At 72.7% G+C, this 56,106-nt stretch carries 55 protein-coding genes and 1 tRNA gene (2 of these 56 only partly in view); 34 read left to right on the top strand and 22 right to left on the bottom strand.

Features of this window, described 5'->3' with window-relative positions; translation table 11 throughout:
- The 7 genes from J2X26_RS03595 to J2X26_RS03565 all read left to right on the top strand — a co-directional run.
- On the top strand, nt 1-758 hold the 3' portion of the coding sequence (locus tag J2X26_RS03595) for an ABC transporter substrate-binding protein (RefSeq protein ID WP_307489874.1). 226 nt of this gene lie to the left of the window's left edge; 758 of the gene's 984 nt are visible here — the last part of the coding sequence; its start codon lies beyond the left edge, outside the window; it ends in the stop codon at nt 756-758.
- A gap of 8 nt (nt 759-766) precedes the next feature.
- Nucleotides 767-2,872 carry an iron ABC transporter permease gene (locus J2X26_RS03590; RefSeq protein WP_307489872.1) on the top strand — a complete coding sequence of 702 codons (2,106 nt, stop codon included), beginning with the start codon at nt 767-769 and terminating at the stop codon, nt 2,870-2,872.
- Nucleotides 2,873-2,958: 86 nt separating this feature from the next.
- Nucleotides 2,959-3,861: a siderophore-interacting protein gene (locus J2X26_RS03585; RefSeq protein WP_307490700.1), complete on the top strand. Its 903-nt coding sequence runs from the start codon at nt 2,959-2,961 to the stop codon at nt 3,859-3,861.
- Between the two features lie 76 nt (nt 3,862-3,937).
- Nucleotides 3,938-4,645, top strand: coding sequence for a hypothetical protein (locus tag J2X26_RS03580; protein ID WP_307489871.1), 708 nt, complete (start codon nt 3,938-3,940; stop codon nt 4,643-4,645).
- A 32-nt stretch (nt 4,646-4,677) separates the two neighbouring features.
- Complete coding sequence (locus tag J2X26_RS03575) at nt 4,678-5,268, top strand: dihydrofolate reductase family protein (protein WP_307489869.1); 591 nt, start codon at nt 4,678-4,680, stop codon at nt 5,266-5,268.
- A gap of 63 nt (nt 5,269-5,331) precedes the next feature.
- Nucleotides 5,332-5,841 (top strand): AAA family ATPase, encoded by a 510-nt coding sequence (locus J2X26_RS03570; RefSeq protein ID WP_307489867.1) that lies wholly within the window; start codon nt 5,332-5,334, stop codon nt 5,839-5,841.
- A 9-nt stretch (nt 5,842-5,850) separates the two neighbouring features.
- The gene (locus tag J2X26_RS03565) at nt 5,851-6,762 is read left to right on the top strand and encodes a pseudouridine synthase (RefSeq protein ID WP_307489865.1); all 912 of its coding nucleotides are present in this window, start codon (nt 5,851-5,853) and stop codon (nt 6,760-6,762) included.
- 15 nt (nt 6,763-6,777) lie between these two features.
- On the opposite strand, the gene J2X26_RS03560 is transcribed toward J2X26_RS03565, so the two are convergent.
- Both J2X26_RS03560 and J2X26_RS03555 read right to left on the bottom strand, forming a co-directional pair.
- A complete protein-coding gene (locus J2X26_RS03560) occupies nt 6,778-7,836 on the bottom strand; it encodes a DMT family transporter (RefSeq protein WP_307489863.1) in 1,059 nt (352 codons plus the stop codon).
- A gap of 17 nt (nt 7,837-7,853) precedes the next feature.
- The gene (locus J2X26_RS03555) at nt 7,854-9,218 is read right to left on the bottom strand and encodes an APC family permease (RefSeq protein ID WP_307489862.1); all 1,365 of its coding nucleotides are present in this window, start codon (nt 9,216-9,218) and stop codon (nt 7,854-7,856) included.
- 122 nt (nt 9,219-9,340) lie between these two features.
- On the opposite strand from J2X26_RS03555, the gene J2X26_RS03550 reads away from it, so the two are divergent.
- From J2X26_RS03550 to J2X26_RS03540, 3 genes are read left to right on the top strand one after another with little or no spacing between them, the layout of a single operon-like run.
- Nucleotides 9,341-9,664, top strand: a complete 324-nt coding sequence (locus tag J2X26_RS03550; RefSeq protein ID WP_307489860.1) for a YtxH domain-containing protein — start codon at nt 9,341-9,343, stop codon at nt 9,662-9,664.
- Nucleotides 9,661-10,152, top strand: coding sequence for a DUF427 domain-containing protein (locus J2X26_RS03545; protein ID WP_307489858.1), 492 nt, complete (start codon nt 9,661-9,663; stop codon nt 10,150-10,152). The genes J2X26_RS03550 and J2X26_RS03545 overlap by 4 nt, the downstream gene beginning before the upstream one ends.
- Before the next feature lie 40 nt (nt 10,153-10,192).
- On the top strand, nt 10,193-11,020 hold the full coding sequence (locus tag J2X26_RS03540) for an ArsR/SmtB family transcription factor (RefSeq protein ID WP_307489856.1): 828 nt from the start codon (nt 10,193-10,195) through the stop codon (nt 11,018-11,020).
- Between the two features lie 102 nt (nt 11,021-11,122).
- Here the strand turns inward: J2X26_RS03540 and J2X26_RS03535 are convergent, their stop codons facing one another.
- Nucleotides 11,123-11,632, bottom strand: coding sequence for a gluconokinase (locus J2X26_RS03535; protein ID WP_307489854.1), 510 nt, complete (start codon nt 11,630-11,632; stop codon nt 11,123-11,125).
- Nucleotides 11,633-11,867: 235 nt separating this feature from the next.
- Here J2X26_RS03535 and J2X26_RS03530 point away from each other — a divergent pair, with 235 nt between their 5' ends.
- Nucleotides 11,868-13,151 carry an MFS transporter gene (locus J2X26_RS03530; RefSeq protein ID WP_307489852.1) on the top strand — a complete coding sequence of 428 codons (1,284 nt, stop codon included), beginning with the start codon at nt 11,868-11,870 and terminating at the stop codon, nt 13,149-13,151.
- A 10-nt stretch (nt 13,152-13,161) separates the two neighbouring features.
- On the opposite strand, the gene J2X26_RS03525 is transcribed toward J2X26_RS03530, so the two are convergent.
- On the bottom strand, nt 13,162-14,001 hold the full coding sequence (locus J2X26_RS03525) for a hypothetical protein (RefSeq protein ID WP_307489850.1): 840 nt from the start codon (nt 13,999-14,001) through the stop codon (nt 13,162-13,164).
- A gap of 113 nt (nt 14,002-14,114) precedes the next feature.
- Nucleotides 14,115-14,675, bottom strand: a complete 561-nt coding sequence (locus J2X26_RS03520) for a TetR family transcriptional regulator (RefSeq protein WP_307489848.1) — start codon at nt 14,673-14,675, stop codon at nt 14,115-14,117.
- 63 nt (nt 14,676-14,738) lie between these two features.
- On the opposite strand from J2X26_RS03520, the gene J2X26_RS03515 reads away from it, so the two are divergent.
- On the top strand, nt 14,739-15,122 hold the full coding sequence (locus tag J2X26_RS03515; RefSeq protein WP_307489846.1) for a VOC family protein: 384 nt from the start codon (nt 14,739-14,741) through the stop codon (nt 15,120-15,122).
- Here J2X26_RS03515 and J2X26_RS03510 read toward each other — a convergent pair.
- Nucleotides 15,119-16,054: a phosphotransferase family protein gene (locus J2X26_RS03510; RefSeq protein ID WP_307489844.1), complete on the bottom strand. Its 936-nt coding sequence runs from the start codon at nt 16,052-16,054 to the stop codon at nt 15,119-15,121. The genes J2X26_RS03515 and J2X26_RS03510 overlap by 4 nt on opposite strands.
- Nucleotides 16,051-17,346: an MFS transporter gene (locus J2X26_RS03505; RefSeq protein WP_307489842.1), complete on the bottom strand. Its 1,296-nt coding sequence runs from the start codon at nt 17,344-17,346 to the stop codon at nt 16,051-16,053. The genes J2X26_RS03510 and J2X26_RS03505 overlap by 4 nt, the downstream gene beginning before the upstream one ends.
- 58 nt (nt 17,347-17,404) lie before the next feature.
- On the opposite strand from J2X26_RS03505, the gene J2X26_RS03500 reads away from it, so the two are divergent.
- Nucleotides 17,405-17,701 (top strand): GNAT family N-acetyltransferase, encoded by a 297-nt coding sequence (locus J2X26_RS03500; protein ID WP_307489840.1) that lies wholly within the window; start codon nt 17,405-17,407, stop codon nt 17,699-17,701.
- A gap of 51 nt (nt 17,702-17,752) precedes the next feature.
- Here J2X26_RS03500 and pgm read toward each other — a convergent pair whose 3' ends face one another.
- Entirely contained in the window at nt 17,753-19,426 is a 1,674-nt protein-coding gene (pgm, locus tag J2X26_RS03495; RefSeq protein ID WP_307489839.1) for a phosphoglucomutase (alpha-D-glucose-1,6-bisphosphate-dependent), read from the bottom strand.
- Between the two features lie 83 nt (nt 19,427-19,509).
- On the opposite strand from pgm, the gene J2X26_RS03490 reads away from it, so the two are divergent.
- On the top strand, nt 19,510-20,334 hold the full coding sequence (locus tag J2X26_RS03490; RefSeq protein WP_307489837.1) for a DUF5926 family protein: 825 nt from the start codon (nt 19,510-19,512) through the stop codon (nt 20,332-20,334).
- A 131-nt stretch (nt 20,335-20,465) separates the two neighbouring features.
- Nucleotides 20,466-21,275: a glycosyltransferase family 2 protein gene (locus tag J2X26_RS03485; RefSeq protein WP_307490698.1), complete on the top strand. Its 810-nt coding sequence runs from the start codon at nt 20,466-20,468 to the stop codon at nt 21,273-21,275.
- Here J2X26_RS03485 and J2X26_RS03480 read toward each other — a convergent pair.
- Nucleotides 21,238-23,568, bottom strand: a complete 2,331-nt coding sequence (locus J2X26_RS03480) for a hypothetical protein (RefSeq protein WP_307489835.1) — start codon at nt 23,566-23,568, stop codon at nt 21,238-21,240. The two genes, J2X26_RS03485 and J2X26_RS03480, sit on opposite strands and share 38 nt — an antisense overlap.
- A gap of 90 nt (nt 23,569-23,658) precedes the next feature.
- On the opposite strand from J2X26_RS03480, the gene pheA reads away from it, so the two are divergent.
- Nucleotides 23,659-24,606: a prephenate dehydratase gene (pheA, locus tag J2X26_RS03475; protein WP_307489833.1), complete on the top strand. Its 948-nt coding sequence runs from the start codon at nt 23,659-23,661 to the stop codon at nt 24,604-24,606.
- Here the strand turns inward: pheA and J2X26_RS03470 are convergent.
- Nucleotides 24,603-26,444 carry a M48 family metallopeptidase gene (locus J2X26_RS03470; RefSeq protein WP_307489831.1) on the bottom strand — a complete coding sequence of 614 codons (1,842 nt, stop codon included), beginning with the start codon at nt 26,442-26,444 and terminating at the stop codon, nt 24,603-24,605. The two genes, pheA and J2X26_RS03470, sit on opposite strands and share 4 nt — an antisense overlap.
- A gap of 111 nt (nt 26,445-26,555) precedes the next feature.
- Nucleotides 26,556-27,716: a diacylglycerol/lipid kinase family protein gene (locus tag J2X26_RS03465; RefSeq protein ID WP_307489829.1), complete on the bottom strand. Its 1,161-nt coding sequence runs from the start codon at nt 27,714-27,716 to the stop codon at nt 26,556-26,558.
- A 108-nt stretch (nt 27,717-27,824) separates the two neighbouring features.
- On the opposite strand from J2X26_RS03465, the gene serS reads away from it, so the two are divergent.
- The 6 genes from serS (at nt 27,825) to J2X26_RS03435 (ending at nt 34,414) form a co-directional block, all read left to right on the top strand.
- A complete protein-coding gene (gene serS / locus J2X26_RS03460) occupies nt 27,825-29,090 on the top strand; it encodes a serine--tRNA ligase (protein WP_307489827.1) in 1,266 nt (421 codons plus the stop codon).
- Nucleotides 29,087-29,884: an HAD family hydrolase gene (locus tag J2X26_RS03455; RefSeq protein ID WP_307489825.1), complete on the top strand. Its 798-nt coding sequence runs from the start codon at nt 29,087-29,089 to the stop codon at nt 29,882-29,884. Before serS ends, J2X26_RS03455 begins: the two co-directional genes overlap by 4 nt.
- Nucleotides 29,885-30,109: 225 nt before the next feature.
- Nucleotides 30,110-31,486, top strand: a complete 1,377-nt coding sequence (locus J2X26_RS03450) for an ABC transporter substrate-binding protein (protein ID WP_307489823.1) — start codon at nt 30,110-30,112, stop codon at nt 31,484-31,486.
- Between the two features lie 109 nt (nt 31,487-31,595).
- Entirely contained in the window at nt 31,596-32,585 is a 990-nt protein-coding gene (locus J2X26_RS03445) for a carbohydrate ABC transporter permease (protein WP_307489822.1), read from the top strand.
- Nucleotides 32,582-33,535, top strand: coding sequence for a carbohydrate ABC transporter permease (locus J2X26_RS03440; RefSeq protein WP_307489821.1), 954 nt, complete (start codon nt 32,582-32,584; stop codon nt 33,533-33,535). Before J2X26_RS03445 ends, J2X26_RS03440 begins: the two co-directional genes overlap by 4 nt.
- Nucleotides 33,536-33,550: 15 nt before the next feature.
- Nucleotides 33,551-34,414: an EamA family transporter gene (locus J2X26_RS03435; protein WP_307489819.1), complete on the top strand. Its 864-nt coding sequence runs from the start codon at nt 33,551-33,553 to the stop codon at nt 34,412-34,414.
- 2 nt (nt 34,415-34,416) lie between these two features.
- On the opposite strand, the gene J2X26_RS03430 is transcribed toward J2X26_RS03435, so the two are convergent.
- Nucleotides 34,417-34,950 (bottom strand): bacterial proteasome activator family protein, encoded by a 534-nt coding sequence (locus tag J2X26_RS03430; protein ID WP_307489818.1) that lies wholly within the window; start codon nt 34,948-34,950, stop codon nt 34,417-34,419.
- A gap of 66 nt (nt 34,951-35,016) precedes the next feature.
- Between J2X26_RS03430 and J2X26_RS03425 the strand changes: the two genes are divergently transcribed.
- A complete protein-coding gene (locus J2X26_RS03425) occupies nt 35,017-36,246 on the top strand; it encodes an AGE family epimerase/isomerase (protein ID WP_307489815.1) in 1,230 nt (409 codons plus the stop codon).
- Here the strand turns inward: J2X26_RS03425 and J2X26_RS03420 are convergent.
- Nucleotides 36,243-37,223 carry an NAD(P)H-quinone oxidoreductase gene (locus J2X26_RS03420; RefSeq protein WP_307489814.1) on the bottom strand — a complete coding sequence of 327 codons (981 nt, stop codon included), beginning with the start codon at nt 37,221-37,223 and terminating at the stop codon, nt 36,243-36,245. The two genes, J2X26_RS03425 and J2X26_RS03420, sit on opposite strands and share 4 nt — an antisense overlap.
- Before the next feature lie 239 nt (nt 37,224-37,462).
- Here J2X26_RS03420 and J2X26_RS03415 point away from each other — a divergent pair, with 239 nt between their 5' ends.
- From J2X26_RS03415 to J2X26_RS03390, 6 genes are all read left to right on the top strand, one after another.
- Nucleotides 37,463-42,115: an ATP-binding protein gene (locus J2X26_RS03415; RefSeq protein ID WP_307489813.1), complete on the top strand. Its 4,653-nt coding sequence runs from the start codon at nt 37,463-37,465 to the stop codon at nt 42,113-42,115.
- An 85-nt stretch (nt 42,116-42,200) separates the two neighbouring features.
- Nucleotides 42,201-42,650: a roadblock/LC7 domain-containing protein gene (locus tag J2X26_RS03410; protein WP_055916474.1), complete on the top strand. Its 450-nt coding sequence runs from the start codon at nt 42,201-42,203 to the stop codon at nt 42,648-42,650.
- Nucleotides 42,651-42,670: 20 nt separating this feature from the next.
- Nucleotides 42,671-43,048, top strand: coding sequence for a DUF742 domain-containing protein (locus tag J2X26_RS03405; protein ID WP_055916477.1), 378 nt, complete (start codon nt 42,671-42,673; stop codon nt 43,046-43,048).
- Nucleotides 43,029-43,640: a GTP-binding protein gene (locus J2X26_RS03400; protein ID WP_055916480.1), complete on the top strand. Its 612-nt coding sequence runs from the start codon at nt 43,029-43,031 to the stop codon at nt 43,638-43,640. The genes J2X26_RS03405 and J2X26_RS03400 overlap by 20 nt, the downstream gene beginning before the upstream one ends.
- Nucleotides 43,641-43,726: 86 nt before the next feature.
- Nucleotides 43,727-44,245 carry a hypothetical protein gene (locus J2X26_RS03395; protein WP_307489812.1) on the top strand — a complete coding sequence of 173 codons (519 nt, stop codon included), beginning with the start codon at nt 43,727-43,729 and terminating at the stop codon, nt 44,243-44,245.
- Nucleotides 44,246-44,444: 199 nt separating this feature from the next.
- On the top strand, nt 44,445-45,782 hold the full coding sequence (locus tag J2X26_RS03390; protein WP_307489811.1) for a DUF2252 domain-containing protein: 1,338 nt from the start codon (nt 44,445-44,447) through the stop codon (nt 45,780-45,782).
- 7 nt (nt 45,783-45,789) lie between these two features.
- On the opposite strand, the gene J2X26_RS03385 is transcribed toward J2X26_RS03390, so the two are convergent.
- Genes J2X26_RS03385 through J2X26_RS03365 form a run of 5 tightly spaced genes read right to left on the bottom strand, consistent with a single transcriptional unit; the run spans nt 45,790 to nt 48,244 of the window.
- Nucleotides 45,790-46,506, bottom strand: coding sequence for a copper homeostasis protein CutC (locus J2X26_RS03385; protein WP_307489810.1), 717 nt, complete (start codon nt 46,504-46,506; stop codon nt 45,790-45,792).
- Entirely contained in the window at nt 46,503-46,958 is a 456-nt protein-coding gene (locus tag J2X26_RS03380) for a PTS sugar transporter subunit IIA (RefSeq protein ID WP_307489809.1), read from the bottom strand. The genes J2X26_RS03385 and J2X26_RS03380 overlap by 4 nt, the downstream gene beginning before the upstream one ends.
- A complete protein-coding gene (locus J2X26_RS03375; RefSeq protein ID WP_307489808.1) occupies nt 46,958-47,188 on the bottom strand; it encodes a PTS glucose/sucrose transporter subunit IIB in 231 nt (76 codons plus the stop codon). The genes J2X26_RS03380 and J2X26_RS03375 overlap by 1 nt, the downstream gene beginning before the upstream one ends.
- Before the next feature lie 10 nt (nt 47,189-47,198).
- Nucleotides 47,199-47,444 carry a glucose PTS transporter subunit EIIB gene (locus tag J2X26_RS03370; RefSeq protein WP_056589159.1) on the bottom strand — a complete coding sequence of 82 codons (246 nt, stop codon included), beginning with the start codon at nt 47,442-47,444 and terminating at the stop codon, nt 47,199-47,201.
- Entirely contained in the window at nt 47,441-48,244 is an 804-nt protein-coding gene (locus J2X26_RS03365; protein WP_307489806.1) for a GntR family transcriptional regulator, read from the bottom strand. The genes J2X26_RS03370 and J2X26_RS03365 overlap by 4 nt, the downstream gene beginning before the upstream one ends.
- 155 nt (nt 48,245-48,399) lie before the next feature.
- On the opposite strand from J2X26_RS03365, the gene J2X26_RS03360 reads away from it, so the two are divergent.
- Nucleotides 48,400-49,722 carry a PTS transporter subunit EIIC gene (locus J2X26_RS03360; protein ID WP_307489804.1) on the top strand — a complete coding sequence of 441 codons (1,323 nt, stop codon included), beginning with the start codon at nt 48,400-48,402 and terminating at the stop codon, nt 49,720-49,722.
- Between the two features lie 80 nt (nt 49,723-49,802).
- On the top strand, nt 49,803-51,416 hold the full coding sequence (ptsP, locus tag J2X26_RS03355) for a phosphoenolpyruvate--protein phosphotransferase (protein WP_439897813.1): 1,614 nt from the start codon (nt 49,803-49,805) through the stop codon (nt 51,414-51,416).
- Here the strand turns inward: ptsP and J2X26_RS03350 are convergent.
- A complete protein-coding gene (locus J2X26_RS03350; RefSeq protein ID WP_307489802.1) occupies nt 51,413-51,676 on the bottom strand; it encodes an HPr family phosphocarrier protein in 264 nt (87 codons plus the stop codon). The genes ptsP and J2X26_RS03350 overlap by 4 nt on opposite strands.
- Nucleotides 51,677-51,787: 111 nt before the next feature.
- Between J2X26_RS03350 and J2X26_RS03345 the strand changes: the two genes are divergently transcribed.
- Nucleotides 51,788-51,879: transfer RNA gene (locus J2X26_RS03345), tRNA-Ser, on the top strand.
- Nucleotides 51,880-51,904: 25 nt separating this feature from the next.
- On the opposite strand, the gene J2X26_RS03340 is transcribed toward J2X26_RS03345, so the two are convergent.
- Nucleotides 51,905-53,131 carry an MFS transporter gene (locus J2X26_RS03340; protein WP_307489800.1) on the bottom strand — a complete coding sequence of 409 codons (1,227 nt, stop codon included), beginning with the start codon at nt 53,129-53,131 and terminating at the stop codon, nt 51,905-51,907.
- Between the two features lie 82 nt (nt 53,132-53,213).
- On the opposite strand from J2X26_RS03340, the gene J2X26_RS03335 reads away from it, so the two are divergent.
- Nucleotides 53,214-53,678 (top strand): winged helix-turn-helix transcriptional regulator, encoded by a 465-nt coding sequence (locus J2X26_RS03335; protein ID WP_307489798.1) that lies wholly within the window; start codon nt 53,214-53,216, stop codon nt 53,676-53,678.
- A 73-nt stretch (nt 53,679-53,751) separates the two neighbouring features.
- Here J2X26_RS03335 and J2X26_RS03330 read toward each other — a convergent pair whose 3' ends face one another.
- The gene (locus J2X26_RS03330) at nt 53,752-54,495 is read right to left on the bottom strand and encodes a phosphatase PAP2 family protein (protein ID WP_307489797.1); all 744 of its coding nucleotides are present in this window, start codon (nt 54,493-54,495) and stop codon (nt 53,752-53,754) included.
- Entirely contained in the window at nt 54,492-55,169 is a 678-nt protein-coding gene (locus J2X26_RS03325; RefSeq protein WP_307489795.1) for a phosphatase PAP2 family protein, read from the bottom strand. The genes J2X26_RS03330 and J2X26_RS03325 overlap by 4 nt, the downstream gene beginning before the upstream one ends.
- 128 nt (nt 55,170-55,297) lie before the next feature.
- On the opposite strand from J2X26_RS03325, the gene J2X26_RS03320 reads away from it, so the two are divergent.
- A protein-coding gene (locus J2X26_RS03320) for an RNB domain-containing ribonuclease (RefSeq protein ID WP_307489794.1) crosses the window boundary here: on the top strand, nt 55,298-56,106 show its 5' portion. Its footprint extends 697 nt past the window's final position; 809 of the gene's 1,506 nt are visible here — the first part of the coding sequence; its start codon is at nt 55,298-55,300; its stop codon lies off the right edge, out of view.

Here is a 56,106-nt window from a genome sequence, read left to right as displayed (position 1 = left end):
CGCCGGTCGGCGCCGCCGACGTCGCGGGCTACAACACGTGGGACACGGTCGTGCCGCTCGACGAGTCGACGCCCGACGTCGGCATGCGCGGCGAGCCGTCGCTGGACGCCATCTCCGCCCTCGAGCCCGACCTGGTGGTCACCACGACCGACCTGCCGGCCGAGGTCATCGAGCAGATCGAGGCCGAGTACCCGGTCATCGCCCTGCGCGGCTCGGACGCGTCCGACCCGATCGGCAAGATGGAGCGCACCCTGCAGATCCTCGGCGAGGCGACCGGCACGTCCGACGCCGCCGAGGCCGCGCTCGCGGACTTCGACGCCAAGGTCGCCGACGCCAAGACCCAGCTCGACGAGGCCGGTCTGGCCGGTGCCTCGTACACGATGGCCGACGGGTGGCTCTCCGACGGCGCCGTCTCCATCCGCATGTACACGCCCGGCTCGTTCCTCGGCGGCGTCGCCGGCGAGCTCGGACTCGAGAACGCCTGGACCGGCGAGGGCGACCCCGACTACGGCCTCGCGCAGACCGACGTCGAGGGCCTGACCGGTCTCGGCGGGGACGTGCACTTCCTCTACGTCGGCAACGACACCGACGGCGGCGACGCGTTCAAGGACGGCCTCGCCGGCAACGCGATCTGGGAGCAGCTGCCCTTCGTCGTCGCGGGCCAGACCACCCGTCTGCCCGACGGCATCTGGATGTTCGGCGGACCGGAGTCCGCTGCCGCGTTCATCGACGCGACCGTCGCGGCCCTGACGGCCTGACGCGCAGCATGAGCGTGATCGCAGAGGCAGGACCCGCAGCGCTCGGCGCCGCGGGTCCTGCCGCCGTCCGCCGCGCCCGACCGGGCGCGATCGTCGCGGTGTTCGTCGTCGCGATCGTCGCGGTGGTCGTTCTGGCGGTCGTCGACCTCACGCTCGGCACCTCGGCCGTCGGCGTCGGGGACCTGCTCGGGCTGCTCACGGGCTCGGGGGACGACGAGGCCCTCGCGGTGCTCGTCGCGTCGCGCGCTCCCCGGGTGCTCGCCGCGCTGCTCGTCGGCACCGCGCTGGGCCTGTCCGGCAGCGCCCTGCAGTCGGTCGCGCGCAACCCGCTGGCCTCGCCCGACACCCTCGCCGTCAACGCCGGTGCCTACTTCACCGTCGTGCTGGCGGCGGTCACCGGGCTCACGCTCCCGTTCGCGGTCAACGGTGCGCTCGCGTTCGTCGGCGGGCTCGCGGCCGCCGCGCTGGTGCTGGCGATCGCCCGCGGGGGTGCCGAGGGACCCACCCGGCTGGTGCTCGCGGGGTCGGCGACGATGCTCGCGCTGTCGTCGCTGACCATCCTCCTCATGCTCCTGTTCGAGCAGGAGACCATGGGGATGTTCGCGTGGGGCGAGGGCTCGATCGTGCAGTCCGGCACCTCCAAGGTGGCCCAGGCGGCGCCCGTGGTGCTGCTCGCCGGGATCGTCCTCGTGCTCTGGGCGCGCCGCCTGGACGTGCTCGCACTCGGCGACGACACCGCGTCCGTCCTCGGGCTCGACGTCCGTCGCACCCGCATCGTCTCCGTGCTGCTCGCCGTGCTCCTGGCGGCGCTCGCGGTCACCGTCGCCGGTCCCATCGGGTTCGTCGGGCTGACCGCGCCGGTCATCGCGCGGCTGGTCGCGGGACGCGTGCCCGGCATGGCGCGGCACCGGCTGCTCCTCCCGCTGGCCGCGCTGGCCGGGTGCGTCGTCGTGCTCGGTGCCGACGTCCTGCTGCGGCTGGCCGTCCCCGGGGTCGCCTCCGTCGCGGTCCCGACCGGCATCGTCACCACGTTGTTCGGCGCGTCGGTGATGGTCTGGCTGGCTCGCCGCCTGCGCGACTCCGGACCGACGCGCAGCACCGCGTCGGTCGGCGCCCACCCCGCCTCGCGCGTCCGGGTCGCCGTCGTCGTCACCGTCCTGGTCGCGGCCGTCGTCGCGGCCGTGGTCGCCGGCTTCCTGCTCGGCGACCGCGTGCTGCTCATGGGTGACGTGGCCAACTGGTTCGCGGGCGTCAGCGGCCGGCAGGTGTCGTTCGTGCTGGACCAGCGCACCCCGCGCGTGCTCGCCGCGCTCCTGGCCGGCGCCGCGCTCGGCCTCGCCGGCACCACGGTCCAGGCCGTCGCGCGCAACCCGCTCGCCGAGCCGAGCCTGCTCGGCATCACCGGCGGTGCCGGCGTCGGCGCGGTGCTCGCGATCGTGCTCTTCCCCGGTGCGAGCTTCTGGGTGGTGTCGGCCGCCGCGGCCGTCGGTGCCCTGAGCACGTTCGCGCTGGTCTACGCGCTGGCCAACCGGCGCGGGCTGAGCTCCGACCGGCTGGTGCTCGTCGGCATCGGCGTCTCGGCGGCCGCGACGTCGCTGATCACGCTGATCGTCGTCCTGACCAGCCCGTGGAACACGACGATGGCGCTCACGTGGCTGTCGGGCTCGACCTACGGGCGGACCGCCGTGCAGGTGTGGCCCGTGGCGGTCGCGCTGCTCGTGATGGTCCCGCTCGTGGTCCGCTGGCGTCGGGACCTGGACGTCCTCGCCGTCGACGACGACGTCGCCCGCGTGCTCGGCGTCCAGCTGGAGCGGACCCGGCTGGGTCTGCTCGTCGTCACGGCCCTGCTCACCGCCGCGGCGGTCACTGCGATCGGCGTCGTCGGGTTCGTCGGCCTCGTCGCGCCGCACCTGGCCCGCTCGCTCGTCGGGTCGTCGCACGCGCGGGTCATCCCGGTCGCGGCCCTGCTCGGCGCGCTGCTGGTCAGCGTCGCGGACACCTTGGGCCGCACGGTCATCGCCCCGGCCCAGATCCCGGCCGGTCTGCTCACGGCCATGATCGGCACCCCCTACTTCATCTACCTGCTGTGGCGGACCCGGAGGAGCGCACTGTGACGAACACCGTGGTGAGGGAAGCCTCACCTTCCTCTACCCTGGGCGACGTGACTGTTTCGGTAGAGGCCCCGGCGCTGCCCTTCCGCATGTTCGCCGTGCAGGTGGCCGCGGTGCAGCCGATGTGCCCGAGCGTGGTCCGCGTGACGTTCACGGGCGACGACCTGGACCGCTTCGCGGACAACGGGTTCGACCAGCGCATCAAGTTCTTCCTGCCGCTGGACACCGTGCCGTACGACGAGCTGCTGAGCCTGGCGGACAGCGCCGACTGGTACGGCCGCTGGCGCGCGATGCCCGACGAGAAGCGACACCCCATCCGCACCTACACCGCCCGCGGGGTCCGCCAGGAGCGCCGCGAGGTCGACGTCGACATCGTCCTGCACGGCGACCTCGGCCCCGCCTCCCGCTGGGCCCTCGGCGCAGCGCCCGGCGACGACCTGGTGATCCTCGGCCCCAACGCCGACGCGACCGGCCCGCACGGCGGCGTCGACTTCGTGCCCCCGGCACACACCGACCGCCTGCTCATTGCGGGCGACGAGACCGCCCTGCCGGCCATCGCCGGGATCCTCGAGCGACTGCCGGCGGACGCGCGCGGTGAGGCGCTGATCGAGATGCCGCTGTCCGGCGACCGCCTCCCGCTCGCCGCCCCGGCCGGGGTGACCGTCCGCTGGTACGGCCGCGACGGCCGCGCCCATGGCGAGCTGCTCGTCCCCGCCGTGCAGGCCGCGTGCGCGCGGCTGCTGCCCGGTCAGGCGCCCGCGCCCGACGTCGAGCTGGAGGACGTGGACGTCGACGAGGGCATGCTGTGGGAGGTGCCCGTCGACGAGACCGGCGCCCCCCTGCGCGTCGACGCCGCCCTCTACGCCTGGCTCGCCGGGGAGGCCGCGGTCATCAAGACCCTGCGGCGGCACCTGGTCGCCGAGTGCGGCGTGGACCGCAAGGCCGTCGCGTTCATGGGGTACTGGCGCGCGGGTCGGTCCGAGGCGAGCTGACTGCGCGCTCCCACTCTTGCCGCGGGCGCCCGGCCGACGGACACTGGTCGGACTCTTCCGGTCGGAGGTGCTCGACATGCGCGACGACTCCACGTTCCCCGACGCTCTCCCGGTGCTTGCCGTCGGGCATCATCGGGACCCCCGCGACGGGGGCTGCCTGATGGAGTGGGCGAGCCTGCTCGCCGGCGAGCCATGGAGCGACCACCCCGCGTGCACCCACCCCCTGCTGGCCCACCTCGCTCGCTCGGTCAACGACCGCGTGAGCGACGCGTCCCGGGGTGCGCTCATGCACCTGCTCCCGATGCTCACCGTTGCTCGGAGCGACGACCGGTCGTGGTCGCTGGAGATCGCCGCGGTCACCGTGCGGCACGGCCTCCGGCGGGCGGGGGCGCAGGACGCGCGCGAGCTCGCAGTCGCCCTGCTGACGCTCGACCGGCTGCTCGCGCCGACCGACGGTCGCACTCCGGCCGAGCTGCGCACGACGACCGCCGACGCGCTCGCGACCGTCCCGACCGCCGCCGCGTGGGCCGAGGACTTCACGCGGGCGATGGGCCCGCCCCGGCACGTCCGCGGCCTGACGCGCGGGATCGTCGACGCCGCGTTCACGAGCGTCTCCGCGTCGTCGGACGCTGACGACGCGCTCGTCGTGATGCTCACCGACGCGGTCCTCACGTGCCAGGACCTCGCGAGCGTCGATCGCTCGCGCTCGGCGGCACCTGAGCGGTTCGACCGAGCGGCCCGTGGCACGAGCTCCGCGCCGTCCATGGCCGGTGCTCAGGGCTGATCCCGACCCCACCCCGAAGCAGAGGAGACCCGGTGGGCACGGTGGTCATGTACAGCTCGGTGTCGGTGGACGGCTTCGTCGCGGACGAGCACGACTGGCCCGGACCGCTCTTCGACTGGTTGTCCAACGGTGACGTCCCGCTGGACGAGAGCGGCGAGGTGACGGTGTCGCAGACGTCCTACGACTACACCCGGCCGTACTGGGACCAGATCGGAGTGACCGTCGTCGGCCGCCACGTCTTCGACCTGACGGACGGCTGGGACGGGAAGCCTCCGGGCGGGATCGACCACGTGGTCGTCGTGACGCACCGGCCTGCGCCCGAGGGCTGGGACCCCGCGGCGCCGTTCCACTTCGTCGACGGCGTCGAGGCGGCCATGGCCACGGCGCAGGAGCTTGCGGGCGACCGCGTCGTCGAGGTCGCCGCTGGTGACGTCGGTGGCCAGATGCTTGCCGCGGGCCTGGTCGACGAGGTGCGCATGGACGTCGTACCCGTGGTGCTCGGGTCCGGTAAGCGCTTCTTCGGGTCGGTCGACGCGCAGCACCTGCTGGAGGATCCCGACGCGGTGATCCAGGGTGACCGGGTGCTCCACCTGCGCTATCAGGTGCGTCGCGGACCGAGCTGAGCGCCGAGACCGACGCCCAGAATCACGTCGATCGCGCGAGCCCGTCCCTCCTACGATCGCCCGATGGGTGCACGGAACTACCTGATCGAGGGCGTCTCCGGCACGGGCAAGAGCGCCGTGCTGCGGGAGCTGCGCAGGCGCGGTCACCACGCTGTCGACGGTGACAACGAGCTCGCCTACCAGGGAGACCCGGTCACCGGCGAGCCGACCACGGTCCCGGCTCACGAGCACCACATCTGGGACGTCGCCACGGTCAGGTCGATCGCCGGCGAACGCGAGCACGACCGGACGTTCTTCTGCGGTGGCTCGCGGAACCATGCCCGGTTCATCGACGTGTTCGACGAGGTGTTCGTCCTGGTCGTGGACGTCGACACCCTCAACCGACGACTGGACGGCCGCTCCGACAACCCGACCGGCAAGGACCCGGAGGAGCGCGCCCTGATCCTGCGGCTGCACGCCACGGAGGCCGACCTCCCGCCGGGCGCGACCCGTCTCGACGCGACCGTGCCGCTGGTGCAGGTCGTGGACGAGATCCTGCGTCGGACCGAGGGCTCGCAGAGGGCCCTCCCGTAGCATCGGCAGGTGCCCCCCAGATCGCCGTTGCCGGCTCGGCACGGCCTCAGTGCCGCCCGGCTGCGGACCCCCGATCGCGACCGGTCACGTGCGGACGAGTGGCCGACGATGGGCGCCTGGCTCCGGGACCGGCTGCCCGAGCACGTCGACGTGGCGGAGCTGCTCGAGGGGCAGCGCTTCGTCGACGAGGACGGCCGGGCGGTGCGCGAGGACGACCCTTACGCCCCGCACACGTTCGTGTGGTTCCACCGCGACCTGCGCGACGAGCCCGAGGTGACCGCGCCCATCCACGTGGTCCATCGCGACGAGCGCCTGGTGGTCGTCGACAAGCCGCCGTTCCTGTCCTCGATCCCGCGCGGTCGGCACGTCATGCAGAGCGTCGTCGTCCGCCTGCGCGCCGAGCTGGGCCTGCCGGACCTGTCCCCGCTGCACCGCCTGGACCGCGTCACGTCCGGCCTGCTCATGCTGGCGACCGAGCCCCGGTGGCGCGGGCCGTACCAGACCCTCTTCGAGCACCGCGCGGTGGACAAGACGTACTGGGCGCTCGCGCCGCTCCGCGACGACCTGACGCTCCCGGTCGTCGTCCGCAACCACCTCCGCAAGGAGCGCGGCTCCTGGCAGGCGGAGGTGGTGCCGGACGCGCCCGTCAACGCGGAGACCCTCGTCGAGCTCGAGTCGGAGGTCGACGGGCGTGGCATCTACCGCCTGACGCCCCGCACCGGCCGCACGCATCAGCTCCGCGTCCACCTCAACGGGCTCGGTATCCCGATCGTCGACGACCCCCTGTACCCCGTGGTGCACGACGTCGACGTCGACGACTTCAGCAGGCCGCTGCAGCTGCTCGCGGGGGAGGTCGCGTTCACCGACCCCGTCGACGGCAGCGCGCGACGGTTCCGCAGCGTCCGACGCCTCCCGCTGTGAGGTCCTGACCAGCCGTCAGTGGTCGTGGCGGTGGTGGGCGTCGGGGTAGTGCTCGTGGGTGTGGGTGACGGCCTTGTGTGAGTGCACGTGCCGGTGGCGGACGCCGGGCGCGACGAGCTCGCCGTGCTCATGGTCGTGGTGACCGTCGTCGTGGGTGTGCCAGTGGTCGTGCGTGACGGCCTCGTGCGCGTGCTCGTGGCCGTGCTCCTCGCTCAGGTGCAGCCACGTCCCGACGGCCATCAGCGCGCCGGCGACGAGCAGCTGCCAGGTCACCGCGTCACCGAGCGCGACGGCCAGGACGGCGCCGAAGAACGGGGCCACCGAGAAGTAGGCGCCGGCGCGTGCCGTGCCGACGTGGCGCAGCCCGACGATGAAGAGCACGAGGCTCAACCCGTAGGCGACGAAGCCGAGCACCAGGGCTGCCCCGGTGGCTCGCAGTGACGGCAGCTGCGCGCCCAGGACGAGCGCGAGGACCAGGTTCGTCGGACCGGCGACGGAGCCCTTGACGGCGACGAGCCAGGTCGCGTCCGTCAGCGAGACCTTGCGGGTCAGGTTGTTGTCGAGCGCCCAGCACGCGCACGCCCCGACGACGGCGAGCGCGGGCCACACGCTGGTGACCTCGGCCTGTGCGGTCGGCACGGCGATCACGACGGCACCGGCGACGATCGCGGCCATCCCCAGGACCACGCGCCTGCCCGCGGGCTCACGGAACACCACCCAGGCGATCACGGCGGTCAGGACGCCCTCGGCGTTCAGCAGCAGCGATGCTCCCGAGGCCGGCATCGAGGACAGGCCGAACATCAGCAGCACCGGCCCGGCTATCCCGCCCGCGGCGACGGCCCCGAGGAGCCACGGCACCTCGTGGCGGGCGAGCCGGACGCGCGGCGCACGGCGGACCAGCCGCCAGACCCACATCCCCAGGCCGGCGCCGACGTACAGCAGGCCGGCGAGCAGCCACGGGCTGACCTCACCGAGCAGGAGCTTGGCCAGGGGAGCGCTGGCACCGAACAGCACGGCTGCCAGCAGGGCGGCGCGCACCCCGGCGTTCCGCAGGCCGCGCGAGGAGTCAGTCACGACCCCATGATCGCTCGTCAGCCGTTCAGCTTCGCCGGGTCCGCGTCGACCTTGCCGACGATCAGCCGGTTGATCACGTAGAGCACGACGCCGATGCCGAGCAGCAACCCGGCGCGAACGTAGACGTCGGCCTCGCGGCCGGTGACCGGGGACGCCAGCACCAGAGAGACCACCGCACCGACCACCGGCACCCACGTCGGTGCGCGGAACGAGGGGCCGTCGTCGCCCTCGGCGGGTTCGTCGTCGGGCTCCTTGCGCAGCACCAGCACGGAGATGTTCACGACGACGAACACCAGCAGCAGGAGCAGCACCGTGGTGTCGGCGAGTCCCGCCAGGTCGCCGGTGCTCACCAGGGTCAGCGCGATGAGCAGGGTGAACGCGATCGCCACGTACGGCGTCTGGCGGCCCTGGTGCACACGGCCGAGGACCTTCGGCACGATGCCCTCGCTCGACATCCCGTAGACCAGGCGGGACGCCATGATCATGTTGATCAGCGCGGTGTTGGTGACCGCGAGCAGGGCGATGATCGCGAACAGCCCGGGCGGGAAGGTCAGGCCGGCCACCTTGACCACCTCCAGCAGCGGTCCGGTGGACTCGGCGAGCGTCTCGGTGTCCACCAGCATCGACGTGGTGAACGCGACGCCCAGGTAGATGACGCCCGCGATCGCGAGGCCGCCGAACAGCGCGCGGGGGAAGTCGCGCCGGGGCTTCTGCGTCTCCTCCGCCAGGTTGACCGAGTCCTCGAACCCGAGCAGCGCGTAGAACGCGAGCGCGGTCGCGCCGAGCACCGCGATGAGCGGTGCCCCCTCCGTCTCCAGCTCGAGCGTGCGCCCCGGGTCGCCGTCGCCGCTGACCAGGGCCCATGCCCCGATCGCCAGGATGACCAGCAGACCGGTCGCCTCGACGATCGTGAGGACCACGTTGACGCGCACGGACTCCGAGATGCCGAGGAGGTTGACCGCGGAGATCGCCAGCAGGAAGAACCACGCGGCGGCGAGCGTCGGGACGGTGAAGAACTCCGCCAGGTAGTCGCCGCCGAACGCGCGGGCCGCCGCGGACGCGCTCGTGATGCCGGACATCATCACGGCGAACGCGACCATGAACGTGAGGAACGGGCGCTTGAACGCCCGGTTGGCGTAGAGCGCGGCCCCGGCGGCCTGCGGGAACCTGCCGACGAGCTCCGCGTACGACGCCGCCGTCAGCCCGGCCAGCACGAACGCGCACAGGAACGGCAGCCAGATCGCGCCGCCCACCTCCGCGGCGACCTTGCCGGTCAGTGCGTAGATGCCGGCGCCCAGGATGTCGCCGACCACGAACAGCAGCAGCACCTTGCGGCCGATGGTGCGCTTCAAGGGCGTGGTCATGACCTTCTGCTCGCTCATCGTCGCCCCCTGGCTCGTGGACCCGCGCTTGCGCCCAGTGTTCTGCCGGAAGCCGCCCGCCGCGCGTCGACGCGGAACCCTGCCTACGCTCGGACACTCAGACGAGTCAGGGAGGACTGCGCATGATCAAGCGAGTCGTGTTCGTCGCGGGCGTCACCGCGGGGTACCTGTTCGGCACTCCGTCCGGGCGTCGGCAGCTGGACAAGATGAAGGTCTGGGCCGTCGACGTGTGGCACGACCCGCGCGTGCAGGAGTACGTGCAGGAGTACGAGGCGCAGGCCGCTGCGTTCGCCAAGAAGCAGGGCGCTGCCGTGTGGGAGAAGGCCGTCGACTCGGCCAAGAGCGCGGTGTCGTCGTCGACCACGAAGTACCCGACGGACGACGTGTCGCCGACCGTCGTCGAGCCTCTCGTCGACGCGGACGACGCCAACCCCGGACAACGGTGAGCCCTTCTCCGCTACCAGCAGCGGCGGGCCAGGAGTCCGTCTGGGACTACCCGCGGCCACCTCGGGTCGAGAACACGCCCGAGCTGGTCGTCGTGACGCTGGACGGTCTGCCCGTCGCGACGACCACCAGCGCCGTCCGCGTGCTCGAGACCAGCCACCCGCCGGTGTACTACCTGCCGTTCGACGCGTTCGAGCCGGGGGCGCTGGAGGCGGCGGTCGGCTCGTCGGTGTGCGAGTTCAAGGGCGTCGCGTCGTACGTCTCGGTGCGCGCCGGCGGTCGCCTGGTGTCGCGCGTCGGCTGGACCTACCCGTCACCGCTGCCCGGGTACGAGCTCCTCGTCGACCGCGTGGCGCTCTACGCGGGGGACCTGCACTGCACGGTCGACGGTGAGGTGGTCCAACCGCAGGCCGGCGGGTTCTACGGCGGCTGGATCACGTCGCGCGTCGTCGGACCGTTCAAGGGATCCCCGGGCACACGCGGCTGGTGAGCGTTGACATGTGACTAATTGGTCACCTAACGTGGTCGGCATGGACGAGGACCTGGTGTTCAAAGCACTTGCGGACGCCACCCGTCGCCACCTGCTCGACCAGCTCTACACGCGTGACGGCCGCACGCTCACGGAACTGGAGCAGGACCTCGAGATGACCCGGTTCGGGGTCATGAAGCACCTGAAGGTGCTCGAGGAGGCGGGCCTCGTCGTCACGCGACGATCAGGGCGGGAGAAGCTCCACTTCCTCAACGCCGTCCCGATCCAGCTGATCCACGAGCGGTGGATCGACAAGTACGACGTGCTCGGCGCCGAGCGCCTGCACGCGCTGACCGACCTCAAATCAGCCCTGGAGAGCACCATGACCACGCAGACCGACACGGCCACCACGACCGTCCTCGTCAACCGCATCTGGATCAAGGCCGACACCGCCACCGTGTGGAAGGCCATCACGTCGCCCGAGTGGAACGCCCGGTACGGCTACAAGAGCCCCTCGACGTTCGACCTCACGCCCGGCGGCGCGGCCGCGACCCTCCCGTCCGCCGACATGGTCGCCTACGGCGCTGCGCCCGACCAGCCGATCCTCGACGGCGAGGTGGTCGAGGTCGTCGACGGCTCCCGCCTGGTGCTCACCTGGCGCACGCTCTGGGACGACGAGGCGCGTGCCGAGGGGTTCACGCGGCTGACCTACGAGCTCGAGGAGCGCGGCGCGGGCATCACCCAGCTGACCGTGCTCCACGACGTCACGGGTGCGCCGCGCACCGCGTCGCTCGTCTCCGGTGACCTGCCGGAGTTCGGCGGCGGCTGGCCGCAGATCCTGTCGGACCTCAAGACCCTCCTGGAGACGGGCGCGTCGCTGGAGTCCTGAGGCCACGTCGGACGGGCCGGTCGCGTTCGGCGTCCGGCCCGTTCCGGCGCCTGGCGAGATCGTGGCGTCGGCGCCAGATCGTGGGTGCGAGCTCACGATCTCTCAGTCGTCTGCTGCGTCCAGCAGGCGCATGGCCTCGTCCGCGATCGCGTCCGGCGGGCCTGCGACCGGGACGTCCACGCCGTCCTCGTCGGCGGCCAGCGGTTCCAGCGTGGCCAGCTGGCTGGCCAGGAGCGTTGCCGGCATGAAGTGGCCCGTCCGCGCCGCGAGCCGTCGCTGCAGCTCCTCCGGGGGGACCACCAGGTGCACGAACCGCACGCGACCCTCAGCCGTGCGCAGGATGTCGCGGTAGGAGCGGCGCAGCGACGAGCACGTCACGACGGTCGAGCCGCCCGCCGACGACATCGCGTCCCGGATCGCGCGCAGCCACGGACCGCGGTCGGCGTCGGTGAGCGCCCGACCCGCGCGCATGGCCTCGACGTTGGCCGCGGGGTGCAGGTCGTCGCCCTCGATCATCGGCCGCCCCAGCCGCTCGGCCAGGAGCAGGGCGGTCGTCGACTTCCCGGTCCCGGACACCCCCATGACGACGAGGTGCTCGGGCAGGCTGCTCACGCGGAACACCCTCGCACGCCCACCCGCCGACCTCGTCTGTTCGCGCCGAACTCGTCCCTCCGCGCCGAACTCGTTCGTCGCAACCGACGAGTTGGGCCGCAACCACCGAGCTCGACGGCCGGCGAGGTCGTGAGTTTCCGACGAGGTCGGTAGTTGCAACTGACGACCTCGTCGCGAAGTCACGACCTCGGGCGGTCGGGCGGGACGGGTCGCCCGGGCAACTTAAACTCGTCCGATGCCCTCGTTCGTCGTCGACACCACGCCTCTGCGCGTCAGCCCGGCGTTCCGGCGGCTGTGGTGGGGGCTCGCGATCTCCAACCTCGGGGCGCAGCTGACGGTCGTCGCGGTCGGGCTCCAGGTGTACGCGATCTCGGGGTCGACGGCGTCGGTGGGCCTGCTCGGGCTGTGCGCGCTGGTCCCGCTGGTGATCTTCGGGCTGTACGGCGGTGCGATCGTCGACCACTACGACCGCCGCCGGGTCGCCCTGGTGGCATCGCTGGTGTCGTGGGCGGCGACCATCGGGCTCGCTGTGCAGGGGTGGCTGGGCACGAATCAGGAGTGGGTGCTCTTCGCGCTGGTCGCGGTGCAGTCGGGCGCGTTCGCGGTCAGCACGCCCGCGCGGGCGGCGATCATCCCGCGGTTGCTCGACCCCCGGCTGCTGCCCGCCGCGAACGCCCTGCAGACCCTCGGGTTCAGCGTCGCGTTCACGGTCGGGCCGTTGCTGGGCGCCGCGCTGGTGGCCGCGTTCGACTACGGCGTCGCGTACACGGTCGACGCCCTGCTGTTCACCGCCGCCCTGTTCGCAGTCTTCCGGCTCCCGGCGCAGCCGCCGCCGCACTCGGAGACCCGACGAGAGCGCGTGGGCCTGGGCTCCGTGGTCGACGGGTTCCGCTACCTGGGCACGCAGCGCAACGTGCGGATGACGTTCGCGGTGGACCTGGTCGCCATGATCACGTCGTCGCCGCGGGTGCTGTTCCCGGCGGTCGGCCTGGTCTACCTGGGCGGGGGCGCGACCACGACCGGGGTGATGGCCGCGTCGGCGGCGGTCGGCGTCGGCCTGGCGGGGCTGTTCTCCGGTGGGCTGGCCCGGATCCGCTGGCAGGGCCGGATCATCGCGGTCGCCATCACGGTCTGGGGGCTGGCCGTCGCCGGGTTCGGGCTGACGCTCGTGCTGGCCGGCCGGTCGCACCCCGACCAGGTGCTCTGGCTGGCGCTCGCGATCGCCGTGCTCATGCTCGTGGTCGCCGGGGCCAGCGACGCGATCAGCTCGGTGTTCCGGCAGACCATCCTGCAGACGGCGACGCCCGACGACATGCGCGGCCGGCTGCAGGGCGTGTTCATCGTCGTCGTCGCGGGCGGACCCCGGCTGGGCGAGGCGCTGCTCGGCGGGGCGGCGGCGAAGGTCGGCGAGGGCTGGGCCGCGGTGGTCGGCGGCTGCCTCTGCGTGATCCTCCTGTGGGTGCTGGTCCGGTCGCAGCGCTCGTTCTGGAACTACGACGCCCACCACCCGGTGCCCTGACCGCGCTCGGTCAGTCGGTGGAGCCTGTCGGGTCGAGGGCCGTGACGTACTGCTCGGCGGTGCCGAGGGCCGTCGCGACAGCCTGGCCGGGTGTGTCGCCGACGACCTGCACGCGGACGACGAGGCCGTCGCGCGCGGCCCAGAGGAGCGCCGTGGAGTAGGGGTCGGCGGCGGCACTGCCGTCGTCCTGGAACGACGCCTCGTCGCGTGTGAGCACCCACGCCGTCCAGCCGGGCAGCTCCACCTCGTCCACGCCCGCCGCGGAGATGACGGTCCGCGGGATGTAGGTGCCGTCCCCGTTGTCCACCCGGGGCGCCTCCTCGTCGACCGCCCAGCCGTCGAGGTCGGCGGCCTGCGTCGCGACGGCGGTCTGCGCCGCGTCCGCGTCGGGCATCTCGTAGACCTCGATCACCCGGCTCGCGCCGCCGGCGACGGGCAGCGCGACCGGGTCACCTGCGGCGAAGGCGTGGCCCGCCAGGGACGCGGCCCGCAGGTCGCCAAGCAGCGGGTGGCCGCACTGGGGGAGGGTCGGGCTGGGCAGAGGGAGCGCACCTCCCGTCGCCGCGGCCTCCTCGGCCTGGGTTGCGGCGAGCTGGTCGAGGTACGCCTGCGCCTCGGGGGAGCCTGGCTCGTACTCGTCGCAGCGCTCGACGGTCGCCGTGGGCAGGAGCGTCTCGGTCAGCGCGGCCGTCGCCTCCTCGAACGTCAGCGGTGCGCGCGTCGGCGTCGAGGAGGCCGACGGGGACGTCGACGGGTCGCCGCCGCCGTCCGCGGAGCAGGCGCCGAGGACGGCGAGCGCGACGACGGCGGCGACGCCGCGGGCTGGGCGGGCGAGGCGCGGCGGCAGCATCCGCCCATCCTCGCCCAGACCGCGGGTGCTCCGAGGTCGTCGTCTCGGTCGACCGGTGCCGGAGAGCCTGACGTCACCCGGTCGGCCGACAGGGAGCTCCTGCCCACCGGGAGTCAGCTGTGCCTCAGCGACCTGATCATCCGCAGCACACCCTGCTCCGCGAGCGCGGCATCCCCACCGGCGGCGATCCACAGCGCAGCCTCGTTCATCGCACCGTTGAGCAGCGCGGCGGCTGCCGCGGGGTCGACCGCGAGGTCGTCGAGTGCGCCCAGCCCGTCCGCGAGCAGCCGTCCGGAGTGCGCCGCGTCCAGCTCGCGCCAGGCGGTCCACCCGAGCACCGCGGGACCGTCGACGAGCAGGATCCGCCGGAGAGCCGGGTCCACGACCGCCCGCATGAAGGCGATGCTCCCGGCCTCGATCGCCGGCCACCCGTCGCCGGGGGCGGCCTCGGCGACCGCGGCGGCAACGACGGACTGGGCGTCGTCGACGACCGCGGTGAAGAGACCGACCTTGCTGCCGAAGTGGTGGTATACGGCTCCGCGCGTCACGCCCGCGTCTCGTGCGACCTGCCCGAGACCGACGTCGGCGTAGCCGTGCTCGGCGAACAGGCGGTACGCGCTGGCCCGGACGGCCTGCGCGGTGCGCTCGCTCTGCTCCTTGGTCGCGCGGGGCATCAGGGTCCCTTCTATACATACACCGTGTATGTAAAACTGGAACCACCCTACTGGGAGGCGACCATGATCACGAGCATCTATCCCGTCCTGATGAGCACGGACGTGGCCGCGACCGCGGCGTTCTTCCGCGACGCCTTCGCGCTGGAGACCGCGTTCGAGTCCGACTGGTACGTGTCCCTGCGCTCCGGCGCGTTCGAGCTCGCGGTGCTCGAGTCCACCCACGAGACGATCCCGGCAGGCCACCGGACACCCGCGGGCGGGGTCCTGGTGAACATCGAGGTGGAGGACGTCGACGCCGAGTACGAGCGCCTGGTGACACGCGGCGGCGCGCCGGTCGCGCTCGACCTCCGGTCCGAGACCTTCGGGCAGCGTCACGTGATCCTCGTGGCCCCGGGTGGCGTGCTGGTCGACGTGATCCAGCCGATCCCGGTCACGGGCGACGTCTAGGCGAGGGCGTCGAGCGCCCGGTGCAGGTTCGCCGTCACCGCAGTCCGGTGCGGCTCCACCCAGTCGCCCTCGAACTTCCGGGGCGTGATCTCGATCATCATCACCAGGCAGAGCCGCATCCGGTACAGCTCCATCCGGGTGCGCGCCGACGGGCTCTCGACGTCCAGCGGCCCGTATCCCTCCAGCACGGCGGGCGTCCCGGGCTCGCGGCCCATGGGGTCGATGCCGACGAGGTCGGCCAGCGGGTCTCCCCAGAACGCGCGCTCAGGGTCGATGACGCCGAGCAGCTCGCCGGTGGACGGGTCGACGAAGAGGTTGCCGGCCCAGAGGTCGGTGTGGACCAGCGCCGGTCGGACGACGTCAGCGAGCACGGTCGCGTGCCGGGACATGACCGCGCGCACGTCGGCGGCGGGCACCGGCACCGACCAGCGCGCGGCGTCGTCGAGAAGCTCGTCGACCATCCCGGTGAACGACTCGGCCCAGGAGGACGCCTGGCGCCCGCACGGGTACCCGAACGCGGGTCCGGTCAACCGGTGCAGGGCGGCGAGCACCTCACCGGTGCCACGCTCGGCCGCGGCGGTCCGCGGATCGGCCGGACCGAATCCCGCGTCGACCAGCGGCACGCCCGGCAGGTGGCTGACGACGAGCGCGTCGCTGGGCAGGAGGGTCCGCGTGAAGTCGGTGAGCAGCACCTGCGGCATCTTCAGCTCGGGTACCGACGCGGCCATCTCGTAGACCAGGGCCTCGGCGCGCAGGAGGTCGTGCTCGTACGCGAGCAGCTGGTCGGTCCCGGTCGGGGCGGTCTTGACGATGACGCGCCGGCCGTCGGCGAGGGTCACCCGGTACGTCGTCGCGAACTGCCCACCGGTGAGGAGCTCTGCGTCCTTGAGCACGCCGAGGGGTGCGACCAGCGCGGTTAGGGCGTCGATCATGACCGCTTCGGTTCCACCGACTCCGCGACCTCGCACGCGGCCACAGCGGCACCGCCGGTCGCCGAGGGCGACTCGGCCTCCACGGAGTTGTGCACGTGGTCGCTGCCGTCCCCGCGCAGGGTCCGTAGCGCAGCGAGGGTGGCGAGGACGGCCGCCCCGGCGGAGATGACCACCACGAGGAACCCGGCGTGCGACCCGTGGATGTCGATCTGGGCCCCGGCCACGGACGACCCGACGGACACACCGACGCCCAGCGACGTCCCCACCCAGGTCAGCCCCTCGGTCAGCCGCTCGCGCGGCACCAGGTCCTGCACGAGCCCGTTCCCGTTGATGAGGGTCGGTGCGATGGCGAACCCGGCGACGAACATGACGGCCGCGAGCGCCACGAGCGACTGCACGAGGAAGAAGAAGCAGACGCCGACCGCGAGCGCGACCATCCCGGTGGCGAACCGCAGGTAGAGGGGCCGCTTCCAGGTGCGGGTGCCGTACAGCAGCCCGGAGATCAGCGAGCCGAGCGCGAAGATCGCCAGGATGATCCCGGCCGCGCCCTTGGAGCCGGACTCCTCGGCGAACGCGACGGTCGCGACGTCGGTGGCGCCGAAGATCGAGCCCATCGCGACGAAGACGATGGCCAGGACCACCATGCCGGGCCGGCGCAGTACCGACCCCTTCGGGCGCGGGCTGCCGACGGGCGCGGGTGGCGGTTCGGTGCGGCGCAGGGACAGGAACCAGTACCCGCCGACGAGCATCGCGACCAGGGGCACGATCAGCCCGGCGGTGGGCGCGACGCCGGTGGCCAGGAGGGTGGCCAGCACGGGGCCGACGATGAACACGAGCTCGTCGAGCGCCGACTCCAGGGAGTACGCGGTGTGCATCCGGTGCGGGTCGGCGCCGAGCACGCGGGCCCAGCGGGCTCGGACCAGGGACCCGAACGACCCGATGCCGGCGCCGGTCACCACCGCGGCGGCGTACAGCCAGACCTCGTGCGCCTCCGTGGTGGCGGCGACGACGAGGCCGACGAGCCCGACGGCGGCGATCGCGACGGCGGGCCGCATGATCCGCGACTGCCCGTGCCGGTCCACCAGCCGCGCCAGCTGCGGGGAGCACAGCGCCTGGGCGATGACGTAGACCGCGGACACCCGGCCGGCGAGCCCGTAGGACCCGTACAGCGTGGAGACCATGAGCACGATGCCGATGCCGACCATCGACATGGGGAGCCGTGCGAGCACACCTGCGCCGGAGAACGCGAGGGCTCCGGGGCGCGTGAGCACGTCGCGGTACGGCTGGAGCATGCAGCCAGTGTGTCATCCGGTCTATCGCGCGGGCGCGTCGTGCCTCACCATTCAAGGCATGACGGACGTGCAGGTCAGCGACGCTCCCGACGAGCACCGGTTCGAGGCGCGCGCCCCCGACGGTGAGCTCCTGGGCTTCTCGGTGTACGACACGATCGGCACCACCGTCGTGTTCACGCACACCGAGGTGGACCCGCGGTTCGAGGGTCAGGGCATCGCGTCGACGCTCGTGCAGGGTGCCCTGGACGCGGTCCGGGCGAGCGGCCGGGACGTCGTCGCGTTCTGTCCGTACGTCAAGGCCTGGCTCGGCCGGCACCCCGACTACCAGGACCTGGTGCGCGCACCCCAGAAGTGAGAGAAGCCCCCAGGGGAGTGGTCACCCCGGGGGCCCCTGCTGTGGGTGGGCTTATGACCCCAGTGCTGCCGAGACCACGTCCTTCGCCTCTGCCTGCACCTGCGCGAGGTGCTCGGCGGACACGAACGACTCGGCGTAGATCTTGTAGACGTCCTCGGTGCCGGACGGCCGGGCGGCGAACCACGCGTTGTGCGTCGTGACCTTGAGGCCACCGATCGAGGCGTTGTTGCCGGGCGCGTTGGTCAGCTTCGCGGTGATCGTCTCGCCGGCCAGCGACGTGGCCGTCACCTGGTCCGGGGTGAGCCTGGACAGCGTCGCCTTCTCCTCGCGGGACGCGGCGGCGTCGACGCGGGCGTACCAGGACTGCCCGAACTCGGCGACGAGGTCCTGGTGGTGGGCCGACGGTGACTTCCCGGTGGTCGCCAGGATCTCCGAGGCCAGCAGCGCGGGCAGGATGCCGTCCTTGTCGGTGGTCCACACGGTTCCGTCCTTGCGCAGGAACGACGCGCCCGCCGACTCCTCGCCGCCGAACCCGACCGACCCGTCCACCAGCCCGGGCACGAACCACTTGAACCCGACCGGGACCTCGAGCAGCCGTCGGCCGAGCCTGTCGGCCACGCGGTCGATGAGGCTGGACGACACCAGCGTCTTGCCGATCGCCGTCCCCGTAGGCCAGTCCGGCCGCGCCCCGCCGTACAGGTAGGCGATGGCGACCGCGAGGTAGTGGTTCGGGTTCATCAGCCCGTCGGACGTCACGATCCCGTGCCGGTCGGAGTCGGCGTCGTTGCCGGTCGCGATGTCGAACGGCGCCGGGTCGCCCGCCATGCGGCTGACCAGCGACGCCATCGCGTACGGGGACGAGCAGTCCATCCGGATCTTGCCGTCCCAGTCGAGCGTCATGAACGCCCACCGCGGGTCCACCGTCGGGTTCACGACCGTCAGGTCGAGCCCGTAGAACTCGCCGATCTCGCCCCAGTACTCGACCGACGCGCCGCCCAGCGGGTCCGCACCGATCCGGACGCCCGAGGCGCGGATGGCGTCGACGTCGATGACGTTGGCCAGGTCCGCGACGTACGACGAGAGATAGTCGTGCTTGAGGGTGGTGTCCGCGGCCAGCGCCGTCTCGATGCTCACGCGCGGGACCGACTTCCAGCCGGACGCGAGGATCTCGTTGGCGCGGTCGGCGATCCACCCGGTGGCGTCCGACCCCGCGGGGCCGCCGTCCGGCGGGTTGTACTTGAAGCCGCCGTCGCGCGGGGGGTTGTGCGACGGGGTCACGACGATCCCGTCCGCCAGGCCGGGCCCGTGCGTCCGGACGCCCTCGGAGCTGCCCGCGCCGTTGTGCCGCAGGATCGCGTGCGAGACCCCCGGCGTCGGGGTCCACGAGTCGCGGGCGTCGACGTGCACCTCGACGCCGGCCGCGGCGAGCACCTCGAGCGCCGACCGCCACGCCGGGTCGGATAGCGCGTGCGTGTCCCGGCCGATGAACAGGGGACCGTCGGTGCCCTGGTCGCGCCGGTACTCGACGATCGCGGAGGTGATGGCGACGATGTGCGCCTCGTTGAACGCGGTGTCCAGGGCAGAGCCGCGGTGGCCGCTGGTGCCGAACGCCACCCGCTGCGACGGGTCGTCCAGGTCGGGTTCGCGGTCGTAATACGCGCCGGTCAGGGCGTCGAGATCGACGAGGTCGGACGGCTGGGCGGGTGTTCCGGCGCGCGGGTCCATGCCGCGATCCTCCCCCAACGCCCGGGATGCCGCGACCCCCTGTCCGGCTGGTCGGCACGGTGAGGACCGGTAGCCTTTCCGGCATGGCCAAGAACTCGTCCGACTTCGTGCTGCGCCCGTTCGAGGGACTCCCCGGTGAGCCCGACTGGGTGGCGCTCAAGGAGCTCGTCCCCGCCGCGACGGCGACCGCCCGCACCACCAAGCAGTACGGCGCCCGCGACGTGCTCGTGACGACGGTCCTGCCGACCAGCTGGCCCGCGCTGCACCGCGCTGACGGCCTGGTCCTGCTGGCGCTGCAGACCACGAGCAGCTCCAACGACGTCAGCCGCGACCTCGCGCACGCCCTGCTGGAGGCCATCGAGGTCGAGGCCGGCACCGCCGTCGAGACCATCGGCCTGCCCGAGCCCGGTCCGCGCCTGCAGGACGTGCTGGACCTGAGCGTGCCGTTCGAGGTCACCGTGCAGGACTCGTTCGCGTACTGGCTGGCCCCCGACACCGAGCGCACCCCGGACCTGCAGGCCGCGATCGAGGAGGCCGACGGCGGCATCATCGACACGGTCAAGCTCGAGTCGGCCGAGGCCGCGTACTGGTGCCGCATGGGTGCCCGCGAGTTCCTGCGCTGGGCGCAGCCGCACGAGGAGCAGGTGGTGCTCGACGCGCTCTCCCGTCTGCACGCCAAGCGTGAGTCCGGTTTCGAGGGTGCCAAGTTCGTCGGCTACTTCCGCTCGGCCGGTCTGGTCGTGCCGGTGTGGGAGCTGGCGAAGGGGTCGGAGGCCGAGGACATCGAGAAGCCCGTCGCCGACTTCCTGCCCCGCTTCGAGGCCGCGCTCGCGGACACGACGCCGCTGGACGCCAACGAGCGGCGCGCGCGGGCTGGTCTGGTCGCCCGTCAGGTCACCCTGCGCTGACCGGCAGGACCTGCTCGGATAGATAGGGTGGCGACGTGACGCGCAAGGGCGGCAAGACCGCCGACGACCAGGTGGCGACGGCCGCTGCGACCCCGCCCGACGAGTCGGTCGACACGGTCCCGACCCCGTCGGTGGCGGCTCGCAAGGCGGCCGTCGACGAGCGCAAGGCGGCCGCCCACAAGGCGCGCCAGCGCGTCGCCGTGATCATCCCCGCCAAGGACGAGTCCCGGCGCATCGCAGCGACCGTCCGCTCGGCCCGTGCCATCCCGCACGTGGACCTGGTGCTCGTGGTCGACGACGGCTCCGAGGACAACACGCAGCACGTCGCGCGCGAGGCGGGGGCGGTCGTCGTCCGGCACTCCCACAACCGGGGCAAGGCCGCCGCGATGGAGACCGGAGCCGCGGTCGTCGCCATGCGGGACGCGCCCGACCGTCAGCCGCGGATCCTGCTGTTCATCGACGGTGACCTGGGCGAGACCGCGGTCAACACCGCCCCGCTGGTGCCGCCGGTGTTCGAGGGGCACGCCGACCTCGCCATCGCGCTCATCCCGCCGCAGCCGGGCGCCGGTGGCCGGGGGATCGTCGTGGGCGCCGCCCGCCGGGCCATCACGTCGATGACCGGCTGGACCCCGACGCAGCCCCTGTCGGGGATGCGTTGCCTGACCCGCGAGGCGTTCGAGGCGGCGACCCCGCTGGCCCACGGCTGGGGGGTCGAGACCGGGATGACGATCGACCTGCTGCGCCGCGGCTTCCGCGTCGTCGAGGTGCCATGCGACCTGAAGCACCGGCCGTCGGGGTCGGACCTCAAGGGTCAGATGCACCGCGCCGCGCAGTACCGGGACGTGCAGCTGGCCGTCAACGCGCGCCGCGTCCGTCGCGCCGCCGGCGCCGTGAAGCGCACCGTCACCCCCGTGCCGAAGCCTCCACAGACGCACCGCTGACCGGCTCGTCCAGCCCGCCGTCGGGGGCCGGCTGGTCCAGCCCGCCGTCCGGGGCTCCCAGGCGCCACTGCGCGGCGGCGGCCACGAGGCACGGGACCGCGAGCGCGATGCCGGTGGCCGGCACGACGATGCCCGAGTCGTTCATGAGGAACCCGACGGTCAGCGCCGCCGCGATCGAGGCGACGGCGGGACGCAGCAGGGGGACCGCGCGGGTCAGCCCTGCCAGCGGCCCCTGACCCATCAGCTCGCCGCGCCGCGGGCGGCCGCCGACGACGACCAGCCACGTCAGGGCGATGCCGCCGATGGCGGTGACCAGGTACCGCCACGACGTCAGCACGCGCAGGTTGACGGCGATCTTGCGGCCGACGACGTCCCACAGACCGCCGTCGAGCACCGTGGCGAAGAACCGCCCCAGGTGGGTGCGGTCGGCGGGTGGGCGCATCCAGTCGAGCACCGCGAACCCGCCGACCACGACGACGCCGACCAGCCCGATGAGCGCGACCGACTTCCAGCTGACCTTCCGCCCGCTGACGACGATGGTCAGCATGGCGAACGCGAGGATCAGCGCGGGCGGCCCACCGAAGTCGCTGCCGAGCCCGGGGGCGCCGTCGACGACCACGATCAGGAGCCCGAGCCCGGCCACGACGGCGGTCGCGATGCCCCGACGGCCGCGCCGCAGCAGGGGGTCGGCGATCGCGACGGCGAGCAGCAGACCGGCGGCCGTCAGGAGCGCGAACGCCTGGTTGCTCATCCCGTAGAAGCGCGCGGCGAGCACGCGGTGGGCGCCCATGGGGGAGTCGATGACGAGCGTGGAACCCGTGCAGGCGTCGACCACGAGCACGGCCACCGTCACCCCGGCGACCAGCCCCGCGGGCCCGAGCAGGTTGCGTCGCCACGGGCCGACCAGCGCGACGGTCGTGATGAGGGCGACCCAGCCGAGCAGCACCCACCAGAACATGGTGACCGGCATGTCGGAGCGCCACCACGGGATCGTGTTGGTGAGGAACGACGCGACCGGCGCGGCGGCGAGCGCGAGCGCGGAGATCTGCAGCGCGCGCAGGGCGGGTCGCAGCGGGGCACGGTCCGAGCGGCCGGTGCGGGTCAGGATGATCGCGGCGGCGATGAACAGCACCGCCTGGATGAGCACCAGCCGCGCCGAGTAGGTGCCGCTGACGCGGGTGACCATCATGGCGTGGCGCTGGATGTCGAGCAGCTGCGCGACCCGCGCGGTCGCGGTGGCGGTGGAGGGTCCGGGCAGGATCACCGCGCCGCTCAGGGAGGCCGCGCTGTTGTCGAGCCCGATGCCGTCCAGGAGGGTCGGTGTGACGTCGACGGTCTGGATGAGCCCGGCCTGCCGGGTGGAGCCCGAGGTCAGCAGGCTGTCGACGTACTCGTCGCCGTTCGGGGCGAGGCCGGTCGCCGCGGCCAGCTGGAGGGACGTGCGTCCGGAGTCGGCGAGCGAGACGACGAGGACGGTCGCCCCGGAGCGCTGGGCGCCGGCGATCGCGGCGCCGATCCGGGCGTCGATGACCTGGGCCTGGATCGCGCGGGACGGCTCGATGATCGCGTCCGGGGTGGACACCTCGGGCGGCAGCGGCTCCTCCAGCTCCTCACCCGGCGCGGTCGCGGTCGGCTGCGGGGTGCTCGGCCGGGCGGTCGTCGCGTAGCCCGGGTCGCGCAGGGAGCCGGCGTCGACCACGACGAGCCGGGACGCGTCCAGGGCGTCGCGCACCGCCCGCGTGAGGCTGGTGCTGGTCGCCGGGAGGATCTCGTGGGTGCCGACGGGGATGCCGGCGGCGTCCGCCAGGGCGATCGCGGCACCCGGGCCGATGCCCGTCGCCGGGGCGCCGGTCTCGGCGAGCATGTCCCCGAGGAACCCGGGCTGCGCGCCGTACGACTCGGCGTCGGCCGCGGCCACGTAGTCGTCCCAGCCGGGCACCTGACCGCTCTCGCCCGGGTCGCGCAGGGTGCGGCACGTGCCGTCGTCGGCCCGCACGTCCGCCGCGCGGGTGCCGGTGGAGACCGCGAGCCACCCGTCCGCGGGGCAGGACCGGGACGCGACGCTCCGGGCGGCGACGAGGCCGATGGAGCCCTCCCGGGACAGACTCCACAGCGCGGGGGTGGTCAGGGTCGTGACGTCGTCCCAGCGGACGCCAGTCATGCCGACGAGAAGGACCGGAGGCTCGTCCGCTGCCTGGGCGGGGGTCGCGAACAGGATGCCCGCCAGGCTCAGCACCAGGGTGAGCACCGCGCTGCGGAGCACGGACGCGCGCGGGCGGGCAGGGGTCAGCACCGTTCCAGCCTACGGGCGCACTACCCTCGACCCCGGCGGCGCTGCGGGGTATCCGTGCAGCGTGCACATCATCTGCACGGGAGGGACGCCATGTCCGAGGGGCTACCGCGGTACGCGTACCTGGGTCCGGCCGGCACGTTCACCGAGGCGGCCCTGCGTCAGGTCGCGGCCGTCGGCGACTGCGTCGACGTGCCGGTGTCCGACGTGTCGTCGGCCATCGAGGCCGTCCGGACGGGCGACGCCGACTTCGCCGTGGTGGCCATCGAGAGCACCGTCGAGGGCGGGGTCACCGCGACGCTCGACAGCCTCGCGGGCGGCGACCCGCTCGTGATCGTGCGCGAGATGCTGGTGCCGGTGCAGTTCACGCTCGCCGCGGCGCCCGGCGTCCGGCTCGAGGACGTCCGACGCATCTCCGCCCACCCGCACGCCTGGGTGCAGTGCCGGCGCTGGTTGGCGCACCATCTGCCGTCCGTCGTGCACGTGCCCGCCACGTCGAACACCGCTCCCGCTGCCCTCATCGCCGCCGGCGGGGTCGAGCTCGGGTTCGACGCCGCGCTCGTGCCGCCCGCGGCCGTCGAGCCCTATGGCCTCGTCCCGCTCGCGGCGGACGTCGCCGACAACGTCTCGGCGCAGACGCGGTTCGTCGTCGTGGGCCACCCCGGCTCCGTCCCGCCGCCCACGGGCGCCGACAAGACGACCCTCGTCGTCCACCTGCCCGACGACGAGGCCGGTGCGCTGCTCGCGATGCTGGAGCAGTTCGCGGTGCGCGGCGTGAACCTGTCCCGGATCGAGTCGCGGCCGATCGGCGACGCCCTCGGCCGCTACTCCTTCTCGCTCGACGCCTGGGGGCACATCACCGACGAGCGCGTCGGCGAGGCCGTCATGGGCCTGCACCGCCGCTGCCCGTACGTCCGGTTCCTCGGCTCCTACCCGCGCGCCGACGCCCTCGCGCCGACCGTGCACGTGGGCACCGCGGACACCGACTTCGTCGGCGCACGCCAGTGGCTTCAGGCGCTCCGGGGTGGCTCAGCGACCTAGGACGACGCGCCCTCGGGCTCGTACGCGAGCAGGCGCTCGAGGAGCCGCAGCGAGCTCTCCTTGTCGAGCGTCTCGCCCGTCCACGTCTCCTTGAGCGACAGCGTCCGGCCGTCGTGCAGGGTCAGGTCGGCGTGCAGGGGCGTGCGCTTGGTGATGTGCGCGACCGCGATCTGCTCGTACGCGACGAACCGGTGGTAGGACGCCAGCTGCACGACCGACCCCGACTGCAGCAGCGAGATCATCCGCGCCTTGCCGTACTCGTCCTTCTTCGGCGTCGGCACCAGGATCATGCCGATGTCGAGGACGAGCACGTCGTGCTTGGCGCCGTCGACCTTCACGCTGGCCAGCCCGCCGAGCACCTCGCCGCCGTGGGCCGTGGCGGTGTCGGCGAACTGACCGGTGGACGTGACGTCGACCCCGAGCTCGGCCAGGCGCGCGCGAGCGGCGCCCACCGTCTCCGGCTGCAGCGCGGCGCTCGCGACGGGCGTGAGGTCGAGCACCTGGTCGTCGCGGCCCACCAGCAGCGCCGGGCCGCTCCACGAGTGCTGCCAGCGGGCGATCCCGGCCTGCACGGCGGCCTGCGAGACCAGCAGCTCCAGGAGGTCGGCGAGCTGGTCGCCCTCGGTGCCGAGGTCCTTCTCCAGCTCGGCCCGGCGGCCGCCCGCGACCACGTCCAGCACCGTGCCCAGGTTCGCGCGCTGCTGGCCGGCCACCCGGGCCGCCGCGCGGTACACGATGTCGGCGGTCCGCTGGCGGGACAGCACGAGGGAGGTCGCGGTCAGCTCCTCCCAGTCGAGCTGCGTGCGGCCCTCGACCTGGACGACGCGGGCGGCGAGCTCGGTCGCGTGCGCCTCGAAGCCGGGGATCAGCACCCACGCCGGACGCGTGTCCCGGGCCACCGGCACGTCGGGCATGCGGTCCATCGCGGCGACGCGCGCGGCGATCGAGGGGTGGCTGTCCCAGCGGGACTGCTCGGCCGGGGGAGCGTCGTCGCGCATCTCGGCCAGCTCCGCGGTCCGGGCCGTGACCAGCTCACCGAAGCCGCCGAAGAAGCCGTTCGCGGTGGGCGCGTAACCCGACTCCCAGGCGTCGTCGAGGTAGTTGTGCAGGTAGAACGACCAGGCGGCGTCCGCGACGGGCAGCTCGCGCAGCGCGCTCTGGGCCGTCGCGCGCCCGGCGATGCGCACGGAGAGCTGGTCCGCCTCGAGCTCCTGGCGCCGGTTGACCGCGGCCGAGACCGCGAAGAAGAGGTGCGCGTACAGGCGCAGGAACCAGCCGACGACGTTGCCGGACAGCTGCTCGAGCGTCGCGACGATCGCCTGCTGGCCGCGGTACGTCAGCGGACCGAGGCGGGTGTGGCTGTTGGAGTAGTGGCCCAGCTCGTGCGCGAGCACCGACCGCAGCTGTCCCACGTCGAGCGTCTGCAGCAGCGGGACGCCGAGGTAGAGGTGCCGGGTGCCGCCGACCAGACCGAGCAGCCGGGTGTCCTCGGAGACCGCGGCGTTGACGTCCGGGAGCAGGCGGATGTCGTCGGGCGCGCGGGTGCCCGCCTCGGCGGCGAGCTCCCGGACGGCCTCCCAGAGGGCGGGTGCGTCGGCGGGCGTCAGCGTCGGGCCCACCTCGGGCTCCGGGCGTGCCCGCGCGACCTTCCACAGCGCGACGACGACGCCGACGGCGATGGCGGCCGTGAAGAAGCCGAGCTTGGCGGCGGCGGCCTCGGCGTCGGACTGGAACGCCCACCAGCTGAGCGCCCCCATGCCGACGATGATCGCCAGCGCGACGACGTAGAAGCCTGCCAGCAGGACCGCCGACAGGGCAGCGCGCAGGGTGGTGGTCACGGGGGTCCTTCCGGTGCGGGCCGCGACGTCGCGGGCCTCGTTCGCCGGGGATCGTAGCGGTCCTTCCGCGCGCCGCGCGGGCCGTTGACCCGGATGCCGCGAAGGTCCGGGTCAGGCCACCGCGACCCGCACGACGAGCGCGGCGTGGTCCACCCGCGCGGACAGCTCGGTGACCCGTCCGACGATGTCGCCGTCCACCTGGACGTGCTCGCCGCCCTGCACCACCACGCGGACCTCCTGCGCCCGGGTGTGGTCGATGCGGCCGATCTTGGCGGGCAGGTCGTTGCGCATGCCCGCGCCCTGGAGCATCACCTCGCCGAACAGCTGGGCCCAGCCGGCGATGCCGCCGCGCGTGTCGATCGCGGCGATGTCCAGCCACCCGTCGTCGAGGAGAGCGTCGGGCAGGAGCGTGATGCCGCCGGGGAGCTTGCCGCAGTTGCCGATGAGCAGGCTGCGCAGCCGGGTCGACGTCATCGGCTGGTCGTCGAGCCGGACGTGCACACGGGTGCGGCGGCCGTGCAGGTGGCGCATGCCGGACACGAAGTACGCGATCCAGCCGACGCGGGCCTTGAGCTGCTCGTCGGTGTCGGCCACCATCGCGGCGTCGAACCCGAGGCCCGCGATGACGAGGAAGATGTGGTCGCGCGGCAGCTCGAGCTCGTCCGGGAGGGCGTCGGCGGCGTCCGTGACCGGGTCGTCGAGCTCGGACTGCCACCGGTGCACCCGCAGCCAGCCCACGTCGATCGTCCGGTCCCGGCCCTCCAGGGCGGTGCGCAGGGACGCCATCGGGTCGCTCAGGGGGAGGTCGAGGTTGCGGGCCAGCAGGTTCCCCGTGCCGAGCGGGATGAGCCCCATCGGGATCCCGGTGCCGACGAGCCCCTCCGCCACCGCCCGGACCGTCCCGTCCCCGCCGATCGCGACGACGACGTCCGCACCCTGCGCGACCGCGTCGCGGGTCTGACCGACCCCGGGGTCCGCGATGGTCGTCTCGAACCACAGCGGCTCAGGCAGCCCCTGCTCCGCGCAGGCAGTGTGCACCGCCGTCCGGAGCGCGGGGACGTCCTGCTTGGAGGGGTTGGCGACGAACGCGACGAGCTGCCCGGTCGCCTCGACGTCCCGCGCGAGCCGGAGCTCCCGGCTGCCCCGACCGGACCGCGGCGACTCGATCCGTCGCCGCAGCTCACGCTGCCGGAGCCAGAGGATCGCCGCGAGCAGGAGGGCGGCGCACGCCACGACGGCCGCGCACACGGCCACCCACGCCTCCCAGGTCATGCGCCGAATCTACGACCCGCCTGGTGAGACACGGCGCAGCCGCCCCGTGCGGGGCCAGCCGGGTGGGCGGGCGTCGGAGGCGAGCGGATGGGTCGGTAGGGTTCTCGGGTGATCGATCTGCGGCTCCTGCGGGAGGATCCCGACCTTGTCCGCGCCAGCCAGAAGGCTCGCGGGGACGACCCCCACCTGGTCGACCAGGTGCTCGACGCCGACGCGCGCCGACGCTCCGCGCTGACCGAGTTCGAGACGCTGCGGGCCGAGCAGAAGTCCCTGGGCAAGCTTGTCGCCCAGGCGAAGGGCGACGAGAAGCACGCGCTGCTGACCCGCGGCAAGCACCTGGCCGAGCAGGTCAAGGCGCTGCAGAGCGACGCGGACGCCGCCGAGACGGTGGCCACGGAGCTGAGCCGGAAGATCTCGAACGTCGTCGAGGACGGCGTCCCCGTGGGCGGCGAGGACGACTACGTCGTGCTCAAGCACGTGGGCGAGCGCCCTGCGTTCGACTTCCCGGTGCGCGACCACCTCGAGCTGGGCGAAGGCCTCGCGGCCATCGACACCGAGCGCGGAGCCAAGGTGTCCGGCGCACGGTTCTACTACCTGACGGGGATCGGCGCGCGCCTGGAGCTGGCTCTGCTCAACGCGGCCGTCGACAAGGCGATGAGCGCCGGGTTCACGCCCGTCATCACGCCGACCCTGGTCAAGCCCGAGATCATGGCGGGCACCGGCTTCCTCGGTGCGCACGCCGACGAGATCTACCACCTGCCCGCCGACGACCTGTACCTGGTCGGCACCAGCGAGGTCGCGCTCGCGGGCTACCACTCGGGCGAGATCCTCGACCTGTCGAACGGCCCCAAGCGGTACGCGGGCTGGTCGGCCTGCTACCGGCGCGAGGCCGGCTCGTACGGCAAGGACACCCGCGGGATCATCCGGGTCCACCAGTTCCACAAGGTCGAGGCGTTCAGCTGGACGACCATCGAGGACGCCGCCGACGAGCACCGCCGCATCCTCGGCTGGGAGGAGGAGATGCTGGCGCTCGCCGAGCTGCCCTACCGCGTCATCGACACCGCCGCCGGGGACCTGGGCTCCAGCGCCGCCCGCAAGTTCGACTGCGAGGCGTGGCTGCCCAGCCAGGAGCGGTACCTCGAGCTGACGTCGACCTCGAACTGCACCACCTTCCAGGCGCGCCGCCTCGGCGTCCGCGAGCGCACGGCGGACGGTTCGACGCGGGCGGTCGCCACCCTGAACGGCACGCTCGCCACGACGCGGTGGATCGTCGCGCTGCTGGAGAACCACCAGCAGGCCGACGGGTCGGTCCGCGTCCCCGCAGGGCTGCGCCCGTACCTGGGCGGCCTCGAGGTGCTGGAGCCCGTGCGATGACCCGCTGCCGCCTCGTCGCCCTGGACGTCGACGGGACCCTCATGTCCTACGACGGCGTCATCTCCGACGAGGTGCGCGCGGCGGTCCGGGCCGTGCGGGACGCCGGTCTGCACGTGGTGCTGGCGACGGGCCGCGGCGTGCACTCGGCCGCGCCCGTGGCGATGGAGCTCGGTCTGACGGAGGGCTGGGTGGTCTGCTCGAACGGGGCCGTGACCGCGCGCCTCGACCCGGCGGCCGAGAACGGCTACGAGATCGTCCGGGTGGTCACGTTCGACCCGGGCCCGGCGCTGCGCACGATCGCGATGGAGCTCCCCGACGCCCTGTATGCCGTCGAGGACCTCGGGCTGGGCTTCCGGGTGTCCGCCGACTTCCCCGACGGCGAGCTGTCCGGGGACCTCGAGGTCGTGTCCTGGGAGGAGCTGACGGCGACGCCGGCCACCCGTGTCGTGATCCGCAGTCCCGACAGCACCCCGGAGGAGTTCCACGAGCTGGTGGAGCGCGTCGGCCTGCACGAGGTCGAGTACGCCGTCGGCTGGTCCGCGTGGCTCGACCTGACGCCGGGTGGGGTGTCGAAGGCCAGCGCGCTCGAGGAGGTCCGCCAGCACCTCGGCGTGCAGCCGCACGCGACCGTGGCGATCGGTGACGGCGGCAACGACGTGCAGATGCTGCGCTGGGCGGCCCGGGGTGTCGCGATGGGTCACGCGTCCGAGGCGGTCCGCGCGGCGGCCGACGAGGTCACAGGCACCATCGGCGACGACGGCGCCCTCGCGATCCTGCACAGCCTGCTGGTCTGACGGCCCCCAGCGCCGCGTCCCGCCGGTAACGATCTGGACCGTTTCGACGGTACTTCCGCACGAAATCCGTGGTGCGGGTGCACCGTGGCTCGCCTGTAACTCAATCGTGACCGGATTGCCCGGTCTTTACGGTTGCGTCCGTGTTGCGTAACGGCTTGCATCGCTTGCAAGGGTGCCGAGCACAGCCGCCGGCACCTATCCGGAGCATGACGACGTGGAGGTCTCATGAACGGCACACGCAGGCGCCGCAGCCATCTGGCAGCGGCCGCGGCGGTAGGAAGCCTGGCCCTGGTGCTCACCGCCTGTTCGGGCGGGGACGACGAGGGAGGCGGCGGCGACGCCACCTCGGACGTCGACTGCGCCGCGTTCGAGCAGTACGGCGACCTCGAGGGCAAGACGGTGAGCGTGTACACGTCGATCGTCGACCCCGAGTCCGTCCAGCAGACCGACTCCTACATCCCGTTCGAGGAGTGCACCGGCGCGACCATCGAGTACGAGGGCTCCCGGGAGTTCGAGGCACAGCTGCCCGTCCGCCTGCAGGCCGGCAACCCGCCCGACATCGCGTACATCCCGCAGCCCGGCTTCCTCGCGTCGATCGTCGCCGACTACCCCGACGCGGTCGTCGCGGCCCCGCAGGCGGTCATCGACAACGCGAACGAGTACTACACCGAGGGCTGGGTCAACTACGGCACGGTCGACGGGACGCTCTACGCGACGCCGCTCGGCGCCAACGTGAAGTCGTTCGTCTGGTACTCGCCGGCCGCGTTCGAGGAGAACGGCTACGAGATCCCCACCACGTGGGACGACCTCATCGCCCTCACGGACCAGATCAAGTCGGACTACCCCGACGCCAAGCCGTGGTGCGCGGGCATCGAGTCCGGTGACGCCACCGGGTGGCCGGCCACCGACTGGCTGGAGGACGTGATGCTGCGGACCGCCGGTCCGGACGTCTACGACCAGTGGGTCAACCACGAGATCCCGTTCAACGACCCGCAGGTCCTCGAGGCCCTCGAGACCGTCGGCAGCATCCTCAAGAACCCCGACTACGTGAACGGCGGCCTGGGCGACGTCCAGTCCATCGCGACCGTCGCCTGGAACGAGGCCGGCAACCCGATCCCCGACCAGATGTGCTTCCTGCACCGTGCGGCCAACTTCTACCAGGCCAACTGGGACCCGAGCCTGACGGTCGCGGAGGACGGGGACGTCTACGCGTTCTACCTCCCGGGCCAGAGCGCTGACGACAAGCCGCTGCTCGGCGGCGGCGAGTTCGTGACGGCCTTCGCGGACCGTCCCGAGGTCCAGGCGTTCCAGGCGTACCTGTCCAGCCCGGAGTGGGCCAACGCCAAGGCGGCGGCCACCGGGCAGGGCTGGCTCAGCGCCAACAGCGGCCTCGACCCGGAGCTGCTGCAGTCGCCCATCGACAAGCTCTCGTTCGACCTGCTCACGGACGACAGCTACACCTTCCGGTTCGACGGGTCCGACCAGATGCCCGGTGCCGTCGGCGCCGACGCGTTCTGGAAGCAGATGACCGCGTGGATCGGTGAGGACCAGTCCGACCAGGAGACCCTCGACAACGTCGAGGCCGCCTGGCCCGCATCCTGACGCTCTGAGGTACACCTGGGGTGGGAGTCGTCGCGATGACGGCTCCCACCCCAGGCGTGCCGGGGCGCTCGACGCACGTAGACAACCTCGACGACGAGGAGGGTGAGGAATGGACTGGTTCATCCACGCCGAGACCACGGGACACAAGTTCGCGCTGATGTTCGTCGCGATCCTGCTGTTCGTGGGCGTGATGGGAGGGATCCTCTTCGGGATCGACAAGCTCAAGAGGGTGCCGACCTGGGCGGTGGTCGCGGCGTTCCTCGGGCCGACGTTGATCTTCGTCGTGTTCGGCCTCGTCTACCCCGGGCTGAACACCATCAAGGCGTCGCTCTACGACGCCAAGGGCAACGAGTTCGTCGGCCTCGACAACTACATCACCGCCTTCACGCAGGACCAGTTCCAGACCGTGCTGCGCAACACGCTGCTCTGGGTGGTCCTCGTCCCGCTGATCGCCACCCTGATCGGCCTGGTCTACGCGGTGCTCATCGACCGCACCCGGTTCGAGTCGATGGCCAAGACGCTGATCTTCCTGCCGATGGCGATCTCGCTGGTCGGCGCCAGCATCATCTGGAGGTTCGTCTACGAGTTCCGGCCCGACCAGGGCAACATCCAGCAGATCGGCCTGGCCAACCAGATCCTCGTGTGGCTGGGCCTGGAGCCGTACCAGTTCCTGCTCAACCAACCGTGGAACACCCTGTTCCTCATCGCGGTCATGATCTGGATCCAGGCGGGCTTCGCGATGACGGTGCTCTCGGCCGCCATCAAGGCGATCCCCGACGACATCACGGAGGCGGCCCGGCTTGACGGGCTGCACGGCATCGGCATGTTCCGGTTCATCACCGTGCCGAGCATCCGACCGGCGCTCGTCGTCGTCGTCACGACGATCGCGATGGGCACGCTCAAGGTCTTCGACATCGTCCGCACCATGACCGGCGGCAACTTCAACACGTCCGTCGTGGCCTACGAGTTCTACACGCAGAGCTTCCGCGCCCAGAACGCCGGGCTCGGTGCCGCGCTCGCGGTCATCCTGTTCGTCCTGGTGATCCCGATCATCGTGTACAACGTCCGACAGCTGCGCCTCTCGGAGGAGATCCGATGACGAACGCCTCGGCCCCCCTCCCTCCGCAGACCCTCGTCGACCCGCTCGAGGTCGACACGACGCTCAAGACGTCGCGGTTCTCCCGGACGGACGCCCGCGCGGCCCGCGCCGCCAAGAAGCTCAGCTCGCCGTGGACGTCGCTGACCGCGATCCTCATCGCGATCGTCTGGACCATCCCCACGTTCGGCCTGCTGGTCACCTCGTTCCGGCCGCGGTCCGAGATCCGCACGTCGGGCTGGTGGACGCTGCCCTGGAACCCGGGCCTCACGCTGGACAACTACCAGGAGGCCCTCTTCGGGTCGTCGACGAGCCTGATCACGTACTTCGTGAACTCGGTCGTCATCACGCTGCCCGCGGTGATCATCCCGATCTCGCTGGCGCTCCTGGCGGCGTACGCGCTGGCGTGGATCGACTTCAAGGGCCGGGCCATCCTGTTCGTCGCGATCTTCGCGCTGCAGGTGGTGCCCATCCAGGTCACGCTCATCCCGCTGCTGTCGCAGTACGTGAGCTGGGGCATCGCGGGGTCGTTCTGGGTGATCTGGCTGTCGCACTCGATCTTCGCGCTGCCGCTGGCCATCTACATCCTGCACAACTTCATGAAGGACATCCCGCCGTCGCTGGTCGAGGCCGCGCGGATGGACGGCGCCGGGCACGTGAAGATCTTCTTCCAGGTGCTCATGCCGCTGCTCACCCCCGCGATCGCGTCCTTCGCGATCTTCCAGTTCCTGTGGGTGTGGAACGACCTGCTGGTGGCGCTCACGTTCGCCGGCGGGACCACCGACGTGGCCCCGCTGACCGTGCGCGTGGCGGAGCTGAGCGGGACGCGCGGGTCGCAGTGGCAGCTGCTGTCCGCGGGCGCGTTCATCGCCCTCGTCGTGCCGCTCATCGTGTTCCTGTCGCTCCAGCGGTACTTCGTGCGCGGCCTGCTGGCGGGGTCGGTGAAGGGGTAGCCCTAGCCTGAGGCCGTGCCCGCACCCCTGCTCTTCGTCGTCTCCGGACTGACGCAGTACCTGGGTGCGGCACTCGCGGTCGGCATCTTCGGCACGATCGCCGCGGCCTCGGTCGCGTGGCTGCGCATCGCGGTCGCGGCGGTCGTGCTCGTCGTGTGGCAGCGCCCGTGGCGGTCGCGGTGGCACCTGCCGGACCTGCGCACAGCCGTCGTGTTCGGCGCCGTGCTCGCACTGATGAACGTGTCGTTCTACATCGCGATCGACTACCTGCCGCTCGGCACCGCGGTCGCGATCGAGTTCCTCGGACCGGTGGCGGTCGCCGCCGTGACGGGCCGCGGCTGGCGCGACCGGGTGGGCATCGCCGTCGCCGCCGTCGGTGTCGTGCTCTTGGCAGGGGTGAGCCTGGAAACCGGGCCGGACGCGCTGATCGGCCTGGTGGCGATCCTCGTCTCGGCGGCGTGCTGGGCGGCCTACATCCTGCTCGGCCGGCGCGTGGCGCGGGCGGCCAACGGCGGGATCACGGGGCTGTCCGTCGCGATGGCGGCGGGTGCGGTGCTGTTCGCGCCGTTCCTGGCCGGCGGCGCGGCACCGGTGCTGCACGACGCGCGCCTGGCGGCGCTGGTGGTCGCGATCGCCGTCTGCTCGTCGGTGGTCCCGTACGCGCTCGAGCAGGTGGTGCTGCGACGGGTGCGCGCCGCCACGTTCGCCGTGCTGCTGGCGATGCTCCCGGCGACCGCCGCGGTGGTCGGTGCCGTGATGCTCCAGCAGGTGCCGCACGGGCTCGAGGTGGTCGGGCTGCTGCTCGTCTCCGGCGCCATCGTGCTCACCGGTCTGGACCGCGAGGACGTACCGACGGACGAGGCGCCGCCCCCGGCGTAGAGCTACAAGTACTGCCCGGTCGACGGGTCTGCGCCGTCGGCGCGCGGGACCTGGACGGGTGCACCGGGGTGCGACGGCCCGGCGGGCAGCTGCCGACGCATCCCGGCGAGCTGGCCCTGCGCCGCCACCTGCTGGGCCACCAGCGCGGTCTGGATGCCGTGGAACAGCCCTTCCAGCCACCCGACCAGCTGCGCCTGCGCGATCCGGAGCTCGGCGTCGGACGGCGCCTGGTCCTCGACGAACGGCAGCGTGATCCGGTGAAGCTCCGCGACGAGCTCGGGCGACAGGCCCTCCTCCAGCTCGTGCAGGGACCGCTCGTGGATCTCCGCCAGGCGGGCGCGGGCGGCGTCGTCGAGGGGTGCGCTGCGGACCTCGTCGAGAAGCTGCTTGATCATCGTGCCGATCCGCATGACCTTCGCGGGCTGGCCGACCAGCGAGGTGATGTCCTCGGGCCGGTCGTCGTCGGGCACGGGGTCCAGCACCTCCACGCGTGGCTTCTCGTCGGCGGTGGCGTCCTGCGCGTCGTTGTCGGTCACCCGGGCATTCTCACCGACGGAGGTGCCGAGCGCAGCCCTTCGGGTCGGCTGGCTAGGGTGTGCGGCATGGCCTGGCTCACCACACCTGCCCATGCCCGGTGGCTCGAGGACGAGACGGACCGGCTCCTCGACTTCGGACGCGCGTCGGTCGTCCCCGGAGGCTTCGCGCGCCAGGACGAGGCGGGAGCCGCGGTCGACGGTCCGCTGGAGCTGTGGATCGCGTGCCGGATGACGCACGTCTACGCGATCGGTCACCTGCTCGGCCGCCCGGGGTCCGCCGCCCTCGTCGACCACGGCCTCGCCGCGCTGACCGGCGCGTTCCACGACGACGAGCACGGTGGCTGGTTCGCCGAGGTCGAGCGCGACGGCACCCCGCGGGACACCGACAAGGCGGCGTACCCGCACGCGTTCGTCATCCTCGCCGCCTCGAGCGCGACCGCCGCGGGCCGGCCGGGCGCCCGTGCGCTGCTCGACGAGGCGCTCGCCGTCTCCGCGCAGCGGTTCTGGGACGACGAGGCCGGCATGGCGGTCGAGCAGTGGGACCGGACCTTCACGACGCTCGACGGCTACCGGGGCGTCAACGCCAACATGCACACCGTCGAGGCGTACCTCGCTGCGGCGGACGTCACGGGTGAGCGCGTCTGGCTCGACCGCGCGCTGCGGATCGTCGAGCGCGTCGTGCACGGCTGGGCCGCGGGCAACTCGTGGCGCATCCCCGAGCACTTCGACACCGACTGGGAGCCGGACCTCGAGTACAACGTGGACACCCCGGCGCACCCGTTCCGGCCCTACGGCGCCACCATCGGCCACTGGCTGGAGTGGGCGCGGCTGACCCTGCACGCGCGCGCTGCGATCACCGCCCGCGGCGACGTCGCCCCCGCCTGGATGCTCGAGGACGCGGTCTCGCTGTTCGACGCCGCCGTGCGCGAGGGCTGGGACGTCGACGGCGCCCCCGGCTTCGTCTACACGGTCGACTGGTCCGGCGCGCCCGTCGTGCGCGAGCGGATGCACTGGGTGGCCGCCGAGGGTGTCGCCGCGGCGGCCGCGCTGCACGCCGCGACGGGCGAGCCGCGGTTCGACGACGCCTACACGCAGTGGTGGGAGTACATCGGCGCGCACCACCTGGACCGGGTCGGGGGGTCGTGGTGGCACGAGCTCGGCACCGACAACCAGGTGTCGCGCACGGTCTGGGCCGGCAAGGCCGACCTCTACCACGCGGTGCAGGCGACGCTGATCCCGCGCCTCCCGCTGACCCCGGTGATCGCCCCGGCCCTGGCCGCGGGCCTGCTGGACTAGGGGATCAGCAGGACCTTGCCGAAGGCCGCGCCCGACTCCAGCAGGCGGTGCGCGTCCGCGGCCTGGTCGAAGCCGAGGCGGGCGTGCACCACCGGCCGCACCCACCGGTCCTCGACGAACGGCCACGCGTGCCGGCGGACGCCGTCCATGATCGCGACCTTCTGCTCGTGCGGGCGGGAGCGCAGCATGGTGCCGAGGATGCTCGCCCGCTTGGCCAGCAGCACCGACAGGTCCAGCTCCCCGCGTCGGCCCTGCTGCATCCCGATGACCACCAGCCGGCCGTCGTCGGCAAGCATCGCCAGGTTCTCCGCCAGCCCGCCGCCGCCCAGGACGTCGAGCACGACGTCGGCACCGTGCCCGTCCGTCGCGTCGAGCAGGCGGACCACGAGGCCGGGCTCCCGGTGGTCGAGCGCCACGTCGGCGCCGAGCGCCAGGACCCGGGCGGTGCGTTCCGGGCCGCCCGCGGTCGCCAGGACGCGCGTGCCCAGGGCACGGGCCAGCTGGACCGCGACGGTGCCGACCCCGCCCGAGCCGCCCCGGACGAGCAGGCTCTCCCCGGGCGACAGACGCGCGGCACGCAGGTTCGACCACACCGTCGCCAGGCCCTCGGGCAGCGCGGCGGCGTCGACGGTGGAGAGGTCGTCAGGCAGGCGCAGGGCGAGCTCGACCGGGACCGCGACCAGCTCCGCGTAGCCACCGCCCGCGAGCAGTGCGGCGACACGGTCGCCGGGCTGGGGGTCGTCGGGACCCAGGGCGTGCCCACGGGCCACGACCGTGCCCGAGACCTCGAGACCCGGCCAGGTCGGAGCGCCCGACGGCGGCGGATAGTGGCCCGCGCGCTGCAGCAGGTCCGCTCGGTTGACGCCGGCGGCCGCGACCCTCACGATCAGGTCGCGCGGTCCCGCCACGGGGTCAGGAACGTCCTGCACGGCGAGGACGTCCGGATCACCCGGCTTTGTGATGACGACCGCTCGCACGTCCGCACAGTAACCCTGGGGGGCCTGTCAGCCCTGCTGCTAGCACACGACACCCGAACGGGGTGTCATGTCGCCGTATCCCAGGGGGTGAGGTCCATGGCAAACTCTGCCGCGGGCTAATGGTCTGACGTCCAACAGCCGATGAACGCCAACGGGACACCTCATCGGTCAACAGACCGGAGTGCACGACCGGTACGACAGGTGGCAACACCCGTTGCCGGAACACGGAAGGGAACGACATGCTGCGACGGCTCGGCATCCGCGCCAAAGTGATGGCTGTCCTTGCCGTCCCCATGATCGTGCTGCTCGCAGCCGGCGGGTTCATCTCCTGGAACGCCATCCAGGAGCTGCGGTACGCCAAGGCAGCAGACAGCGTGATCACGACGCTGCAGGCCTACACCCCCGTGTCGAGCTCGCTGCAGGCCGAGCGGCTCCTGTCGCTGAACGGCGGCTCCGCCGAGGAGATCGCCGCCGCGCGTGCACAGACCGACGCCGCGCTGGCCGCGGTGCGGCCCATCACCGCCGCCCTCGACCTGAGCCAGTTCCCGCAGCCGGTCGTCGACCGGTTCGTCGAGGTGCAGCTCGCGCACAACACGATGCTCCCCGCCGTCCGTACGGGCGTCGACATCAAGTCGCAGCGGGCGCAGCTCGAGAACAACTACGCCTCCATCATCGAGGGCCAGCTCAGCCTCATGGAGCAGGTCGCCAACAGCCTCGAGAACCGCGACCTGGCGCAGTACGTCACCGCCTACCGCGAGATCGGCACCACCGCCGACAACCTGGTCGTCGAGATGATCGACGGAATCCAGCTCCTCAGCACCCGCGCGCCGGCCCCTGCCTCGGTTCGTCAGTACGACACGCAGACCGCCGCCACCGAGCTGGCCCGTGCCCGTGCCCACGCCGCCATGGACTCGCTCGGTGTCGACTCCCTGGTGATGCCGACCAAGGACCCGACGTCCAACTTCACCCGCATGCGGGCGCCGCTCCAGCAGGGCAACCCGGCCGGTTTCGCGCAGATCGACCCGATGGCGTACGTGCAGGAGATCCAGCAGCAGCTGGTCAGCCTCTCCGCGCTCAACACCGACGTGCTCGACGAGGCGCACAACGTCGCCTCCGCGGCGGCGACCGAGGCCCAGACCCAGGCGCTCGTCACCATCGGCATCGTCATCGCGGCCTTCGTGGTCTCCCTCTTCTTCGCCCTCCTCGTCGCCCGAGGCATCGTCGTCCCGCTGCGGCGCCTCACCAGGGCTGCCGCCGACGTCCGCGAGCAGCTGCCGCGACTGGTCGAGCAGGTGGCCGTCCCCGGTGAGGGCCCGGAGATCACCCTGGCGCCCATCCCGGTGACGTCCCGCGACGAGGTCGGCCAGCTGGCCGCAGCGTTCAACTCGGTGAACTCGACCACGGTCCAGGTCGCCCAGGAGCAGGCCGCCCTCCGTGGCTCCATCGCGGAGATGTTCGTCAACGTCGCCCGCCGCGACCAGGTCCTCCTCAACCGCCAGCTGTCGTTCATCGACTCGCTGGAGCGTGCTGAGGAAGACCCGAGCACCCTGGCCAACCTCTTCCGCCTCGACCACCTCGCCACCCGCATGCGTCGTAACGCGGAGTCCCTCCTCGTCCTCGCCGGCATCGACTCGGGTCGTCGTCTGCGCGACGCCATGCCGCTGTCCGACGTGGTCCGCACGGCCTCCTCGGAGATCGAGCAGTACGACCGGGTCGAGCTCGACCTGCAGGTCGACCCGCACATGCACGGCTTCAACGCCCTCGGCGCCGCGCACATGCTCGCCGAGCTCCTCGAGAACGCGACGATCTTCTCCGAGCCGGAGACGCCCGTCACGGTCACCACCGGTGTCTCGGGCCAGTTCGTGGTCGTCCGCATCCTCGACCAGGGCCTGGGCATGAGCGACGCCGAGCTCGAGGCCGCGAACTCGAAGATCATCTCGACCTCTGCCAGCGACTCCCTGGGCAACCAGCGCCTCGGCCTCTTCGTCGTCGGCCGCATCGCCCAGCGCCTGGGTGCCGACGTGCGACTGCTCAAGGCCGCGCACGGCACGGGCACCGAGACGATCGTCCGGTTCCCCGCGACGCTGTTCGTGATGACCGAGACCAACCTGTACGGCAACGGGGCGCCCGCCGCCCTCGCCGGACCGCGCAACGACCCGGGCCTGCCGCAGATCGAGGCGCCCGTCGTCGAAGAGGTCGACCTCGCCGCCCTGACGGACGGCCAGACGTCGCTCGGCCTGCCGCACCGCCGTCGTCGCGACGACGGTTCGGACGAGACCGTCGGCCCCATCCCGGTCACGGAGCTGGCGCAGTCCACGGGTCTGCCGAGCCGGTCGAAGAAGACGTTCGACGAGGACAACCTGGTCCTGCCCGAGGCACCCGACGGGCACATCGCCCCCGAGATCTCGGCTGCCGGCTCCGACTGGAAGCCTGCGACGGTCGCCCCCCTCAAGGGTGGTCTCCCGAGCCGTAGCCGCGCCGCCACGTCGGCCTGGGCCAAGCCGGAGGAGACGGCCGCCCCGGCGTCCACCGCTGCCGCCCCCGCCCCTGCCGCCCGTGCCGGTCTCTTCTCCGGCTTCCGCGGCCGGACCGAGGCTGCTGCGACCACTGACACCGGTGAGAACCTCGTCGTCCCCGGCCTGATGTCCGAGGACCAGGAGCGCGCCCAGCTGCCCGCCCAGTCCAACGCCGTCCGCGCCCCGTGGATGTCGAGCGGTGCCCACGCCGCGCCCGTCGAGCCCATGGTCGTCCCGCAGCTCGCGGACGACGAGGACTCGTGGGAGGCGCAGGAGGCCGAGAACCGCGAGGCGCAGAACGTCGCGTCCGCTGCTGCGCTCGTCGCCGCCGACGAGGCCGCACAGGCTGCTCCCGTGCAGGAGGAGGCACCCGCATGGGAGCCGACGCCGGCCTGGGACACCGCGCAGGTCGAGGCTCCCGCCGCCGAGGCCCCCGTGTGGGAGGCGCCCGCCTGGGACGCTCCCTCCGCTGAGGCCGTCGCCGCCGAGGTTCCGGCCTGGGAGGCACCCGTCGCCGAGTCCGAGGCGTGGGAGGCACCCGTCGCGGAGAGCTCCGGCTGGGAGGCACCCGTTGCCGACGCTCCCGTCTGGGAGGACTCGTCCGCCACGGAGAACCCCGTCTGGGACGACTCCGTCGCTGCGGAGACCCCCGCCTGGGAGGCTCCCGCTGCGGAGGCTCCCGCCTGGGACGTGCTCGACGCCGACGCGACCCCTGCCTGGGACGCACCGATCGTCGCCGAGACGCCGACCTGGGAGGCGCCCGCCGCCGCCGCGTCCGCGTGGGACCAGACGGCCGTCGACGACGAGCCCGCCTGGGAGGCGCCGGTCGTCGGCGAGGACGCCCCGGCCGCACTGACCTCGCGCTCCGCCGCCCCGGCACGCGAGGACGAGGTCGCAGCTCCTGCGGCTGCCGTGCCCGCCGCACCGGTCGTGCCCGCCCGGACCTTCACGTCCTACAGCGGCTACTCCGGCTGGGGTGCACCCGTCGCCGACGTCCCCACGCCGTACCAGCCCTCGGAGCGCACGCTCGACGAGGCTCGTGCCTGGCACACCGGCGCCATGCCGATCGTCCCGGAGGCTGCCGTCGCAGCTGCCGAGCCGGTCGAGGCGCCCGTCGAGACCGTCGACGAGCAGGCCCCTGCCGCCGACGACTCCGCCTGGCCCGTGCCCGCCTGGGAGCCGCCGACCTGGCAGTCGCCCGAGTGGGCCGAGCAGCCGGCCGAGGCTGTCGCCGAGGTCGAGCCGGTCGTCGAGCCCGAGCCCGAGCCTGAGCTCGCGGTCGTCGACGGCGTCGCGTTCCAGCGCGTCTACCTCGAGCCCGACCCCGAGGGCGAGCCCGAGTACGCCGCCGAGACCGAGGTCTACGTCGCACCCGAGGCCGAGCCTGTCGCGGAGGAGGCGCCCTCGTGGGCCGCCCCCGTGCAGGAGGCGGCGCCGGCGTGGCCGACGTTCCAGACCCAGCCCCAGCAGGTCGAGGCGCCGACGCAGGTCTTCACGCCGATCGAGGCTGCTGCCGCGGTCGAGCCGGAGCCCGCACCGCAGGCACCCGTCTACCAGGAGGCCCCGGTCGCGTACGCCGCACCCGAGGCCGCCGCCCCGGCGTGGGCCCCGACCGCACCTGCTCCGGCAGCTCCGGCCGCCCAGGCTCCGTTCGCCGAGGTCGTGCAGTCGCAGTCGCACCCGCAGGCCGACGACGCCAAGGGTCGCCGCAAGTGGGGCCTGTTCGGGCGGAAGAAGGGTGACGACGGCGCGCCGGAGACCTCCGGACCCGTCCCGGTGCAGAACGCGCCCGCTCCCGTCAGCCAGGCCGCACCCGTGCGGACCTCGGCGTGGACGGCGGACTCTGCCGCCCAGCAGTCGCCCACGGGTGCCGACTCGTCGCAGTCGTGGATGGCGTCGACCACCTGGTCGGCTCCTGCCGCCCCCGCGCCCGTGTCGCACGCTCCCGCCTCGCTGGAGCCCGTGTCGGCAGGGTCGTGGGCACCGCCCGAGTGGGCCGCCCGACCCGGCAGCAACCCTGCGCCGTCGTCGACGGTCCCGCAGCCCGCGCTGCCGCCGTCGGTGGCACCTCGGGTCGGCACGCTCGACGACGAGGTGGCCGCGATGCTGGCCCTCCGTTCGGACATCCAGGAGCAGGCACTCTCCGAGCTCTCCCAGCTGTCGGCCTACCGGCCGGCTGCCTCGGGCGGCAACGCGGAGCGCCTCACCAAGCGAGTCCCCACAGCTGTCCCGGCGACGACCGTCACCGAGGACGAAGGGAAGCCCGTGCAGCGTGATGCGGACCAGCTCCGGTCGCGTCTGTCGAGCTTCCAGTCCGGGACCTCCCGTGGCCGTCGTGCCACGGAGGACCCGTCCGGCCAGAACGGCGTGAGCTGATGACTGCCCCAGACCCCACAACCGTCGTCACCACCATGGTGGCGTCTGACCCCGCAGTCATCGACTGCACCAGCAAGGAGGAAGTGTGACCGCGCTCAGCACCGAGGCAGCCAACTTCGGCTGGCTCCTGGACAACTTCGTCCGGACCGTGCCCGGCACTCGCCACACACTCGTGGTGTCTGCGGACGGTCTTCTCATGGCGATGTCCGAGCAGCTCGACCGCACCAGCGGCGACCAGCTCGCGGCAATCGTCTCCGGGATGTCTAGCTTGACCCGTGGCGCCGCGCGCCAGCTCCGTGCGGGGGAGGTGCGTCAGGCGATCATCGAGATGGACAACTTGTTCCTCTTCCTCATGAGCGTCTCGAACGGCTCCGTCCTCGCCGTGGTCGCGGAGTCCAGCTGCGACGTGGGCCTCATCGGCTACGAGATGGCGATGCTCGTCTCTCGTACCGAGGCGACCCTCACCCCGCAGCTCATCTCCGAGATGCGTGGCCAGCTCCCTATCGACGGCGCGACCCGCGCCCCGGTGGCCTGAGGCCACGGGGAGTCTGACCCATGAGCGAGCACATCGAGTACGAGGCCAGAACGGTCCGGCCCTATGCCGTGACCGGTGGCCGCGTGCGCTCGGCGCGCTCCGACCTGCCTCTCGAGGCGCTGGTCGAGGCAATGCCGGGCGCCGTGACGAGCCAGGGTCTCCCGCCTGAGAAGCGGGCGATCCTCCAGCACGCCGCGTCGAACTACATCTCGGTCGCCGAGCTTTCTGCTCTGCTCCACCTGCCGCTCGGCGTGATCCGGATCCTCGTGTCCGACCTCGCAGACCAGCAGTACGTGCGCGTGCACACCTCACAGCCGGTCGAGGTCAACACCGGTGAATCGCCTGCCCTGTCCCTCAGCGTGCTGGAGAGTGTTCTCAATGGCATTTCCGCCCTCTGACGCCGCTGTGGCCGCTCCGGCGGGCACGGCAGGAAGCGTCGCACCCACAGTCGTCAAGATCGTCGTCGCCGGCGGGTTCGCCGTCGGCAAGACGACCTTCATCGGCTCCATCTCCGACATCGAGCCCCTCAACACCGAGGCCGCGATGACCGAGCACTCCGTCGGCGTCGACGACGCCGGTGGTGTCTCCGACCGCAAGACCACCACCACGGTGGCCATGGACTTCGGTCGCATCGCCCTCCCGGGGTCGCTCTGGCTCTACCTGTTCGGTACGCCTGGCCAGGACCGCTTCCTGTTCATGTGGGACGACCTGGTCCGCGGTGCCATCGGCGCCGTCGTCCTGGTCGACACCGACCGGCTCGACCAGTGCTTCCCGGCCGTCGACTACTTCGAGAGCCGCGGCATCCCGTTCGTCGTGGGTGTCAACTGCTTCGACGGCGTCGCCAAGCACCAGCTGGACGACGTCCGCGAGGCGCTCGCGATCCCGGCGCACGTGCCGGTGCTCTACACGGACGCGCGTTCGCGTGCGGCCACCAAGCAGGCTCTGATCTCCCTCGTGCAGCTCGCGATGGAGCGTCTGCGCAGCCGGTGACCACTCAGGTCTCACCCGACCGCGGCCGGCCCCTGCAGGGGGGCCGGCCGCCGTCGTTGTCGGCCGACGTGAGCGATCATGGGGGTGTGCCCGTCCCGTCCCCGAACCAGCCTGCTGATCGCGGCGTTCTGCCGCGACCGCGACCGGCGGGCGACGACGCGGCGCCGGTCGCCCCGCCGCCTCCGGTGACGCGGGTGTACGCCGACGGCTCGGCGCTGTCGCGGTACCTCGTCGGTGCGCCCTGCCGCGAGCAGTGGCTCGCCTGGACGGCGGAGCACGAGTCGCAGCTGGTGACCACGCCGCTCGGTCTGACCGAGCTGCGACGCGTCGCACAGCCGCGCGGGGTCGAGGCGACGGGGGTCGCGCACGACGTGGAGGAACGCGTCGAGGTGATCCGGTTCTCCGACCAGACCCTGAAGGCGGCGACGAAGGTGTCGGGCGTGCTCCCGCCGTTCGTCGCGCTGCACATCGGGGCTGCCCTCGCGCACCCGGACGTGTCGAGCGTCGCGACGTACGACGTCCAGCTGGCCCAGGTCTCCGCCCTCCACGGGCTCACCGTGGTGTCGCCGGGGTGGCCTTCGTCCTGGTGGGAGCGGGAAGGCTAGCCCTGGCACCCTTCCCCGGCACGCCTGACGAGCCTAGGTTCGGGGGATGACGGATGACGGCGGTACACGGGCCTCGACGGTGCTGGATCCCGGAGCTGTCGGACCCGCTCCACCGTTGACGCCGACGCGGAGACGAGCCCCCGGCCAGGTCCACCTCCTGAGCCGCAACGAGCGTGAGGCTCGAGGAGCGGCCGCCCGGGTGCTGCTCCCGCGGGAGAGCCTCGCGGACATCGGGACGACGACGGAGCGCCCCGACCCCGTGGACCTGCTGGCGTCCCAGGGTCTGTCCCGGGTGACCGAGCTTCTCCCGCTGCGGTACGGGCGCATGTCCAGCTCCGCGTTCGCGTTCTACCGTGGCGCCGCCCTGCTCATGGCCTCTGATCTCGCGGCAACCCCGGACTCCGGGCTCGACGTGCAGCTGTGCGGTGACGCGCACATGTCGAACTTCGGCCTCTACGGCACCCCGGAACGTCGGATGCTCTTCGACCTCAACGACTTCGACGAGACGCTCCCAGGCCCGTTCGAGTGGGACGTGAAGCGGTTGCTGGCGAGCGTCGAGATCGCCGCGCGCAGCATCGGCGCGGGGGACAAGGAGCGGCGCAAGATCACGACGGACGTCGCGAAGGCCTACCGGACGGCGATCCGTGGCTTCGCAGCGCAGCCGAACATCGACGTCTGGTATGCGCGGCTCGACGTGGACGACTTCCTGAAGGAGCACGGCGGATCGTTGGGCAAGGCGCAGTCGAAGACGACGCAGTCGACGGTGAAGAAGGCGCGCAGCCGGGACCACCTGCGGTCGGTGGAGAAGCTGACCGAGCTGGTGGACGGGCGTCGGCGGTTCGTGTCCGACCCGCCCCTGGTGACTGCCCTGGACGATCTGCTGGGCGACCAGGCGCCGTCCTTCCGCGCCGCGCTCGGGGAGCTGGTGCACGCGTACCAGACCAGCCTCCAGCCGGACCGTCGGCACCTCGTCGGGCAGTACCGGCTGGTCGACATGGCCCGCAAGGTCGTCGGTGTGGGCAGCGTCGGGACGCGGGCCTGGATCCTGCTGCTCGAGGGCGCCGACGACGGCGACCACCTGATCCTGCAGGCGAAGGAGGCTCAGCCCTCGGTTCTCGAGCAGTTCCTCGGGGCCAGCGAGTACACGCAGTCGGGGCAGCGGGTGGTCGAGGGGCAGCGGCTCATGCAGGCGGCGAGCGACGCGATGCTCGGCTGGCAGCGGACCCGGGGGATCGACGGCGTCGAGCGCGACTTCTACATCCGCCAGCTGCGCGACTGGAAGGGTTCGGCGGTCATCGAGGAGATGCGTCCCGAGGGCTTCAGCAAGTACGGCGGACTGTGCGCGTGGACCCTGGCCCGCGCGCACGCACGGTCGGGCGACCGGGTGGCCATCGCGGCCTACCTCGGTGGGTCCAAGGCGGCCGACGAGGCGTTCGCCGACTACGCCGCGACGTACGCCGACCGGAACCAGGCGGACCATGCCGCTCTCGTGGCGGCGATCGGCTCCGGTCGCCTCGCGGCAGTGCACGGGGTGTGACGAGGGCTCAGCCCCGGCCCAGCGCCGCGACGGCCGCCGACACCAGCGCCGGGTCCGTCGTCGTGTAGCCGGAGGTCCCGCCGCCGGGTCCGCCGGACTCGTCGACGTGCCGGCTCGCGGACAGGTGCACGGCGTCGACGCCGACGGCGACGAGGGCGGGGATGTCCGCGGGCTGCACGCCGCCGCCGGCCATGACCTGGAGCCGACCGCGGGAGTGGGCGACGGCTGCGGCGAGCCGGTCGAGACCGTCGATGCTGCGGGCGGCGCCGCCGGAGGTCAGCACGCGCACGACACCGAGCGACACGAGGTCGTCCAGGGCGGCGTCCAGCAGGGGGACGGTGTCGAGCGCCCGGTGGAACGTGACCTCGCGCCCGTCGGCGGCGTCGACCAGCCGGGAGACGGCGTCGCGGTCCACCGCGCCCGAGGCGGTCAACGCACCGACGACGACCCCGGCAGCACCGGAGCGCACGGCAGCCCGGACGTCCCTGACCTGCACGTCGAGCTCGTCGGCGGTGTAGACGAACGACCCGGCGCGGGGGCGGACCAGCACGTGCACGCCGACGAGCGACGGCAGCGCGGCGACGACGGCGTCGAGGAGCCCGATGCTCGGCGTCAGGCCCCCGGTGGCGGCGAGCGCGGCGCACAGCTCGAGCCGGTCGGCTCCGAGGTCGGCGGAGAGGACCGCGCCGGTGACGTCCTGGACGGCGATCTCGAGAAGGGTCATGCCCACGAGAGCAATGGTTCGCCTGCGGCGACGGTGTCGCCGGGTCGCGCGAGCCGGGTGAGGGCGTCGGCACCTGCCTCGAGGCCGACGACCGGACAGACCGGGGAGCGCCCGCCCAGCGCGGACGGGTCCCAGCTCACGACGACCTGCCCCGCGGCGACGACGGCTCCTTCGGAGGCGTGCAGCGTGAACCCGGCACCGCCGAGCTCGACGGTGTCGATGCCGAGGTGGACCAGCACCGCGCGGCCGTCGTCGTGCTGCACGACGAACGCGTGCGGGTGGAGCTTCACGATGGTGCCGCCGATGGGGGAGATGACCTCGGAGCCGGCAGCGAGCGGGGGGTCGAGCGCGAGGCCGGGGCCGACGAGCTCGGCGGAGAACACGGGGTCGGCGACCTCGGAGAGGCCCAGGACCTGGCCGCTCACGGGGGACAGGACGGTCAGGGTCGTCATCAGCGCAGGTCCTCGATGTCGGAGGCGAGCGTGTCCGCCTCGGGTCCGACGATGACCTGCACCGCGACACCGGAGCGCACGACGGCGATCGCGCCGGCCTTCTTGAGCCCCGGCTCGTCCACGAGCGAGGGGTTCTCCACCTCGACACGCAGGCGGGTGATGCACGGCTCGAGGTCGAGGATGTTGGCGTCCCCGCCCAGCGCCGCAAGGATCTGCTCGGCCTTCGTCATGTCCTGCTCCTCACATCAGCTCGTCGAGATCGGTGGCGATGAGGTCGACGTGCGGCCCCACCACCACCTGGACCACGCGTCCGGAGATCATCACGCCGAAGGCGCCGGCGGCACGCAGCCCGGCCGCGTCGACACGGCTCGCATCGCGCACGAGCGAGCGCAGCCGCGTGGTGCACGGCTCGATCTCGTCGATGTTGTCGACGCCTCCGAGGGCAGCCAGGATCGCTGCCGCCTGGTCTCTGCTCTGCGGCCTCATTGCCGTCCTCCGGTGGTTGGGGTGGTCAGTACGGTGGTCGGCCGCTGTTCACTCTCAGCGCGACGTCGGGGTACGAGGGCTGGTCTCGGGGCGCGCAGGGGGACCCACACGCTGTAGCGGTCGGCGCGGTAGCAGGCGCGGGAGAACATCGTCGCGCTGTCGACGGAGTACGTGCGTCGCTCGGCGCGCAGGACGGCGCGGGCGTCGCCGAGCCCGAGCAGGGACGCCTCGGTGTCGGTGGCCTCGTCGGCGGACAGCGTGTCCTCGCCCCACTCGGGGGCCAGCCCGGCCTCCCGCAGCGCCTCGTACATGCTCGCCGGGGGGCCGTCGTCGAAGAGCGTGGGCGCCAGGACGACGGGCACCCACGCCTGCTCGATGCAGATGGGGACGCCGTCGGCGCTGCGGACCCGGTAGAGGAAGTGCACCTTCTGGCGCGGCTCGAGCTCCAGGGCGGTGGCGACGTCGGGGGTCGCGGAGACGACCTGGGCCGCGAGCACGGTCGTCGCGGGCTCCATGCCGCGTCGACGCATCTCCTCGCCGAACGTGGTCAGGCGCATCTCGAAGTCCATGCGCTGCGGGGCGACGAAGGTGCCGCGCCCCTGCTCGCGGACCAGGACGCCGTCGGTCACGAGCGTGTCGACGGCCTGCCGCACGGTCATCCGGGACAGGCCGAACTGCTGGCTGAGATGCCGCTCCGACGGGATGGCGTCGCCGACCTGGAGCTCCTGCGCGACGAGGGCGGCCAGATGGTCGCGCACCGTCAGGTACTTGTGCGCGCTGCCCTGCTCAGGCTCGTCCACGCGAGGTCACTCCTTTGTGAGGCGACGGTCGTCGTCGTCTCGACGTGACCCTTGACACATCATGAGGTCTAGACCAGTCTGCTCGCAACTGGTCCAGACCAGAAGCAGGATCCCCTCCCCCAGAGCATCGCAGGACACCCAACGAGGAGTGCTCCATGACCACCGCCACCGCGGACGCCCCCGCGTCCATCGAGAAGCGCGGCTTCCCCGGCCTCGCCCAGCTCCAACGCATCGGCCGCTCGCTCATGCTGCCGATCGCCTCCCTGCCGGCCGCCGCGCTGCTGCTGCGGCTCGGCCAGGACGACATGCTCGGCAAGGCCGGACTCGGCGCGAGCGTCGAGTGGATGCTGCCGGTCGCCGCCGTGCTCGCGGCAGCGGGCGACGCCCTGTTCGCCAACCTCGCCATGCTGTTCGCCGTCGGTGTCGCCGTCGGCTACGCCCGCAAGTCCGACGGCTCGACCGCGCTCGCCGCTCTCATCGGGTACCTCGTGTTCAAGGGCGTCACCACCGCCCTGTCGCCGTACATCCTCGGCCTGCCGCCGGAGGGCAAGCCCCAGGAGCTCATCAACTACGGCGTGCTCGGCGGCATCGTCATGGGCCTCGTCGCCGCCCTGCTCTACCAGAAGTACTACCGGATCAAGCTGCCGCCCTACCTGGCGTTCTTCGGCGGCCGGCGCTTCGTGCCGATCGTGACCGCCGGTGCGGCCATCCTGATCGCGGTCGCCGCCGCGCTGGTCTACCCGGCGTTCGACGCCGGCTTCACCGCGGTCGGCGAGTGGGTCACCGGATCGGTGGTGCTCGGCGGGTTCGTCTACGGGACCGCCAACCGCCTGCTCGTGCCGATCGGCCTGCACCACCTGCTCAACTCGATGCCCTGGTTCCAGTTCGGTGAGTACACCGACGCGAACGGCGAGGTCTGGAACGGCGACATCGCCCGCTTCCTGCACGGCGACCCGACCGCGGGCACGTTCATGACGGGCTTCTTCCCGATCATGATGTTCGCCCTGCCCGCCGCAGCACTCGCGATCGTGCACACGTCCAAGGCGAAGAACCGCAAGGTCATCGCCGGCATCATGGGCTCCGCCGCGCTGGTCTCGTTCGTCACGGGTGTCACCGAGCCGCTCGAGTTCGCGTTCGTCTACGTCGCCTACCCGCTGTACGCCATCCACGCGGTGCTCACCGGCACGTCGCTCGCGCTCGTCAACGCGCTCGGCATCCGCGACGGGTTCGGGTTCTCGGCCGGGGCCATCGACTACGTGCTCAACTTCCGCATCGCGGAGAAGCCGCTGTGGCTGATCGTGATCGGCCTCGGCTACGCGGCCGTGTACTACTTCCTGTTCCGATGGGTCATCACGAAGTGGCAGCTGCGGACCCCGGGCCGTGAGGACGACGACGACCCGACGACGCCGACGGCCGAGGACCGACCGACGCCGGACCGAGCGATCGAGCCGGCCGAGCAGACGGCCCCCGCCCGATGACGCCCGCGGTCGTCGCCGCCCCGCTGACCCTGAGGGGGTTCGGGGTCAGCCCAGGACGTCGGGCAGGAGTCGTGGCGCGCATGCCCGACGCCCCGCCGGCGCCGTCGCCCGAGCCGTCGGCTCCGGGGACGGACCTGGCGGCGGCGGCGACCGCGGTCGATCAGGCGGCGGCGCGGGTCCGCGACACGCTGGCCCGCGCCGCCGACACGGCGACCGGGGAAGCGGCCGACATCCTCGCCGTCACCGCGGCGATGGCCGCGGACCCCTCGCTCGCCGACGAGGCCCGGCGGCGGGTCGTCGAGAACCGGTCCACGCCCGCGCGGGCCGTGTGGGACGCGGCCGAGCTGGTCGCGGAACAGCTCCGGGCCCTGGGCGGGATGTTCGCCGACCGGGCGCGGGACGTGCAGGACGTGCGGGACCGGATCATCGCGGAGCTGCTGGGCCTCCGGGCGCCGGGCGTCCCCGACCCCGGAGCACCGTTCGTGCTGGTGGCGCGGGATCTCGCCCCCGCCGACACCGCACGGCTGGACCCCGCCCACGTCCTGGCGATCGTCACGGCCGGCGGCGGGCCGACGGCCCACACGGCGATCCTGGCGCGGTCGCTCGGCATCCCGTGCGTCGTCGCGGTGGCGGGGGCGCTCGACATCGCCGACGGCGAGACTGTGCTCGTCGACGGGTCGACCGGCGACGTCGTCCGGCACCCGTCGCCCGAGTCGGTCGAGCGCGCCGCGCACGCTCGCCCCCGGCCCACCCGGCTGGAGCGTCCCGGACGCACCGCCGACGGCCACCTCGTCGCGCTGCTGGCCAACGTCGGCGACCCCGCCGGGGCCGTCGCCGCGGCGGAGACGGGCGCCGAGGGGATCGGGCTGTTCCGCACCGAGTTCGGGTTCCTGGGCCGGACCACCCCGCCGAGCGTCGCGGAGCAGGTGGCGGCCTACGCGCAGGTGTTCGACGCGTTCCCCGGCCGACGCGTCGTGATCCGCACGCTCGACGCCGGCGCCGACAAGCCGCTGCCCTTCGTGACGGCCGCGGGCGAGCCCAACCCGGCGCTCGGTGTCCGCGGGCTGCGCACCTCGTGGGCGCACCCGGCCGTGCTCGACGACCAGCTCGCGGCGATCGCGCAGGCCGCGGCGTCGTCGTCGGCGGACGTCTGGGTCATGGCACCGATGGTCGCGACGGCCGACGAGGCCGACGCGTTCGTCGACCGCTGCGCCGCCCACGGGCTGCCGCACGCCGGGATCATGGTCGAGGTCCCCGCGGCCGCACTCCGCGCCGCCGACCTGCTCGACCGCGCGCGGTTCGCGAGCCTCGGTACCAACGACCTCACGCAGTACGCGATGGCGGCGGACCGCGAGCTCGCCGGGCTGGCACAGCTGTCGACGCCGTGGCAGCCGGCCGTGCTCTCGCTGGTGCAGCTCGCATGCGCGGGTGGTCAGGCCAAGGCTCGGCCCGTGGGGGTCTGCGGCGAGGCCGCGGCCGACCCGGCGCTCGCACCCGTCCTGGTCGGGCTCGGCGTCACGTCGCTGTCGATGACAGCGCGGGCGCTCCCGGACGTCGGCGCCGTGCTCGCCGCAGTCACGCTCGACGAGTGCCGGGCGCTCGCCACCTTGGCGCTCGCGCAGCGCACGGCCGACGAGGCGCGGTCAGTCGTCCGCGCCTCGCTCGGCGACGTGCTGGAGGAGCTGGGTCTCTAGGCCGTCTGCTGGAGGAACTGCTCGAGCGCGTCGATCGAGGCGGCCGCGTCAGCGTCGTCGTCGGCGGTGGCCAGCACGACCTCGTCGCCGGACCCGACGCCCAGCGTCATGATCGCGAGGATCGACGCGGTCGCGACGGGCGTCCCGCCGGTCTTCGCGATGGTCACCTTCGCCGGGAGCCGGCCAGCCGCCGCGACGAACTGGGCGGCGGGGCGCGCGTGCAGCCCCTCGGGTAGTGCGACGACGACGGAACGCTGCATGGCCTGCCTCCTGGGCGGGGTCGACGGTGACGCTCTCGACCTTACTGGTCTAGACCATGTTCCCGCGAGTGCTTGTGGGAGACTTCTGCCGCTGCGGGCTCGTCCCGCACAGGAGGGCTGTCTGAGCGGCCGAAAGAGACGGTCTTGAAAACCGTTGGAGCGGGACAACCCCGTTCTCGTGGGTTCGAATCCCACGCCCTCCGCCGTGTGACGAACGCTGCGCGCAGGTCAGCGCGAGACGGCCTCGGCCGCCGAGCGGACGGCGTTCGACGCCACGGGCGCCGCGCGGTGCCCGGTCCGGGCGACCACCAGGGCCGCGACGCCCAGGGCCAGCACCAGGGGCGAGCCGATCTCCAGCGCGCGCAGCAGGGTGGAGCTCGTGGCGAGGGCGCCGATGCCGAGCGCGGCAGCCGCCTGGAGGACGTAGGCGACGACGTAGGCCGCGGACAGCACGGCCGCGCGGTGGTGCACGGGCGCACTGAGCGTCACCAGACCGAGGCCGCCGGAGAACAGGAGGCTGTAGCCCGCGCCCGCGACGACCGACGAGGCGAGGAAGAGCGGGAGCGAGTGGGCCAGCCCGGCGCCGATCAACAGGGCGAGACCGAGGGCTGCGGCAGGCGGCCCGATCGTCACGGCTGTGCGCGGGGCCAGGCGCCGGGCCAGCACCGCGACGACGCCGATGACGACTGCGGACACAGAGATGATCGCGCCGCCGACCAAGGCGTCGTCCGAACGCACGAGGTCTCGGGCGATCTGGGCGCCGAGCGCCAGGAAGATCGCGCCCATCGCGTAGGCGCCGCTGACCGCCAGCGTGCCGGCGACGAACGGCGCGCGGGCGTCGCGCGGGACGTGAGGCCTGCGCGGACGCCAGGGGCCCGCGGTCTCGTCGCGCGTGTGCCGGGGGAGCAGCCAGACCAGGGCGGCGCTCAGGGCGGTGACGACGACGAGCACCCAGAACGTCAGGTGCGTGGGCCACGGCCCGTACTGCACGAGCGCGCCGCCCACGAGCGTGGCGAGCGCGAGGCCCGTGGCCGTCGCCGCGGTCGTGGCCGAGCTCGCCCGCGCCTGCTGACCGGGGCTGCTGAACTCGATCATGGCCGCCGTGGCGGGGCTCAGCGAGAGGCCGACGCCGACGCCCATGAGCGCGCGGCCGACCAGCACCCAGGCGAGGTCCGGGGCGAGCCCGAACGCGAGCGCCCCGAGCCCGAGCGCAGCGAGGCCGTACAGCATGGTGGCGCGGCGGCCGATGACGTCGGACAGGTTGCCGAACAGGACGAGGACCGGGACGAGCACCAGCGGGTAGACCGCGAAGATCAGGGTCGTCGTCGTCGGCGTCAGGCCCCACTCGTGGGCGTAGAGCGGGTAGACGACGGTCGGGGCGCCGCTGGCCCAGAGGGCGAGGGCGGCGACGAGAGCGGCGGTCCAGAAGCCTGCGCGGCGGTCGAGCTGGGGCACGTCGTCTCCCGGGGCTGAGTAGGTCTGGCAAACCTAGCACTCTGACTAGGTTTCGCCAATACAGGGGGGTACGATCGGCGTCGTGACCCGCTCGCTCACCGCCGTCGACAGCCGCTGCTCGATCGCGCGCGGCCTCGAGATCCTGGGCCAGAAGTGGACCCTGCTGATCGTCCGCGAGGCCTTCAAGGGTCGGACCCGATTCGCGGAGTTCCGCGAGCGTCTCGGGATCGCGCCGGACGTGCTCGCCGACCGCCTGAACGCGCTGGTCGAGAACGGCATCCTCGAGCGCCGCGCCTACCGCGAGGCCGGGGAGCGCGAGCGCGAGGAGTATGTGCTGACGGACGCGGGCCGCGATCTCGCACCGGTCCTGGTCGCGATCCGCGACTGGGGCGACGAGCACCGGCCCACGGGCTTCGGTCCCGCTGCGCTCCCGGTCGAGGCGGCCACGGGGGCGTCGGTGCGGATGGCGTTCCTCACCGACGACGGGCGCGAGGTGCCGGCGCGCGACGTGGGGCTCGTGCGGGGACCGGGAGCCGAGCGCTTCTAGCTACGGACACCTGCTCGCAGCAGCGCGGACGCGTGCCCGGCGCTCGTGACGAAGATTTCCTTGCTCGTCCGGCTCACGGCCTGCCGGGAGCGAGCTCGATGTCCCGGCGGAGGTACCACCACGCGAGCAGCGCGCACACGACACCGTTCACCAGGCCGACGGCCACGTCCGTGGGGTGGTGCATCCCCCGGTAGAGGCGCGCCGTGGCGACCGCGAAGGGGACCAGGAGGCAGGCCAGCGTCAGCCCCCAGCGCAGCCACGGCCGGGTGATCCGCTGGCACAGCAGGGCGAGCGACACGTAGAGCGCAGCCGAGGCGCTGGTGTGCCCGCTCGGGAACGCCGTGGTCGGCGGTGAGTCGTCCAGCAGGCCCACGGGCGGGCGTTCCCGGCCGACGAGCAGCGACGACGTGAAGAAGAGGACCGCCTGCATCCCGAGCGCGATCGCCGGCACAACCGCCAGCCACCACTGCCTGGTCCGCCACCAGAGCAGCGCGACCACCAGCACGCACACCGCGATGGCGAACTGGGTCTGCCCGAAGTCGGACAGCACCAGGGTGAGGGTGTTGAGCCCCGCGGTGCGGCGCGCCTCGAACCACCGGTCGACGCCGGTCTCGGCCGGCAGGTCACCCAGCGGCCCGACGATCAGGAGCCCGATCCCCACCATCACCAGCCACCAGAGCGCGGCTGGGAAGAGGGCCCGCCTCGCGAGGTCACGGCACGCCGACCCGAACGTGGGGGCGGACGTGTCGAGCTCGTAGCGGTGCACGAACGTGTGGACGGTGCCGTGGAACTTCGTCTCGCCGACGAGCAGGGTCATGAGGCTCCTTGGGTGGAGGGCCGCGGTCGCCAGCCCTGGTAGCCGATCGCGGAGGCGCCGACGATCGCGGTGCCGAGCAGCACGCCCGCGACCACGTCGGAGGGGTGGTGCACGCCGAGAAGGACCCGGTCCGCGGCGGTGACCACGGTGACGGTGCCGGCGACGACCGGGACGACGACCCGGCCGCGAGGTCCGAGCAGCGGCCAGAGGAGCAGCGTGGTCGTCAGGGCCGCGGCGGCGGTGTTCATCGCGTGGCCGGAGGGGAAGCTCGACCCCGGAGCGTGCTCGAGCGCGTCCTCCACCACCGGCCGCGCCCGTCCCACGAGACCTTTCGCGCCAACCTGCAGCGCCCACGCGAGCATGACCGTGAGGAACGCCCACAGCGCGCGGGTCGGCAGACCGTGCCGCCGCCAGAGCCGCAGGCAGACCAGCCCCACGGCCAGGTTGACCCAGATCGGCCTGAGCAGCTCCTGCCACACAGCGAGCACGTGCAGGAGCCCGGGGTGCTCGCGGGTGAACGAGGTCGCGACCACGACCGTCTGCTCGTCGAGCCGCGACAGCCCGGGCGCCTCCGCGCGGACGAGGTAGGCGAGGACGACGACGGGTACCGACACTCCCGCACCGAAGGCGACCGCCCGCAGGAGGGCACGGCGACGCACCGGGGGATGAGGCATCCCCGCAGGCTAGGAGACCGCGGCGTACTCGGCTCGTTGGGCGGTCGTCGGGTGGTGGACGTCACCCGTCGGGCGCGGCGCGCGGGCTCTGGCGGGCGCTCGCTCCGACGCCCGCCTAGGCTCACGGCGTGCCCCGACGCCATGTCCAGCTGCACGCCCGCCCGCCGCAGGAGGCGCAGGGGGAGGCCGTCGACGTGCTCGTGCGGCGCGGTCTCGACGACCTGCGCGTCGAGCTGGGCGTGCCGGCGGAGTTCCCGGCGCACGTGATCGCCGAGGCGGAGGCGGCGGCGGCCGGTGCGCCCGACGGTGAGCGGTCCGACGCCACCGACATCCCGTTCGTCACCATCGACCCCGAGGGCTCGAAGGACCTGGACCAGGCCGTCCACATCGAGCGCCGCGACGGCGGGTTCCGGGTGCGGTACGCGATCGCCGACGTCGCCGCGTGGGTGTCGCCGGGCGGCGCTCTCGACGACGAGGCGCGCGACCGCGTCGAGACGCTCTACGCCCCGGACGGCCGCACGCCGCTGCACCCGCCGCTCCTGTCGGAGGGCGTCGCGAGCCTGCTGCCCGACCAGGTGACGCCGGCTCTGCTCTGGACGATCGACCTCGACGCGGAGGGGGCGCCGGTCGACGTCGACGTGCGCCGCGCCTCTGTACAGAGCCGTGCACAGCTGACGTACGTCGGTGCGCAGGCGGCCCTCGACGACGGCACCGCGGACGAGACGCTGCAGCTGCTGCGGGAGGTGGGCATCCTCCGGGAGGCTGCCGAACGAGCCCGTGGCGGCATCACGCTGCCCACGCCGGAGCAGGTGGTCGAGCAGGGGGCCGACGGCGTGTGGACCCTGGGCAGCCGCGCCACCCTGCCGGTCGAGGAGTGGAACGCGCAGATCTCGCTGCTCACCGGCATGTGCGCGGCACGCCTCATGCTCGACGGCCG

It is taken from the genome of Cellulomonas humilata, assembly GCF_030814415.1.
Taxonomy (GTDB): Bacteria; Actinomycetota; Actinomycetes; order Actinomycetales; family Cellulomonadaceae; genus Cellulomonas; species Cellulomonas humilata_A.
This window is presented reverse-complemented; position numbering and strand designations above follow the sequence as displayed.

Bases quoted from the DNA above. Each gene is read 5' to 3' on its own strand.
- J2X26_RS03530 (WP_307489852.1), top strand. From the start codon at position 11,868: ATGCCCTCGTTCGTCGTCGACACCACGCCTCTGCGCGTCAGCCCGGCG.
- J2X26_RS03505 (WP_307489842.1), bottom strand. From the start codon at position 17,346: ATGCTCCAGCCGTACCGCGACGTGCTCACGCGCCCCGGAGCCCTCGCG.
- J2X26_RS03415 (WP_307489813.1), top strand. From the start codon at position 37,463: ATGCTGCGACGGCTCGGCATCCGCGCCAAAGTGATGGCTGTCCTTGCC.
- J2X26_RS03570 (WP_307489867.1), top strand. From the start codon at position 5,332: ATGGGTGCACGGAACTACCTGATCGAGGGCGTCTCCGGCACGGGCAAG.
- pgm (WP_307489839.1), bottom strand. From the start codon at position 19,426: ATGGACCCGCGCGCCGGAACACCCGCCCAGCCGTCCGACCTCGTCGAT.
- J2X26_RS03405 (WP_055916477.1), top strand. From the start codon at position 42,671: ATGAGCGAGCACATCGAGTACGAGGCCAGAACGGTCCGGCCCTATGCC.
- J2X26_RS03550 (WP_307489860.1), top strand. From the start codon at position 9,341: ATGATCAAGCGAGTCGTGTTCGTCGCGGGCGTCACCGCGGGGTACCTG.
- J2X26_RS03325 (WP_307489795.1), bottom strand. From the start codon at position 55,169: ATGCCTCATCCCCCGGTGCGTCGCCGTGCCCTCCTGCGGGCGGTCGCC.
- J2X26_RS03440 (WP_307489821.1), top strand. From the start codon at position 32,582: ATGACGAACGCCTCGGCCCCCCTCCCTCCGCAGACCCTCGTCGACCCG.
- J2X26_RS03515 (WP_307489846.1), top strand. From the start codon at position 14,739: ATGATCACGAGCATCTATCCCGTCCTGATGAGCACGGACGTGGCCGCG.
- pheA (WP_307489833.1), top strand. From the start codon at position 23,659: ATGTCCGAGGGGCTACCGCGGTACGCGTACCTGGGTCCGGCCGGCACG.
- J2X26_RS03520 (WP_307489848.1), bottom strand. From the start codon at position 14,675: ATGCCCCGCGCGACCAAGGAGCAGAGCGAGCGCACCGCGCAGGCCGTC.
- J2X26_RS03590 (WP_307489872.1), top strand. From the start codon at position 767: ATGAGCGTGATCGCAGAGGCAGGACCCGCAGCGCTCGGCGCCGCGGGT.
- J2X26_RS03455 (WP_307489825.1), top strand. From the start codon at position 29,087: ATGACCCGCTGCCGCCTCGTCGCCCTGGACGTCGACGGGACCCTCATG.
- J2X26_RS03540 (WP_307489856.1), top strand. From the start codon at position 10,193: ATGGACGAGGACCTGGTGTTCAAAGCACTTGCGGACGCCACCCGTCGC.
- J2X26_RS03425 (WP_307489815.1), top strand. From the start codon at position 35,017: ATGGCCTGGCTCACCACACCTGCCCATGCCCGGTGGCTCGAGGACGAG.
- J2X26_RS03360 (WP_307489804.1), top strand. From the start codon at position 48,400: ATGACCACCGCCACCGCGGACGCCCCCGCGTCCATCGAGAAGCGCGGC.
- J2X26_RS03445 (WP_307489822.1), top strand. From the start codon at position 31,596: ATGGACTGGTTCATCCACGCCGAGACCACGGGACACAAGTTCGCGCTG.
- J2X26_RS03500 (WP_307489840.1), top strand. From the start codon at position 17,405: ATGACGGACGTGCAGGTCAGCGACGCTCCCGACGAGCACCGGTTCGAG.
- ptsP (WP_439897813.1), top strand. From the start codon at position 49,803: ATGCCCGACGCCCCGCCGGCGCCGTCGCCCGAGCCGTCGGCTCCGGGG.
- J2X26_RS03400 (WP_055916480.1), top strand. From the start codon at position 43,029: ATGGCATTTCCGCCCTCTGACGCCGCTGTGGCCGCTCCGGCGGGCACG.
- J2X26_RS03510 (WP_307489844.1), bottom strand. From the start codon at position 16,054: ATGATCGACGCCCTAACCGCGCTGGTCGCACCCCTCGGCGTGCTCAAG.
- J2X26_RS03380 (WP_307489809.1), bottom strand. From the start codon at position 46,958: ATGACGACCCTGACCGTCCTGTCCCCCGTGAGCGGCCAGGTCCTGGGC.
- J2X26_RS03370 (WP_056589159.1), bottom strand. From the start codon at position 47,444: ATGAGGCCGCAGAGCAGAGACCAGGCGGCAGCGATCCTGGCTGCCCTC.
- J2X26_RS03490 (WP_307489837.1), top strand. From the start codon at position 19,510: ATGGCCAAGAACTCGTCCGACTTCGTGCTGCGCCCGTTCGAGGGACTC.
- J2X26_RS03555 (WP_307489862.1), bottom strand. From the start codon at position 9,218: ATGAGCGAGCAGAAGGTCATGACCACGCCCTTGAAGCGCACCATCGGC.
- J2X26_RS03465 (WP_307489829.1), bottom strand. From the start codon at position 27,716: ATGACCTGGGAGGCGTGGGTGGCCGTGTGCGCGGCCGTCGTGGCGTGC.
- J2X26_RS03525 (WP_307489850.1), bottom strand. From the start codon at position 14,001: ATGCTGCCGCCGCGCCTCGCCCGCCCAGCCCGCGGCGTCGCCGCCGTC.
- J2X26_RS03375 (WP_307489808.1), bottom strand. From the start codon at position 47,188: ATGACGAAGGCCGAGCAGATCCTTGCGGCGCTGGGCGGGGACGCCAAC.
- J2X26_RS03585 (WP_307490700.1), top strand. From the start codon at position 2,959: ATGTTCGCCGTGCAGGTGGCCGCGGTGCAGCCGATGTGCCCGAGCGTG.
- J2X26_RS03385 (WP_307489810.1), bottom strand. From the start codon at position 46,506: ATGACCCTTCTCGAGATCGCCGTCCAGGACGTCACCGGCGCGGTCCTC.
- J2X26_RS03350 (WP_307489802.1), bottom strand. From the start codon at position 51,676: ATGCAGCGTTCCGTCGTCGTCGCACTACCCGAGGGGCTGCACGCGCGC.
- J2X26_RS03450 (WP_307489823.1), top strand. From the start codon at position 30,110: ATGAACGGCACACGCAGGCGCCGCAGCCATCTGGCAGCGGCCGCGGCG.
- J2X26_RS03330 (WP_307489797.1), bottom strand. From the start codon at position 54,495: ATGACCCTGCTCGTCGGCGAGACGAAGTTCCACGGCACCGTCCACACG.
- J2X26_RS03580 (WP_307489871.1), top strand. From the start codon at position 3,938: ATGCGCGACGACTCCACGTTCCCCGACGCTCTCCCGGTGCTTGCCGTC.